Annotated in this window: 63 protein-coding genes and 1 pseudogene (2 of these 64 only partly in view); 31 read left to right on the top strand and 33 right to left on the bottom strand. The window is 67.2% G+C overall.

The features are described 5' to 3' along the window. The 3 genes from ACFULV_RS21320 to ACFULV_RS21330 form a co-directional block, all read left to right on the top strand. Positions 1-832: the 3' portion of a dihydrolipoamide acetyltransferase family protein gene (locus ACFULV_RS21320; protein ID WP_378659189.1), read on the top strand. The gene continues 437 nt to the left of window position 1, outside the view; only the last 832 of its 1,269 coding nucleotides appear in the window; its start codon lies beyond the left edge, outside the window; its stop codon occupies positions 830-832. Positions 833-966: 134 nt separating this feature from the next. Next, the gene (locus ACFULV_RS21325; RefSeq protein ID WP_378659192.1) at positions 967-1,464 is read left to right on the top strand and encodes an NUDIX hydrolase; all 498 of its coding nucleotides are present in this window, start codon (positions 967-969) and stop codon (positions 1,462-1,464) included. 80 nt (positions 1,465-1,544) lie between these two features. Continuing rightward, positions 1,545-1,772 (top strand): 2-oxo acid dehydrogenase subunit E2, encoded by a 228-nt coding sequence (locus ACFULV_RS21330; RefSeq protein ID WP_378659195.1) that lies wholly within the window; start codon positions 1,545-1,547, stop codon positions 1,770-1,772. Between the two features lie 630 nt (positions 1,773-2,402). Here the strand turns inward: ACFULV_RS21330 and ACFULV_RS21335 are convergent. Further along, positions 2,403-2,618: a hypothetical protein gene (locus ACFULV_RS21335; protein ID WP_378659198.1), complete on the bottom strand. Its 216-nt coding sequence runs from the start codon at positions 2,616-2,618 to the stop codon at positions 2,403-2,405. Between the two features lie 379 nt (positions 2,619-2,997). Between ACFULV_RS21335 and ACFULV_RS21340 the strand changes: the two genes are divergently transcribed. Further along, positions 2,998-4,437, top strand: coding sequence for a helix-turn-helix domain-containing protein (locus tag ACFULV_RS21340; RefSeq protein WP_378659200.1), 1,440 nt, complete (start codon positions 2,998-3,000; stop codon positions 4,435-4,437). On the opposite strand, the gene ACFULV_RS21345 is transcribed toward ACFULV_RS21340, so the two are convergent. Further along, complete coding sequence (locus ACFULV_RS21345; RefSeq protein ID WP_378659203.1) at positions 4,420-5,256, bottom strand: alpha/beta hydrolase; 837 nt, start codon at positions 5,254-5,256, stop codon at positions 4,420-4,422. The genes ACFULV_RS21340 and ACFULV_RS21345 overlap by 18 nt on opposite strands. Before the next feature lie 160 nt (positions 5,257-5,416). On the opposite strand from ACFULV_RS21345, the gene ACFULV_RS21350 reads away from it, so the two are divergent. Beyond that, complete coding sequence (locus ACFULV_RS21350; protein WP_378659205.1) at positions 5,417-6,229, top strand: alpha/beta fold hydrolase; 813 nt, start codon at positions 5,417-5,419, stop codon at positions 6,227-6,229. Positions 6,230-6,259: 30 nt separating this feature from the next. Here ACFULV_RS21350 and ACFULV_RS21355 read toward each other — a convergent pair whose 3' ends face one another. After that, entirely contained in the window at positions 6,260-6,763 is a 504-nt protein-coding gene (locus ACFULV_RS21355; RefSeq protein ID WP_378659207.1) for an SRPBCC family protein, read from the bottom strand. 53 nt (positions 6,764-6,816) lie between these two features. Next, a complete protein-coding gene (locus ACFULV_RS21360) occupies positions 6,817-7,653 on the bottom strand; it encodes an SDR family oxidoreductase (RefSeq protein WP_378659210.1) in 837 nt (278 codons plus the stop codon). A 136-nt stretch (positions 7,654-7,789) separates the two neighbouring features. Between ACFULV_RS21360 and ACFULV_RS21365 the strand changes: the two genes are divergently transcribed. Further along, on the top strand, positions 7,790-8,263 hold the full coding sequence (locus ACFULV_RS21365; protein WP_378630766.1) for a MarR family winged helix-turn-helix transcriptional regulator: 474 nt from the start codon (positions 7,790-7,792) through the stop codon (positions 8,261-8,263). Positions 8,264-8,339: 76 nt separating this feature from the next. On the opposite strand, the pseudogene ACFULV_RS21370 reads toward ACFULV_RS21365, so the two are convergent. The 8 genes and pseudogenes from ACFULV_RS21370 to ACFULV_RS21405 form a co-directional block, all read right to left on the bottom strand. Next, positions 8,340-8,820: pseudogene (locus ACFULV_RS21370) on the bottom strand (aldehyde dehydrogenase); the annotation flags it as partial. A 168-nt stretch (positions 8,821-8,988) separates the two neighbouring features. Continuing rightward, positions 8,989-10,788: a fatty acid--CoA ligase FadD11 gene (gene fadD11, locus ACFULV_RS21375; RefSeq protein WP_378659213.1), complete on the bottom strand. Its 1,800-nt coding sequence runs from the start codon at positions 10,786-10,788 to the stop codon at positions 8,989-8,991. Further along, entirely contained in the window at positions 10,785-11,687 is a 903-nt protein-coding gene (locus ACFULV_RS21380; protein ID WP_378659215.1) for an alpha/beta hydrolase, read from the bottom strand. The genes fadD11 and ACFULV_RS21380 overlap by 4 nt, the downstream gene beginning before the upstream one ends. A 41-nt stretch (positions 11,688-11,728) precedes the next feature. Then, positions 11,729-12,601 carry a short-chain dehydrogenase/reductase gene (locus tag ACFULV_RS21385; protein ID WP_378659401.1) on the bottom strand — a complete coding sequence of 291 codons (873 nt, stop codon included), beginning with the start codon at positions 12,599-12,601 and terminating at the stop codon, positions 11,729-11,731. Next, positions 12,601-14,058, bottom strand: a complete 1,458-nt coding sequence (locus ACFULV_RS21390) for a flavin-containing monooxygenase (RefSeq protein WP_378659218.1) — start codon at positions 14,056-14,058, stop codon at positions 12,601-12,603. Before ACFULV_RS21390 ends, ACFULV_RS21385 begins: the two co-directional genes overlap by 1 nt. A 3-nt stretch (positions 14,059-14,061) precedes the next feature. Continuing rightward, on the bottom strand, positions 14,062-15,558 hold the full coding sequence (locus ACFULV_RS21395; RefSeq protein WP_378659404.1) for an aldehyde dehydrogenase family protein: 1,497 nt from the start codon (positions 15,556-15,558) through the stop codon (positions 14,062-14,064). After that, positions 15,555-16,586, bottom strand: coding sequence for a PDR/VanB family oxidoreductase (locus tag ACFULV_RS21400; RefSeq protein WP_378659221.1), 1,032 nt, complete (start codon positions 16,584-16,586; stop codon positions 15,555-15,557). Before ACFULV_RS21400 ends, ACFULV_RS21395 begins: the two co-directional genes overlap by 4 nt. Then, a complete protein-coding gene (locus ACFULV_RS21405) occupies positions 16,583-17,464 on the bottom strand; it encodes a metal-dependent hydrolase (protein ID WP_378659224.1) in 882 nt (293 codons plus the stop codon). Before ACFULV_RS21405 ends, ACFULV_RS21400 begins: the two co-directional genes overlap by 4 nt. A gap of 98 nt (positions 17,465-17,562) precedes the next feature. On the opposite strand from ACFULV_RS21405, the gene ACFULV_RS21410 reads away from it, so the two are divergent. The 7 genes from ACFULV_RS21410 to ACFULV_RS21440 all read left to right on the top strand — a co-directional run bounded on the left by ACFULV_RS21410 (position 17,563) and on the right by ACFULV_RS21440 (position 24,174). Further along, on the top strand, positions 17,563-18,180 hold the full coding sequence (locus ACFULV_RS21410) for a TetR/AcrR family transcriptional regulator (RefSeq protein WP_378659227.1): 618 nt from the start codon (positions 17,563-17,565) through the stop codon (positions 18,178-18,180). A 222-nt stretch (positions 18,181-18,402) separates the two neighbouring features. Continuing rightward, positions 18,403-19,902, top strand: a complete 1,500-nt coding sequence (locus tag ACFULV_RS21415; RefSeq protein WP_378659230.1) for a CoA-acylating methylmalonate-semialdehyde dehydrogenase — start codon at positions 18,403-18,405, stop codon at positions 19,900-19,902. Positions 19,903-19,909: 7 nt separating this feature from the next. Continuing rightward, entirely contained in the window at positions 19,910-21,049 is a 1,140-nt protein-coding gene (locus ACFULV_RS21420; protein WP_378659232.1) for an acyl-CoA dehydrogenase family protein, read from the top strand. Beyond that, on the top strand, positions 21,046-22,116 hold the full coding sequence (locus tag ACFULV_RS21425; RefSeq protein ID WP_378659234.1) for an enoyl-CoA hydratase/isomerase family protein: 1,071 nt from the start codon (positions 21,046-21,048) through the stop codon (positions 22,114-22,116). Before ACFULV_RS21420 ends, ACFULV_RS21425 begins: the two co-directional genes overlap by 4 nt. Next, positions 22,113-23,009, top strand: coding sequence for a 3-hydroxyisobutyrate dehydrogenase (gene mmsB / locus ACFULV_RS21430; RefSeq protein ID WP_378630784.1), 897 nt, complete (start codon positions 22,113-22,115; stop codon positions 23,007-23,009). Before ACFULV_RS21425 ends, mmsB begins: the two co-directional genes overlap by 4 nt. Positions 23,010-23,026: 17 nt before the next feature. Next, a complete protein-coding gene (locus ACFULV_RS21435) occupies positions 23,027-23,680 on the top strand; it encodes a TetR/AcrR family transcriptional regulator (protein WP_378659237.1) in 654 nt (217 codons plus the stop codon). Beyond that, complete coding sequence (locus tag ACFULV_RS21440) at positions 23,659-24,174, top strand: SRPBCC family protein (RefSeq protein WP_378659240.1); 516 nt, start codon at positions 23,659-23,661, stop codon at positions 24,172-24,174. Before ACFULV_RS21435 ends, ACFULV_RS21440 begins: the two co-directional genes overlap by 22 nt. A gap of 18 nt (positions 24,175-24,192) precedes the next feature. Here ACFULV_RS21440 and ACFULV_RS21445 read toward each other — a convergent pair whose 3' ends face one another. Next, a complete protein-coding gene (locus ACFULV_RS21445) occupies positions 24,193-24,834 on the bottom strand; it encodes a LuxR C-terminal-related transcriptional regulator (RefSeq protein ID WP_378631445.1) in 642 nt (213 codons plus the stop codon). A gap of 23 nt (positions 24,835-24,857) precedes the next feature. Then, positions 24,858-26,255: a sensor histidine kinase gene (locus ACFULV_RS21450; RefSeq protein ID WP_378659243.1), complete on the bottom strand. Its 1,398-nt coding sequence runs from the start codon at positions 26,253-26,255 to the stop codon at positions 24,858-24,860. Positions 26,256-26,423: 168 nt separating this feature from the next. Between ACFULV_RS21450 and ACFULV_RS21455 the strand changes: the two genes are divergently transcribed. Beyond that, positions 26,424-27,515, top strand: coding sequence for an alpha/beta fold hydrolase (locus tag ACFULV_RS21455; RefSeq protein WP_378659246.1), 1,092 nt, complete (start codon positions 26,424-26,426; stop codon positions 27,513-27,515). Here the strand turns inward: ACFULV_RS21455 and ACFULV_RS21460 are convergent. Further along, entirely contained in the window at positions 27,512-28,285 is a 774-nt protein-coding gene (locus tag ACFULV_RS21460) for a phosphotransferase family protein (protein ID WP_378659249.1), read from the bottom strand. The two genes, ACFULV_RS21455 and ACFULV_RS21460, sit on opposite strands and share 4 nt — an antisense overlap. Before the next feature lie 213 nt (positions 28,286-28,498). On the opposite strand from ACFULV_RS21460, the gene ACFULV_RS21465 reads away from it, so the two are divergent. Together ACFULV_RS21465 and ACFULV_RS21470 are read left to right on the top strand one after the other, a co-directional pair. Continuing rightward, positions 28,499-28,855 carry a hypothetical protein gene (locus tag ACFULV_RS21465; RefSeq protein WP_378659251.1) on the top strand — a complete coding sequence of 119 codons (357 nt, stop codon included), beginning with the start codon at positions 28,499-28,501 and terminating at the stop codon, positions 28,853-28,855. A 581-nt stretch (positions 28,856-29,436) separates the two neighbouring features. Continuing rightward, complete coding sequence (locus ACFULV_RS21470; protein WP_378659254.1) at positions 29,437-29,976, top strand: DUF6328 family protein; 540 nt, start codon at positions 29,437-29,439, stop codon at positions 29,974-29,976. A 208-nt stretch (positions 29,977-30,184) separates the two neighbouring features. Here ACFULV_RS21470 and ACFULV_RS21475 read toward each other — a convergent pair whose 3' ends face one another. Further along, the gene (locus tag ACFULV_RS21475; RefSeq protein ID WP_378630795.1) at positions 30,185-30,751 is read right to left on the bottom strand and encodes a hemerythrin domain-containing protein; all 567 of its coding nucleotides are present in this window, start codon (positions 30,749-30,751) and stop codon (positions 30,185-30,187) included. Between the two features lie 94 nt (positions 30,752-30,845). Beyond that, entirely contained in the window at positions 30,846-31,427 is a 582-nt protein-coding gene (locus ACFULV_RS21480) for a hypothetical protein (RefSeq protein WP_378659257.1), read from the bottom strand. 131 nt (positions 31,428-31,558) lie between these two features. On the opposite strand from ACFULV_RS21480, the gene ACFULV_RS21485 reads away from it, so the two are divergent. The 3 genes from ACFULV_RS21485 (at position 31,559) to ACFULV_RS21495 (ending at position 32,552) form a co-directional block, all read left to right on the top strand. Continuing rightward, positions 31,559-31,849 carry a hypothetical protein gene (locus tag ACFULV_RS21485; RefSeq protein WP_378659259.1) on the top strand — a complete coding sequence of 97 codons (291 nt, stop codon included), beginning with the start codon at positions 31,559-31,561 and terminating at the stop codon, positions 31,847-31,849. Then, a complete protein-coding gene (locus tag ACFULV_RS21490; protein WP_378659262.1) occupies positions 31,846-32,229 on the top strand; it encodes a DUF1304 domain-containing protein in 384 nt (127 codons plus the stop codon). The genes ACFULV_RS21485 and ACFULV_RS21490 overlap by 4 nt, the downstream gene beginning before the upstream one ends. A gap of 122 nt (positions 32,230-32,351) precedes the next feature. Next, complete coding sequence (locus ACFULV_RS21495; RefSeq protein ID WP_378630801.1) at positions 32,352-32,552, top strand: hypothetical protein; 201 nt, start codon at positions 32,352-32,354, stop codon at positions 32,550-32,552. 37 nt (positions 32,553-32,589) lie between these two features. Here the strand turns inward: ACFULV_RS21495 and ACFULV_RS21500 are convergent, their stop codons facing one another. From ACFULV_RS21500 to ACFULV_RS21530, 7 genes are all read right to left on the bottom strand, one after another. Beyond that, on the bottom strand, positions 32,590-34,068 hold the full coding sequence (locus ACFULV_RS21500; RefSeq protein WP_378659265.1) for an FAD-dependent oxidoreductase: 1,479 nt from the start codon (positions 34,066-34,068) through the stop codon (positions 32,590-32,592). 102 nt (positions 34,069-34,170) lie between these two features. Beyond that, positions 34,171-34,725: a type 1 glutamine amidotransferase domain-containing protein gene (locus ACFULV_RS21505; protein ID WP_378659268.1), complete on the bottom strand. Its 555-nt coding sequence runs from the start codon at positions 34,723-34,725 to the stop codon at positions 34,171-34,173. A 46-nt stretch (positions 34,726-34,771) separates the two neighbouring features. Next, positions 34,772-35,239 carry an SRPBCC family protein gene (locus ACFULV_RS21510; RefSeq protein ID WP_378659269.1) on the bottom strand — a complete coding sequence of 156 codons (468 nt, stop codon included), beginning with the start codon at positions 35,237-35,239 and terminating at the stop codon, positions 34,772-34,774. Between the two features lie 135 nt (positions 35,240-35,374). Beyond that, positions 35,375-35,875 carry a CinA family protein gene (locus tag ACFULV_RS21515; protein ID WP_378659271.1) on the bottom strand — a complete coding sequence of 167 codons (501 nt, stop codon included), beginning with the start codon at positions 35,873-35,875 and terminating at the stop codon, positions 35,375-35,377. Further along, complete coding sequence (locus ACFULV_RS21520; RefSeq protein WP_378659273.1) at positions 35,865-36,014, bottom strand: hypothetical protein; 150 nt, start codon at positions 36,012-36,014, stop codon at positions 35,865-35,867. Before ACFULV_RS21520 ends, ACFULV_RS21515 begins: the two co-directional genes overlap by 11 nt. Before the next feature lie 133 nt (positions 36,015-36,147). Then, positions 36,148-36,708, bottom strand: a complete 561-nt coding sequence (locus ACFULV_RS21525; protein ID WP_378659275.1) for a TetR family transcriptional regulator — start codon at positions 36,706-36,708, stop codon at positions 36,148-36,150. A gap of 4 nt (positions 36,709-36,712) precedes the next feature. Continuing rightward, a complete protein-coding gene (locus ACFULV_RS21530; RefSeq protein ID WP_378659277.1) occupies positions 36,713-37,231 on the bottom strand; it encodes a hypothetical protein in 519 nt (172 codons plus the stop codon). Between the two features lie 83 nt (positions 37,232-37,314). Here ACFULV_RS21530 and ACFULV_RS21535 point away from each other — a divergent pair, with 83 nt between their 5' ends. Next, complete coding sequence (locus ACFULV_RS21535; RefSeq protein WP_378659279.1) at positions 37,315-37,707, top strand: PPOX class F420-dependent oxidoreductase; 393 nt, start codon at positions 37,315-37,317, stop codon at positions 37,705-37,707. 28 nt (positions 37,708-37,735) lie between these two features. On the opposite strand, the gene ACFULV_RS21540 is transcribed toward ACFULV_RS21535, so the two are convergent. Next, a complete protein-coding gene (locus tag ACFULV_RS21540) occupies positions 37,736-38,095 on the bottom strand; it encodes an Rv2640c family ArsR-like transcriptional regulator (RefSeq protein WP_378630814.1) in 360 nt (119 codons plus the stop codon). Positions 38,096-38,194: 99 nt separating this feature from the next. Here ACFULV_RS21540 and ACFULV_RS21545 point away from each other — a divergent pair, with 99 nt between their 5' ends. The 5 genes from ACFULV_RS21545 (at position 38,195) to ACFULV_RS21565 (ending at position 41,357) form a co-directional block, all read left to right on the top strand. Next, positions 38,195-38,713, top strand: coding sequence for an ArsI/CadI family heavy metal resistance metalloenzyme (locus tag ACFULV_RS21545; RefSeq protein WP_378630815.1), 519 nt, complete (start codon positions 38,195-38,197; stop codon positions 38,711-38,713). 68 nt (positions 38,714-38,781) lie between these two features. Beyond that, entirely contained in the window at positions 38,782-39,153 is a 372-nt protein-coding gene (locus ACFULV_RS21550; protein ID WP_378630817.1) for an ArsR/SmtB family transcription factor, read from the top strand. Further along, a complete protein-coding gene (gene arsB / locus ACFULV_RS21555) occupies positions 39,150-40,238 on the top strand; it encodes an ACR3 family arsenite efflux transporter (RefSeq protein ID WP_378659281.1) in 1,089 nt (362 codons plus the stop codon). The genes ACFULV_RS21550 and arsB overlap by 4 nt, the downstream gene beginning before the upstream one ends. 12 nt (positions 40,239-40,250) lie before the next feature. Beyond that, positions 40,251-40,664: an arsenate reductase ArsC gene (locus ACFULV_RS21560; protein WP_378630820.1), complete on the top strand. Its 414-nt coding sequence runs from the start codon at positions 40,251-40,253 to the stop codon at positions 40,662-40,664. A gap of 75 nt (positions 40,665-40,739) precedes the next feature. Then, entirely contained in the window at positions 40,740-41,357 is a 618-nt protein-coding gene (locus tag ACFULV_RS21565) for a hypothetical protein (RefSeq protein ID WP_378659284.1), read from the top strand. A 4-nt stretch (positions 41,358-41,361) separates the two neighbouring features. Here ACFULV_RS21565 and ACFULV_RS21570 read toward each other — a convergent pair whose 3' ends face one another. After that, positions 41,362-41,622, bottom strand: coding sequence for a hypothetical protein (locus tag ACFULV_RS21570; RefSeq protein ID WP_378630823.1), 261 nt, complete (start codon positions 41,620-41,622; stop codon positions 41,362-41,364). A gap of 258 nt (positions 41,623-41,880) precedes the next feature. Here ACFULV_RS21570 and ACFULV_RS21575 point away from each other — a divergent pair, with 258 nt between their 5' ends. Next, a complete protein-coding gene (locus ACFULV_RS21575) occupies positions 41,881-42,963 on the top strand; it encodes a fatty acid desaturase family protein (protein WP_378659286.1) in 1,083 nt (360 codons plus the stop codon). A gap of 46 nt (positions 42,964-43,009) precedes the next feature. On the opposite strand, the gene ACFULV_RS21580 is transcribed toward ACFULV_RS21575, so the two are convergent. Beyond that, positions 43,010-43,471 (bottom strand): PaaI family thioesterase, encoded by a 462-nt coding sequence (locus ACFULV_RS21580; protein ID WP_378630826.1) that lies wholly within the window; start codon positions 43,469-43,471, stop codon positions 43,010-43,012. 89 nt (positions 43,472-43,560) lie between these two features. Here ACFULV_RS21580 and ACFULV_RS21585 point away from each other — a divergent pair, with 89 nt between their 5' ends. Continuing rightward, the gene (locus ACFULV_RS21585) at positions 43,561-44,127 is read left to right on the top strand and encodes a TetR/AcrR family transcriptional regulator (protein ID WP_378659289.1); all 567 of its coding nucleotides are present in this window, start codon (positions 43,561-43,563) and stop codon (positions 44,125-44,127) included. A 48-nt stretch (positions 44,128-44,175) separates the two neighbouring features. Here the strand turns inward: ACFULV_RS21585 and ACFULV_RS21590 are convergent, their stop codons facing one another. Further along, positions 44,176-45,519, bottom strand: coding sequence for a PE-PPE domain-containing protein (locus tag ACFULV_RS21590; RefSeq protein ID WP_378659292.1), 1,344 nt, complete (start codon positions 45,517-45,519; stop codon positions 44,176-44,178). 73 nt (positions 45,520-45,592) lie between these two features. Beyond that, the gene (locus ACFULV_RS21595) at positions 45,593-46,288 is read right to left on the bottom strand and encodes a DUF2993 domain-containing protein (RefSeq protein WP_378630831.1); all 696 of its coding nucleotides are present in this window, start codon (positions 46,286-46,288) and stop codon (positions 45,593-45,595) included. Positions 46,289-46,407: 119 nt separating this feature from the next. On the opposite strand from ACFULV_RS21595, the gene ACFULV_RS21600 reads away from it, so the two are divergent. Both ACFULV_RS21600 and ACFULV_RS21605 read left to right on the top strand, forming a co-directional pair. Then, a complete protein-coding gene (locus tag ACFULV_RS21600) occupies positions 46,408-47,244 on the top strand; it encodes an alpha/beta fold hydrolase (RefSeq protein ID WP_378659295.1) in 837 nt (278 codons plus the stop codon). A 99-nt stretch (positions 47,245-47,343) separates the two neighbouring features. Continuing rightward, positions 47,344-48,447, top strand: a complete 1,104-nt coding sequence (locus tag ACFULV_RS21605) for a metallophosphoesterase (RefSeq protein WP_378659298.1) — start codon at positions 47,344-47,346, stop codon at positions 48,445-48,447. 30 nt (positions 48,448-48,477) lie between these two features. Here ACFULV_RS21605 and ACFULV_RS21610 read toward each other — a convergent pair whose 3' ends face one another. After that, positions 48,478-49,542, bottom strand: a complete 1,065-nt coding sequence (locus ACFULV_RS21610; RefSeq protein WP_378659301.1) for a PQQ-dependent sugar dehydrogenase — start codon at positions 49,540-49,542, stop codon at positions 48,478-48,480. Positions 49,543-49,581: 39 nt separating this feature from the next. Further along, complete coding sequence (locus ACFULV_RS21615; protein WP_378659304.1) at positions 49,582-50,004, bottom strand: PaaI family thioesterase; 423 nt, start codon at positions 50,002-50,004, stop codon at positions 49,582-49,584. 55 nt (positions 50,005-50,059) lie between these two features. Between ACFULV_RS21615 and ACFULV_RS21620 the strand changes: the two genes are divergently transcribed. Both ACFULV_RS21620 and ACFULV_RS21625 read left to right on the top strand, forming a co-directional pair. After that, entirely contained in the window at positions 50,060-50,677 is a 618-nt protein-coding gene (locus ACFULV_RS21620; RefSeq protein WP_378659307.1) for a TetR/AcrR family transcriptional regulator, read from the top strand. Then, positions 50,667-51,383, top strand: a complete 717-nt coding sequence (locus ACFULV_RS21625) for an HD domain-containing protein (protein ID WP_378659310.1) — start codon at positions 50,667-50,669, stop codon at positions 51,381-51,383. Before ACFULV_RS21620 ends, ACFULV_RS21625 begins: the two co-directional genes overlap by 11 nt. Positions 51,384-51,422: 39 nt before the next feature. On the opposite strand, the gene ACFULV_RS21630 is transcribed toward ACFULV_RS21625, so the two are convergent. After that, on the bottom strand, positions 51,423-52,883 hold the full coding sequence (locus ACFULV_RS21630) for a phospholipase D-like domain-containing protein (RefSeq protein ID WP_378659313.1): 1,461 nt from the start codon (positions 52,881-52,883) through the stop codon (positions 51,423-51,425). A gap of 52 nt (positions 52,884-52,935) precedes the next feature. Next, positions 52,936-53,931: the 3' portion of an alanine dehydrogenase gene (gene ald / locus ACFULV_RS21635; RefSeq protein WP_378659316.1), read on the bottom strand. The gene runs 108 nt beyond the window's last position; 996 of the gene's 1,104 nt are visible here — the last part of the coding sequence; its start codon lies off the right edge, out of view; it ends in the stop codon at positions 52,936-52,938.

Raw genomic sequence — 53,931 nt, forward strand, 5'->3', positions numbered from 1 at the left:
CTCCGTCGTGGGCACCGGTCCCGGTGGGCGGGTCACGAAGCGGGACGTGGAGGCGGCCCACAGCGCTCCGGCGCCCGCTGACATCGTGACGCCCCCGCGTGACGTGAGTCCGGTTGCTGTGCAGCCTGTTCCGGAATCGGGGGAGTTCGAGGAGGTCGCGCTGACCAACATTCAGCGCGTCTCGGCAGCTCGGCTCACAGAGAGCAAGCAGCAGGCACCGCACTTCTACCTGACCAGCGCGATCGACGTGACCGAGCTGTTCGCCTTCCGATCACGAATCAACGCCACCCTGGACGCTGCGGGCGACAGCAAGGTCAGCGTGAATGACCTGCTCGTCAAAGCGGTCGCGACCGCGCTGCGCAAGGACCCCTCGGTCAATGTCAGTTTCGCGGGCGACAAGCTGTTGCGCCACAAGGGAATCCACATCGGCGTCGCGGTAGCGACCCCGGTCGGACTCCTCGTCCCGGTCATCCGTGACGCCGACCGCAAGAGTGTCTCCGAGATCGCGACCGAGAGCCGCGACAAGGCGACCCGCGCCCGCGATCGCAAGCTCCGCGCCGAGGACATGTCGGGCGGCACCTTCACCATCTCCAACCTCGGCATGTTCGGCATCGAACAATTCACCGCGGTGATCAACTCGCCCGAATCCGCGATCCTCGCCGTAGGAGCTGCCGCCGACGAACTCCGCCTCGACAACGACGAAGTTGTCGCCCGCAAGATCCTTCGCGTCACCATGTCCGCAGACCACCGTGCCATCGACGGCGCGATCGCAGCCCAATTCCTGGCAACCCTGAAGGAGCTCATCGAAAACCCGCTACGGATCGTGACGTAACGAGGGCACTCAGCCTCTGCGGGTGCAGGGCACCATCTGACGGAGCCTCCGAACTTGGCAATTCCGTTCTGCCATCGCATTCCACTAGCGTCAGCGGTATGAGCGATGCCCAGTGGACAATCCTCGGTGAGCAGGTGCTCGACGAGAACCGGCACATCCGGTTGTCAACGGCCGACATCCGTCTGCCCGATGGGGTGGAGTTCACCCAGTACGTCGCAAGGATGCCACGGTGCGCGATGACCCTGGTGCTCAATGATTCCCGCGAGGTGCTGCTGATGTACCGGCACCGGTGGATCATCGACCAGTGGGTTTGGGAGCTGCCTGGCGGGTATGTCGATCACGCCGAAGATGTGGCTTCGGCGGCGTCCCGCGAAGTCGAGGAAGAAACCGGGTGGCGTCCGCGCACCATGCAACACCTGGTGACCTACCAACCCGCGATCGGCACTCTTGACCAGCCGCAGGAGGTGTATCTTGCTCGCGGTGCCGACCTCACGGACACCCGCCCGGACATCAATGAAGCCGAGGCAATCCGGTGGGTGCCCCTTGATGAGGCTGTGCAGATGATCGACCGTGGCGAAATCATCGGAGCGGCAACTGTAGTCGGTGTGTATCGGGCGCTCACACTGCCTTAGCCGCGATTACCCGTTGACGGAAGTCCGCCACTTCTGGCATTTCGACCCGCGCCCGCGATCGCAAACTCCACGCCGAGGACATGTCGGGCGGCACCTTCACCATCTCCAACCTCGGCATGTTCGGCATCGAACAATTCACCGCGGTCATCAAACCACCCGAATCCGCGATCCTCGCCCTAGGAGCAGCGGCCGACGAACTCCGCCTCGACAACGACGAAGTGGTGACCCGCAAGATCCTTCGCGTCACCATGTCCGCAGACATCGGGCCATCGACGGCGCGGTCGCAGCCCAATTCCTGGCAACCCTGAAAGAGCTCATCGAAACCCGCTACGGATCGTGACGTAATCAGGTGCACTCGGCCTCCGCGGATGGTGCATCTGCGGAGGCTTGGTGCCGGCCTTGTGTGTACCCGTTGGCGAGCGACATGAAGGCTCTCGCGCCGGATCTTCCTCTGCCGGCCTCATCCCGACCCCCATTCCCACAGCCACACCGCCACCTGCAAATGCACACGGCAATCGTCCGGTCGGTGCTCGCTGTGAAGCGCCCGAAGCTCCAATGCGCGCGGGAAGGTCAAGCCGAGTAGCTGCACCTGACACATGTGCTCGGCCATTTTGCCTCCGGCATCCACGAACATGTTCTGTGCGTTCGGATCTGGCGTGGATATGGCGGATCGCCCCTTCGATTCGAGATAGCGGTGAGCGCAATGGGTGGGAGACCTCATTCCCAGAGCCTGGCGCACGGGAGAGGTGGTAGTTCGGGGTGAAGTTCGTCGTCGATCGTTACGACGAATTCAGGGAAGCCTCTAGCCAGTTCGTCGGCGACATTTCGAGCTTGTTCGGCGCTGGCCCGATAGTCCAACCTGAGGCCGCCGAATTCGATCCGGATGTGCCGTGTACGGCGCAGTTGTTGTGTGGATCGCCGTATCGGCATCGCCGCGATCACCGCGGGCGGTTCTCGGCTCGCACCATCCGCCCTGCACCGCCCAGAACATCGAGGGCGATGCTCTTGCGAGGGCGCTGCTTCGCTCGGCACGCCCCAAGAATCTGCATCATCTCGTATGCCTGGGCTGGCATGAACGGCAACATCGGCGCGGCGTGCGCACCGGCATCGGAGAGCGCAATCAGTGTGAAGAGGGCGAGGGACTGGCTGGGCACAGCGTCTCCGGTTCAGCGGCTTCGGTGGCGGGATTTGGATGCACCCGGCACCGGGGCTCTCGCCACCGTTCTGCCACCCACGGGCCGACCGATGCGCCGCGTGAGGGGTTCGCAGCGCCGCCCGGTGCCGGATACCTGGCTCAGCCTTATCGCCAAGGCCGGCCGGCGGTATGTCGCGACTCCGCTCCGGCGTATGCGCAGGGCGCATAGCGGGGTTCCACAGCTGCCCTCCGACTCCGCGCCGTTCGGCCCGAAAAGCCCTTTGGTGCAGGGGTTTCGAGGTATGTATGAAACGTATAGCGCCCTTGGTCAAGGGCTGGTACGTTCCACCTGACCAGGGAAAATGGCATCACCCGAGCGGATCCGGGAGCAATAAGTCATGACGCGGGCACCCAAAACGCAGCGCTACTGCGCTCGCTGCGGGAACAGGCTCAGCAGTTACAACGCCCAGAAATTCTGTCATCCTTGCGATCTCGCGTTTCGCGAACAACTGGCCCGTCCACCTCAGGTACCCGCAGAATTCTGGCAGACCGACCACATGCGAGATGCGCTGTCTACTTGGCACATCGGCCGGGTCATCTATGCCTATCGGCTGCACCCCCAACATGGTCGCGTTCTGCCACAGGAACTGATCGCCTCGTGGCTTGGCCTGACCCAGGCCCAGCTGAGCCGGATCGAGAAAGGTGCTGCGCCTGAACAGCTGTCGCGTCTGATTCAGTGGGCACAAGCGCTGCGAATTCCGGCCGAGTTGTTGTGGTTCAAGTTGCCCCCGGCAGACGAAGATAAAGCCACCGCGCCTGACCACCACGACGGCGACGCTGACGTTCGCCTCGCCCGGTGGCTCGTCGCCGGTGGCCGAGGGACACCACCAGCTTCCAGCCACAGCGTCGACCTCGAGCCGATCGCACTGGCACTAGATGATGCCTATCGCTACTTCGACGGTTCGGTGGTGGAGTTCTTCCGCGTGCAGCTCGCCCGTTGCAAGGCCGATGACGGCCAACGTGGCCCGACTGGAGCCCTGCCCCTCATGCTGGCGCTACTCGGTGCGATCACGCGGCACGGCAAGGACGTGCAGCCCGATGTTCGCCGGTCATTGCTGGCGGTTGGTGCCGATGGTGCCGAATTCGCGGGCTGGTTGTACAGGGACCTCTACGATCCGGTCACGGCTACCTTCCTGTATGACCGAGCGATGGAATGGGCTCAAGCCGCGGGCAGCCTGCCGCTGCAGGGCTACGTCCTGCTCAAGAAATCCCAGATGGCCTACGAGTCCAAGGACGCCGCAGCAGTGTTGGGCCTGGCGCAGGCTGCCAAGCAGGGGCCGTGGCAGCTACCTGCCCGTGTTCGGGCCGAGGTGATGCAGCAAGAGGCCTTGGGACTGGCCATGATCGGCGAATCGGCGATGGCGGTCGAGCAGCACCTCGGCGAAGCCTCCGATCTCTTGACCCAAGCCCATCCCGACGATGACCAACTTTTCGGCACATACTTCGACGAAGGAACCCTGCAACTGCGCTCGGCGACCTGCTTCACCGAGGCCGGTAAACCGCAGCGGGCAGTGGAGATGTTCAGCGTGGTGCTGGCAGGCAACGGGTTGTCTCGGCGCGATAGCGGCTTCTTCAGCGCCCGCCAGGCCAATGCCCTTGCCCTCAGCGGTGAGCCGGATGAAGCTGCATCCATGGCTACCAGCGCCGTAATGGTGGCCCGCGAGACACGTTCGGAGCGAACGATGAACCTGATCATCGAAGTGTCGCGGGTGCTCGAGCCGTGGCGGAACCGCGCCAGTGTTCGTGCCCTGCACGAGGTGCTAGCTCCTGCCCGATGAACCGGTGGTGAGCCACTGGGCCACGGTCTCGATGACGAATGCCTGATACTGCTGGCTTTTCGGGTTCAGGTACTGCGGATCGTCGTGGACGGCGAAGCCATGTTGCGAACCGTCGACCTCGACCAGCTCGACCGGGGCGGTGAACTGGTCGAGAGCCTGGCGGGAGCCGTCGATCGACACGAGTGTGTCGGCGTTGCCGTGGACGATCAGGGTGGGGGTTCGGACATCGCCGAGGACTTCGTTGGGCTTCAGCCAAAACACCTCGTTGAGGAGTGGGCGGCCATGTTTGAGCGACGGGGTGAACTGGATGGCACCGGCCTGGTTCAGCTCCTGGGCGGCTTCGTCGCTGATGACCTCGTTCGTCCAATGCGGACGGCTATCGATAGTGCGCTTCTTGTAGTCGACCTGAGGATTGAGCAGCACCAGCCGTGTCAGCTCGTCAGGACGCTTGGCAGCGTAATAGGCGCAGATGCCGCCGCCGAAGCTCGCTCCGAGCAGGCTCAGCGCCGCGGCACCGGTGGATACCCGTAGTGCCGCCAGCGCAACCCGGATGTCGTTGAGGATCGTCGACAGCGTCAGTTCTTCCTGTCGCCCTTCGCTCTCCCCGTGACCGCGCAGATCGAACCGCAGCGACGCAACCCCCGCCTCGGCCAACCCATCCGCCAGCCGGGTGAAGAAGCCCCCCTCTTCGCGGGTGACACCACCACCGTGCACCAGCAGCACGGCGTGAGCCGGCGGTTGGTCGGGGGTGACGATGGTGCCTGCCAGGTGCAGGCCGTCGAGGGTACGGATGCTGGTGATGGTGCTCGTGGAAACCACAGGGCCAGTCAATCAAAGAACTGACGAAGCTTCTATGCGCCGGTTGCGCTTCCTCGTATCGACAGCGGATCCGGCGTGGTTCCTTGGGGCGCTGCGTTGGAGGAATCGGACTGACTCGAACGTTGCCCACCGGCTGACCGGCGGTGAGTAGCATCTGCCCATGAGTTCCGGTAAGTCTTCGATTGTCCTGTTCCATGGCGTCACCATGTCGGCGGCGGCGTGGGAGGACGTTGTTCCGTGCTTGACCGATCATCACGACGTGATCGCTCCGACCGCGCTCGGGCATCGGGGCGGGCCGGCGGTGCGGGAGCGCCCGGTCAAGGTGCGCGACATCGTCGACGCGGCCGAGCGGATGCTGGACGAGCGGGGTATCGCGAAGGCTCATCTCGCGGGGAACTCGCTCGGCGGGTGGATGGCCATCGAGCTCGCGTTGCGTGGTCGGGCGTTGAGCGTCTGCGCGCTCTCGCCTGCGGGGTTCTGGGATGGTGGTGGTCATGGGCAGACCGACGCGGTCAGGAAGCTGCGCCGCATGGGCGCCTTGGTTCAGCTGTCGCGCCCAGTTCAACCGGTGGTCCTGCGGTCGGCGGTGGTCCGGCGGCTCGCGCTGCGCGATATCGCTTGTCGCGCTGACCGTTTGACGCCGGCGCAGGCGATGACAGCGGCCGCCGACCTCATCGGGTGCACGGTCACCGAAGACGTGCTCGACACCAGGGAGCAGATCGCGTCGGTGCCGGAGTTGCCGTGTCCGATCACCCTGGCCTGGTCGGAGAAGGATGCGATCCTGCCGCCTGCGGTCAATGGCCGCATCGCCCAGGAGCGTTTCCCGCAGGCCCGCTTCGAGATCTTGCCGGGCGTCGGACATGTGCCGATGATCGACGATCCGAAACTGGTCGCCGCGACGATCCTGGCGACGACGGGTGCCGTGCCCACCACGACGGGCGTGCCGTCGGCGAGCCCTGACGCCGACCGGTAGGAAGACGGCAGGACCCTCCGACGCCCGCGTTCAGTCGTTCGACTCCAGCTGCTGCTTGAGGTTGCGCAGCGTGCGGCGGATGTTCTTGCGCTGGAATTCCACGAAGGTGTCGCCGCCGGTGACGACCCGGTCGAAGACCTGAACCGCCGCGTTCGGCCATGACTTGCGATCGTCGTGCCAGGTCTCGGTGACCCGGGTGCCACCGTTGTCCGGTTCGAATCGGTATTCCCAGGTCGCGATGCCCGCCCGGATCCATGGCCGCCGGACGCCGATCGCCTCCACCCGGAACGCGAACCGCTTCCCCGGCTCGGCCGCGATCACCACGCAGCGGGTCACCCAGCGAGCACCGCCACGCTTGTTCAACCCTTCGAATTCCATTCCCACATAGGTGGACTCGCGCGGTTGGGCAACCTTCGCGCCACGGTTCTCCGGGCTCCACCGACCCATCAGTGTCGGATCGCTGACCTGCTGATAGATGGACACCGGATCGGCAGCGATGTCGATGCTGTCGAAGACGGTCGTGGTGCGGCTCATGGACTCGAACCTATCCGAAATGCGGTGCTGTCCTCACGTGGCGGGTCTGGGGGCTATCGACCCTGGTGCGCGGCGTCGAGAAGCGGCTGCCCGATGACGCCCATCGCCTGCGACGCGCCACCGAGGACCCACCCGCCGTCGGCCGGAAGCACAACGCCGGAGACGTAGTCGGCCAGCGGGGAAGCCAGGAATCGGCAGACGTTGGCGACATCGCGGGGGGTGCCGTAGCGGCGCAGTGGCACGCTGCCGGTGACCAGGTCCCGGTCCTGCTCGGTCGGGGCCAGCCGGGCCATGCCCTCGGTGCCATCGATCGGGCCCGGGATCACACCGTTGACGCGGATGCCGAACGGGCCCCATTCCATCGCCAGGACCTTGGTGAGCATGTCGACGCCGGCCTTGGCGGCACATACGTGCGCCTGGGTGATCGTCGGCAGCTCCGACTGCGGTGCCGAGATGTTGATGACGGAGGCGCCGGGCTTGCGCAGGAACTGGTAGCTCGCGCGCAGGACGTTGTAGGTGCCGAGGAGGTCGATGTCGACGACCGACTTGAATCCGTTGGCGGACATGCCGACGGCGGCGGCGGGGAAGTTGCCCGCGGCACCGGAGATCATCACGTCGAAGTCGCCGAACTGCTCGTGCACCGATTGCAGGACGGCCTCGGTCGCGCTGTAGTCGCGGACATCGGCGCTCCCGCCGAATGCTTCGGCCCCGAGTTCGCGCAGCTGTTCGACGGCCGCGTCGACCTTGTCCGCGGAGCGGCTCAACACCGCCACCCGAGCACCGGCCCGCGCGAAGTCCTCGGCCACACCGAGATTGATGCCGCTGGTGCCGCCCGCGACGACGACGACCTTGTCGGCAAGGTCGATCTTCTGGATGAATTCTGACGCCATGCCGGGCAGACTATCAGTAGTACGAACTATTATCTGTAGCGATTATCGGTGTGGATGGCTGCCGATGATCGACGTGGGTGCGGCGCCGACTACGATCGGCTCTGCTGTCCAGCCCAGAAATCGAGGTTTCCCACCAGTGACCGAACCGTTGATCCCGGACATGGTCGCCGACCACACCAGCTGCCTGCTGATCAAGCTCGGGCAGGTGATGTTCCGCGTGAGCGAGGATCGGCTCGCCACCCTGGGCCTGCGGACCAGACACTTCATGATCTTGAAAGTGCTGGCAGGCGACCAGGCCAGCTCTCAGCTCGAACTCGGAACCCGGCTGCGCATCGACTCGACCACCATGGTTGCCGCGATCGACCATCTGGAATCGGCGGGCCTGGCCGCCAGGATTCGCGATCACCGCGACCGTCGCCGGTTTCTCGTCGAGATCACCGAGCAGGGAATGCGTGCCGTCGAGCAGGCCGACGAGCTCGTCCGCACGCTGAACGACGACCTCTTCGACGGTCTGGATCAGGATCAGCGCGCGAACCTGCACCAAGCGTTGCTGGCGATGAATTCCGGCGAAGCGTTGCCGCGGGCCTACGACGCCGTGCGGCAACGCTGACCCCGCACGATAGCGTTCCACCGGATCTCGGTGCCGGTCGATCCGGTGGAACGGGTTTCATGGCCGTGGCGAACAGCTAGCCACGCAGGGCGGAGGCGAAGACCGCCGGTAGCTTGGACCACCCCGGCGCGGCCGAAAAATAGGCCAGCAGACGGCCGGTGGTGGCGGCGGTCTTGTTCGTCACGAACCAGGGCGGCTTGGGCGCCAACGTGAATTCACCGCGCGTGATCGACCTCGGCGCGGGTCGGAACGGCCCACGGACGACAGTGCGCTCGGGGGTCTTCGATCAGCAGCGCGTTGTGCACCACGCCGATACCGCTCTGCCCATCGTCGAGGGTGTGGCCGGGGAACGCACCCCAGCTCGCGCGGGCGGTCAGGTAGCCGACTCCGGTCCAGGCGTTGATCGCGACGGTGCCGTAGCGAAGGTCGGCGATCGCCTCATCGAGCGTGGCGCCGAGCTGACGCAACGTCTTCGGGTGGGCGATGATGTTCACGCCCAGAGTGCCGATGAACTGCTCGTTCGAGACCTCGACCGCGACGCGCAGGAACTCCGACCCGGTGCAAGGGCCTGCCGAAAAATTCACCTCTGGTCGGCGAGGAATGGGTCAGCGGCCCGTATCCGGTGATCCACGAAGACTCCGGCAATGCCGCCGAGTTCTACTTCGCCTTGCAGACAACCCGACTCGTCCGACCGCGCCAGGCGGGGTCGGACAAGTCGGGTACCGCTATCCGGCGTTGATGACCTCGGCGGGCGGGTTCTCGGCGTAGAGCTCGTCGATCTGCGCGGTGTACTTCTCGGCGATGACCTTGCGCTTGAGCTTCAAGGTGAGCGTCACCTCGTCACCGCCCGCCTCCCAGAACGTGGGCAGGATGCGGAAACGCTTGATCTGCTCCACCCGCGAGAGCTTGCTGTTGCCCTGCGCCACACCGGCTTCGATCGCGGCCCGCACCGTGGGTTCGACCGCCAGCGCGGCGGCGGAGGCGTCGGGCAGCGCGTGCTCGCGCGCGTAGGGCTCGACGGATTCGGCGTCGAGCACGATCAGCGCGGTGTTGTAGGACCGGCCGTCGCCGAGCACGGCCATCGCGCCGATGAGTGGCGTGGCCGCCTTGATCGCGTTCTCGATGTTGGTGGGGGACATGTTCTTGCCCGCCGCGTTGATGATCATCTCCTTCTTGCGGTCGACGACGCGAAGATAGCCCTGGTCGTCGATGCTGACGATGTCACCGGTGCGCAGCCAGCCGTCGGCATCGATCGCCTCGGCGGTCTGTTCGGGCAGCCCCCGGTAGCCCTTCATCACCAGCGGTCCGCGCACGTGCAGCTCACCGTCGTCGGAGAGCCGTGATTCCATGCCGGGCAACAGCTTTCCGACCGCCCCGAGCTTGGCGTCGCGGGGATGGCTGACACTACAGATGCACGACAGTTCCGACATGCCCCAGATCTCGGCGATCGGGATGCCGAGACCGGCGAAGAAGGCCAGCGTCTGCGGCGGGATCGGGGCGGCGCCGGACATGGCCCACCGCACCCGGTCCAGACCGAGGGCCGCGCGCAGCTTGCTCAGCACCAGTTCGTCGGCCCGCGCCCATTCGGCAGCGAGCTCGGCGGGTACCGGTTCGTCGGCGAGCTGATGAGCGGCGCGGGCCGCGGCGACCGACATCGCCCACGCCATGCCCTGGCGGCGGGTCTCGTCGGGTTCGGCCGCGACCTTGAATTCGATGGCGGCTTTGAGCTTTTCCCACACCCGAGGCACCGCGCCCCAGATCGTCGGATGCAGGTCGGCGAGGGCGGCGGCGATCAGCTTGGGATCGCCGACACTGGTCACCTGGGTGCCGAGCACCTCTTGGACATAGAGCGCGGTCAGCCGGTCGGCGATGTGCGCGGTCGGCATGAACGAGGTGATGGTATCGCCGAATTCGATGCCGAGGATGTCGGCGATGCCGTACACCTGGAACAGCAGGGCGGCATGGGTGGTCTCGACACCCTTGGGCGCGCCGGTGGTGCCCGAGGTGTAGATGAGCGTCGCGACGTCCTCGCCACGGACGGCGCGCCAGGCGGCGTCGAAGTCGAAATCGTCACGGCCCGCCGCGAGCAGATCCTTCACCGACAGGGTTCCCTCGGGCGCCTCGTCGACGCACACGATGTGGTCGACGTCGACCCCGCAGGAGGCGATCAGCTTGGCGTATCGCGGCTCGCAGATCACCACGCGCGCTTCCGCGTTGCCGAGTACGTAGGCGAGCTGTTCGGGAGAGAGAGTGTTGTACACCGAGAACGAGGTGGCGCCCAGATGCTGCGCACCGACTTCCAGGGGATAGAACTCCACCCGGTTGCTCATCATCAGTGCGACGGTGTCGCCGCGACGCACACCGAGACCGGCCAGTCCGGCGGCGACGGCGCGGACCTGGGTCGCGTACTCGGCCCAGGTGAGGGTCTTGGTGTCGCCGGGGGTACGCAAGGCGATCGCGGTGGGGGCGATCGAGGCGGTGTGCTGGAACGCTGCGGGCAGGGTGTCGAAACGGGAAATGCTCACGAGGCAGGCACTTTCTGGGTCATGGCCGCAGGGGCGGTGTCGAGATGGGCGGCGACGAAGCGAGCCGCCGCACGATAGGCGGTTCTGGACTCGGGGACGACGACGGGGAGTGTCTGGAAGGCATGCATCTGATCCGGCCACACCTGGAGCTCGCAGTGCGCCCCGGTGGACTGCCAGCGCTGCTCGAGTTCGGTCGCGTCGGCGCCGAAGTACTCGGTGTCGCTGGTGTGGATCAAGGTGGGCGGCAACCGCATTCCGTGGATGGGTCTCAGGTCGAACGGCTCGGCGGTGAAGGCGGCGATCGCCTGTCTGGCGATCTGGGTGGACAGCAGACCGTCGCGGTGTTCGTTCTCGTGGCCGATGGCGGTGACCAGACTCAGGTCGGCCATCGGGGAGAACAGCACCAGCGCACCCGGTTCGGGTTGCCCGACGCGGGCATTCTCGATGGCCAGGTGAGCCGCCAGGAAGCCGCCGGCCGAATCACCGGCGACGACGATCCGGTCGGCCGGATAACGCTGCGACAGCCACCCGAAAGCGGCGGCTACATCGGCGGGTGCGGCCGGGAACGGGTGCTCGGGGGCGAGGCGGTAGTCAAGGGTGAACACCGCGAGCTTGGTGGCGGTGGACAACCGGGAGGCGACGCCGCGGTACCCGAGGACCGAACCGGCGACGAACCCGCCGCCGTGGATGTAGAGCACGACCGCGTCGGTACGGTCGGCGCGCGGCCCACGCACCCACTCACCGCGGATCCCGTCCTCGTCCACGGGCTCGGTGATCGTGGCGCGCAACGGCGGCGCCCCCGCCCGCATGGCCTGCTCGATGAGCAGTCGCGCCGGCGGCAGCGTGTAGGCGTTCACCGGCGTGAGCGCGGCCAACTGTCCCACGGTGAACGCCGACATCTGCCGAAGCGTGCGAGCCCGCAGCGACCCGCGTTCGGCACTCACCGGCGTTGCTCGATCGCCCGGATCAGCGCGTGCACCGTGGAGTCGGCGGCGAGCCGGTGATCGAGCACGACGTTGATCGCTCCGCGCAGCAACGCGTAGGGCTCCCACCCGCTCGGCGCGATGGTGCGCGGAGCGCGGCGGGCGATGCCGTCGGCGATCGTGCGGGCCGCATGCTGTGCGGTGATCCGCACATTGAGCGGCCACGGCAGCATCCCGTCGAGCTCTTTGCCCAGGTCGTCGGTGTCGAGCATGTCGTGGGTCATCGCGGTGTCGACGATGCCGAAGTACGCGACGCCGGCGCTGGCCCCGCTCGCGGCCAGTTCCACGCGCAGCGCCCGCCCCAGCTGCTCGACCGCGGCCTTGCTCACCATGTACGGCGAGCCACCCATCCCCGGTGCGAACGCCGCGCACGACGACACCACCACGACGTGCCCGCGCGCGGACACGATGTGGTCCAGGGCCGGGTGCACGGTGTTGAACACGCCGGTGAGGTTGATCCCGATCACGCGGTCGAAGTCCGCCGGGTCCATCGTGCGCACGGTGGCGGGCACGGGCGTCACGCCCGCGTTGGCGACCACCACGTCGAGGGTGCCGAATCGGCGCACCACCTCGTCGACCGCCGCTGTCATCTGCGCCCGGTCGGCGACATCGGCGCCGATGCCGTGGGCGTCCAACCCCAACTCGTCGGCGGCCCGGCGGGCCGCGTCCGCGTCGATATCGACCACCACGACTCGCGCGCCACGGTGGGACAGGATCGCCGCCAGCTCACGGCCGATGCCCTGGGCCGCCCCGGTGATCAGGACGACCTTGCCCGCGATGTCGTAGGAGCGTGTAAACCAGGAGGCCGGCGCGAGATCGGGCAGGCTCATCATGCCGACACCTCATAGGACTCGATGTCGAATCGTCGGGTGCGGCGGCGGTATTCGAAGCTCCAGTTCGGGTACAGCCCGGCGTTGCCGCCCTCGGCGGTGGTGTAGTAACTCTCGCAGCCGCCGGTGAGCCACACGGTCTCGGCGCTGCGCCTGCCCATCTCCTCGACGAAGTCGCGCTGGACCTGTGGCCGCACCTCGATGCGGGTTTCGCCGCGGGCGCGCAGCGTGCTCAGCGCGTCGACGATGTAGGCGATCTGCGACTCGATCATGAACACCGCCGACTGGTTGCCCGCCGCACCGAACGGGCCGAGGGTGCAGAAGAAGTTCGGGAACCCGGCCACCGCGGCACCGAGATAGGTCTGGGGCCGCTGCCGGAAGAGCTCGGCGATCGAGCGGCCGTCGTGGCCGACGATGCGATCGAACACGCTCGGCGTCGAGGTGAATCCGGTGCCGTAGATGATGGTGTCCACGGGGATCTCGACCCCGGCGCGGGTCACGATGGAGCGTGCGCGCACCTCGGCGATGCCGTCGGTGACGACGTCGACGTTGTCCTTGTCGAGGGCGGGGAGATAGGCGTCGGAGAAGATGGCTCGCTTGCAGCCGATCATGTAGTCCGGCGTCACCTTCGCACGCAGCTTCGGGTCGCGGATCTGGCGGCGCAGCTGGATCCGGCCCAGCAGTTCGAAGGGATGACGGAAACGGTTGTCGACGAAGCCGACCAGCCCGAAACCCTCGATCAGTGAATACCAGGTGCCACGAACAGCCTTCTGCGCCAGTGGGATCTGGCGTAGCAACCGACGCTCGAGTCCGATCGTCGGGCGGTCCATCCGTGGCACGATCCACGGCGCCGACCGCTGGAACACCGTCAGCGCGGCGACCTTCGGCTGGATCTCCGGTACGAACTGGACCGCGGAGGCGCCGGTGCCGATCACCGCGACGCGCTTGCCGGTCAGATCGTGGTCGTGGTCCCAGTGCAGGGAATGGAAGGCCGTGCCTTCGAAGGTCTCGAGACCGGGCAGCGACGGGTACTTCGCCTCGGCGAAAATGCCTGCGGCGGAAAGAAAATAGTCCGCGGTGAGCTCGCCGCGCGAGGTCTCGATGCGCCACAGCGACTGCGCGTCGTCCCAGCGCGCGTCCAGGAGTTCGGTGCCGAGCCGCACGTGCCGGATCACGTCGTTGGACTCGGCGACAGTGCGCAGGTAGTCGAGGATCTCGGGCTGCTTGCCGTAGGTGCGCGACCATTCCGGGTTGGGCGCGAAGGAGTAGCTGTAGAGCTGGGAGGGGACGTCGCAGGCGCAGCCGGGGTAGGTGTTGGCCTGCCAGGTGCCGCCGAGGTCGTCGGCGCGTTCGAGCACGACGATGTCGTCGAAGCCGGCTTCGCGGAGTTTGATCGTCAGCCCGATCCCGCCGAATCCGGCGCCGAGCACGACGATGTGCGTGTGTTCTGCGGGCATGGGTCAGCCGATCCTTCCGTGCAGCACCGACACCAGGCGATCGACGACGGTGTCGATCCGGGCGCTGCGGGTGAATGTCGTGAGCGCCAGCGGCGAGGGGAATCGTTGCCGCGTAGTCGCTTTGGCGTAGGTGAACTCGCGCAGACCGTCGGGTCCGTGCACCCGGCCGAAGCCGGAGGCGCCGACCCCGCCCAGCGGGAGCGCCGGGATGGTGGCGTGCGCGACGAACGCGTTGATCGAGGTGGCGCCCGCGTCGATCCGGTCGGCGATGGCGTCGCCGTCGCGGCGGGCGAAGACGGTGGCGCCGAGGCCGTACTCCGAGTCGTTGACCCGCTCGATCGCCTCGTCCATGGACGCGACCCGGGTGACGACCAGCGTCGGGCCGAAGGTCTCCTCGGTGACCGCCGCGGCGTCGTGCGGCACATCGACCAGGATGGTCGGCTGCACGAACTGGCCCTCGATGGCGTCGAGCCCGCCCAGCAGCGCCCGCCCGCCGCGCGCGAGGGCGTCCTCGATGTGCCGGTGGATCACGGCCAGCTGCTTGGGCATGGTGATCGGACCGATCTTCGCCGTGGCCGGCCCGGCCCGTAGGCCGCGGGCCCGATCGAGCAGTTCGGTGAGGAACGTGTCGTAGACGTCGGTGTGGACGTACACCCGCTCCACTCCGAGACAGGTCTGCCCGGCATTGGCCATGCCACCCCACAGCGCGGCGTCGGCGGCGGCTTCGAGGTCGGCGTCGGCGTCGACGACGAGTGCGTCCTTGCCGCCGCATTCCATGAGCACCGGCGTGAGCCGCTGCGCGCAGGCGGCCATCACGCGCTTGCCCGTCTCGGTGGAACCGGTGAACCCGATCTTGCCGACCCGGCTGCGGCACAGCGCCGCCCCGGTCTCGCCGCCGCCAGTGATCACTTGCAGCACCGGCTGTTCGGGGACGACGCGGGCGAACGCCTCGGCGAGCCAGACGCCGACTCCCGGGGTGTACTCGCTGGGTTTGAACACCACCGCATTGCCCGCGGCCAGGGCGAACGAGATCGAGCCGAGCGGGGTGAACACCGGGTAGTTCCACGGGCCGATCACCCCGACCACACCGAAGGGGCGGTACTCGACCCGGCAGGCCTGGTTGACGGTCAACAGGCTGGGCGCGACCGATCGCGGGCCGAGCACGTCTTTCGCGTTGTGCGCGGCCCATTTCAGGTGTTCGAGCGCCATCACGATCTCGAGCGCGGCGTCGGAGTGGGGTTTGCCCATCTCCTGGCTCATGACGCGAGCGAGTTCGTCACGGCCGCGGGTGATCTCGGCGCGCCAGCGATCGAGGCGACGCGCGCGTTCGTCGAAACCCGCGGTGCGCCACCAGGTCGCGGCACCGTGGGCCCGTTCGACGGCGGCCTCGACGGCGCTCTCGTCGTGGCTGGGATAGGAACCGACCAGGGCGCCGGTCGCGGGGCTGTGGACGTCGAAGCTGAGTGAGGTGGTCACGGGAGGCGTGCCTTTCGCGGTCAGAGGTCCAGCGTGAGTGCGCCACCGGCGGAACGGGACACGCAGGTGAGGAGGTGGTCGGCGCGCTCGCCCGGGGGGAGCAGTCGGTCGCGATGATCGATCGAGCCCGCGAGGACCTTGGTCTTGCAGCTGCCGCAGAACCCCTGTCGGCAGGAGTAGACGACGTCGGGGCGCACCCGGCGGATCGCGTCGAGCGCGGTTTCGGTGCTCTCGACGCGCACGGTCCGCCCGCTGCGCGCGAGGGTGATGTCGAATTCTTTGCCGTCGGTCACCGGCCGCGCCGAGAACAGTTCGGTGTGGAGCGAGGCGGTGGGATTCAGCGCGAACAGGCTGCGCTGGGCGGCGTCGAGCACCGGGGGAGGACCGCACACGTAGACCGCCGCGCCGGGGGCGGCGGTGGCCAGCAGCGCCGGCAGATCGGGTGTGCCGAACTCGTCGTCGGGGCGCACCTGGGCGCCTGCCGGGAGCTCGGCCAGGAACGGCATGGTCTCGCGCGAACGGCCCAGATAGACCAGTCGCCCTCGGGAACCGGCCGCCCGAGCCATGGGCAGGATCGGGGTGATCCCGATGCCCGCGGCGACGAACAGATACGACGGCGCGGTCTCGACGAAGGTGAAGGCGTTGCGCGGACCGCGGATGCGCAACATGTCACCGGCGCGCAGGGTGTGCATCTCCTGAGATCCGCCGCCGCCGTTGTCTATGCGGCGCACCGCGATCCGGTAGCGATGCCGGTCGCGCGGATCACCGCACAGGGAATACTGGCGCTGGCGACCCGAGGCGAGGAAGACATCGATGTGGCACCCCGGCCGCCACGACGGCAGGTACCCGCCTTCGGCGCCCGCCAGGGTCAGACTCACCACGTCGGCGGCCTCGGCGTGCACCGCTTCCACCCGGACGTCGAGATCGAAGCCGTTGTGCCGCACCGGATGCGGTGGCGACAGCGCGGGCTGGGTGAAAACCTTCTTGTAGATGTCGACGGCGGCACCGATGGCCCGCAGACTCGGCGTCGCGACACCCGAGGGAGGGTTCACGCGCGAGCCGCCGGCGAATGCGCCAGATACCGCAGGGCGTTGTCCATCGAACCCAGCTGGGAGGGATGGAAACTCGGCCGCAGGTAGCGCGGCATCTCGGTGACGAAGGTCGTGAAACTCGGAATCACCCCGCGCACGGTGGCGCTGACGAACTGCCTGGCCCACGAGCGGCCCTTGTCCTCGCTCGGATCGTGGCGATACAGGTACGCGGTCGAGATGACGAACAGCGGCAGCAGGGTGCCGCTGGCGAGCAACCCGGTGCGCAGCCGCCGGGCGTAGCCGCCGTCGACGTGCATGTAGGCGTCGAACACCACGCTGCGGTGCTCGACCTCCTCGGCGCCGTGCCAGCGCACCAGGTCGAGCATGGTCGGGTCCATCCCGAGCTCGGCCAGCACGTCCGATTCCAGCAGCCATTCACCGATGACGGCGGTGAAATGTTCCATCCCGGCGAACAGGCCGAGGCGTTCTTTGAGCCATTCCTCCTTGGCGCGCCCGGTGAGCCCCTGATCGCCCAGGACCCGGTCGACCAGCCAGGCGATCTTGGTGACATAGGACTCGACATCGAGGCCGATCGACTGCAGATGCCGTCGTGCGCCTTCATGGCTGCTGGCGTGCATCGATTCCTGGCCGATGAACCCGGTGACCTCCTCCCGCAGCCGCTCGTCCTGGATATAGGGCAGGGCTTCGGCCAGGCAGGTGGCCATCGCCCGTTCGCCCTCGGGGAGTACGAGATGCATCACGTTGGTGACATGTGTCGCGAGTACTTCGCCCGGGATGTAGTGCAGGGGCACCGACGAGAAGTCGAAGTGCACATCCCGCGCGTGAATTGCGTGCGCTTGTTCCTGATAGGAGCGCGCCGTTGCACCGTTATCAGCCATAACGGAACCGTACAGTGCAACAAATAGTATCGCAATGTTGCAGAAGGATTTGATCTGCGGTTGTGATCGGGACCCGCCGCGCCTGATACCGTCGAAGCGTGCTCTCCACCGCCGCGACCTCGGGAAATTCGCCCACCGCCGACTCTGTTGAAGAACGAATTCTCGATGCCGCCCTCGTGCAGTTCGAGCGGGTGGGCGTGCGCAAGACGACGATCGAGGACATCGCCAAAGCCGCCGACGTCGACCGCGCCACCGTCTACCGGCGGATCGGTTCGCGCGACGACGTGGTGCGCGCGGCCTTCGAACGGGAGGTGCGCCGGCTGCTCGTAGACCTGGGTGAGATCCCGGCGCGCCACGACACCTTCGACGACATCGTCGTCGACGTGTTCACCACCGTGATCACGCGTTGGCGAGCGCACCCGCTGGTCGAGCGGCTTCTTACGCTGGAGGCCGACCGCCTGCTGCCCCAGCTCACGGTCGACGGGGCGTCGTTCTTCCTGCTCTCGGTCGCGGCGTCCACCGAGATCCTCCGAAAGGTGCTCGAGGACAGCCGATTCCCCGGCATTCCGGATCTGAGTGCTCGGGTCGAAGTGGTCTGCCGGGTGGTGCACTCGCTGATCCTGCAGCCGGTGGGCACCATCGACACCGGCTCGGAGCAGGCATTGGCGGCATTCGCCCGCACGTACGTGGTCCCGATTCTGGTGGCCGGGTCCTAGGCGCGGGGAAGCGTGCGATCGGGTTCTCGTTGACCCGGTAGGCGTCCATGTAGCTGGGTTCCTAGTCTGCGCTAGTTTGTTGACAGTCTGTCAATAGTGGTCGGTCCGGCATTGACAAACACCGGGCCGGACTGCGAAGGTACCAATTACTTGGACATCCAACTATTGGAAACCCTCCAACTGCGCACACCGCGCGACCGACATCAACGGAGTAGGACTGGCATGGTTCGCGAACTCACGCACTTCATCGGCGGCAAGCACGTCACCGGCACTTCCGGCGCCTTCGGCGACGTCTTCGATCCGAACCTCGGGCAGGTACAGGCCAGGGTTCCGCTGGCGAATGCGGCCGAGGTGAGCGCGGTGATCGACAACGCGGCCGCGGCTCAGCCGGTGTGGGCGGCGTTCAACCCGCAGAAGCGGGCCAGGGTGCTGATGAAGTTCGTGAACCTGGTCAACGACGAGATGGACAGCCTGGCCGCGCTGCTGTCCTCCGAGCACGGCAAGACCATCGCCGATGCCAAGGGCGACATCCAGCGCGGCCTCGAGGTCATCGAGTTCGCCATCGGCATTCCGCATCTGCTCAAGGGTGAGTACAGCGACAGCGCGGGCACCGGTATCGACGTGTACTCGATGCGTCAGCCGCTGGGTGTGGTCGCCGGTATCACGCCGTTCAACTTCCCGGCGATGATCCCGCTGTGGAAGGCTGGTCCGGCGCTGGCCTGCGGTAACGCCTTCGTGCTCAAGCCGTCGGAGCGTGATCCGTCGGTGCCGCTGCGACTGGCCGAGCTGTTCCTCGAGGCCGGTCTGCCGCCGGGTGTGTTCAACGTGGTCAACGGTGGCAAGGAAGCCGTCGACACGATCTTGGGCGACAAGCGGATCAAGGCGGTCGGTTTCGTCGGATCGACCCCGATCGCCCAGTACATCTACGAGACCGCGACCGCCAACGGCAAGCGGGCGCAGTGTTTCGGTGGGGCCAAGAACCACGCTGTCGTGATGCCCGATGCCGACCTCGACGATGTCGCCGATCAGCTGATCGGTGCGGCGTACGGGTCCGCGGGTGAGCGTTGTATGGCGCTGTCGGTGGCGGTGCCGGTGGGGCAGGAGACCGCTGACCGGCTGGTCGCCAAGCTGACCGAGCGGGTGCACAAGCTCAATGTCGGCCGCTCCGACGACGCGGGCGCGGACTTCGGGCCGCTGGTCGGGCTCGACGGGGTGAACCGGGTCAACGACTACGTCCAGATCGGTGTCGACGAGGGTGCCGACCTGGTGGTCGACGGCCGCGGCCTGAGCGTCGAGGGTGCCGAGAACGGCTTCTTCGTCGGCGCGAGCCTGTTCGACAACGTCACTGCCGACATGCGGATCTACAAAGAAGAGATCTTCGGACCGGTGCTCACCGTGGTGCGCGCGGGCGACTACGAAGAAGCGCTGAAGCTGGTCGACGAGCACGAATACGGCAACGGTGTCGCGATCTTCACCCGCGACGGTGACACAGCTCGGGATTTCTCGTCTCGGGTGCAGGTCGGCATGGTCGGTGTGAATGTGCCGATTCCGGTGCCGATCGCCTACTTCACCTTCGGTGGCTGGAAGGGCTCGGGCTTCGGCGATCTCAACCAGCATGGCCCGGATTCGATCCGGTTCTACACCAAGACCAAGACGGTGACCCAGCGTTGGCCTGCCGGGCTCAAGGAGTCCAACGCGTTCGTCATCCCGACGATGGACTGAGGCGGCGATGTTCACCCTCGATGAGGACGAGCGCGCGATCGGCGAGACCGCGCGCCAGTTCGCCGACGAGTTCCTGGCGCCCGACGCGCTGGATTGGGATGAGCGCAAACACTTCCCGGTCGACGTGCTGCACAAGGCGGGCCCGCTCGGGCTCGGCGGCATCTCGGTGCGCGCCGATGTCGGCGGCTCCGAACTGCGCAGGCTCGACGCGGTGCGGATCTTCGAACAGCTCTCGACCGGGTGCCCCTCGGTCGCGGCGTACATCTCGATCCACAACATGGCGACCTGGATGATCGACGCCTACGGCACCGAGCAGCAGCGCCACCGGTGGGTGCCGGGAATGGCCGCGCTGGAGCTGCTCGGCAGTTACGCGCTCACCGAACCGGGCGTCGGATCCGACGCGGCGGCCTTGAGCACCAAGGCCGTTCGCGACGGCGAGGACTACATCCTGTCCGGCGCCAAGCAATTCATCTCCGGCGCCGGCGCCAACGACGTGTACGTGATGATGGTGCGAACCGGCGGCGACGGCCCGCGCGGCATTTCGGCGCTGATCGTCCCGGCCGACACACCGGGTCTGACGGTGGGACCGAACGAACGGAAGATGGGCTGGAACGCGCAGCCGACCCGGCAGGTGATCCTCGACGGTGCCAGGGTGCCGGTCGCCAACCGCCTCGGCGAGGAGGGCGAGGGCTTCTCGATCGCGATGAACGGCCTCAACGGCGGCCGGCTCAATATCGCCGCCTGCTCGATCGGCGGCGCGCAGGCCGCGCTCGACAAGACGGTCCGCTACCTCACCGAACGTCACGCCTTCGGAAAACCCTTGGTGCGCAACGAGGCATTACAGTTCGAGCTGGCCGATATGGCCACCGAACTGGAGGCGGCGCGGACCCTGCTGTGGCGAGCCGCCGCCGCGCTCGACGCGGACGCGCCGGACAAGGTGTCGCTGTGCGCGATGGCGAAGCGATTCGCCACCGACACCGGTTTCGACGTGGCCAACAAGGCGCTGCAATTGCACGGTGGTTACGGCTACCTGCACGAATACGGCCTGGAGAAGATCGTGCGTGACCTGCGGGTGCACCAGATCCTCGAGGGCACCAACGAAATCATGCGGGTGGTTGTCGCCCGCTCGCTGATCGGAGCAGCATGACCGACGAACCCGAGGTGCTGATCGCCGTCCGTGACGGTCTCGGCGTGATCACCCTGAACCGGCCCAAGGCCATCAACGCGCTCAATCACGCGATGACACTGGCCATCACCGACGCGCTGCGCTCCTGGGCCGGCGACGACGCGGTGCGCGCCGTCGTGGTCACCGGCGCGGGGGAGCGTGGGCTGTGCGCGGGCGGTGACATCGTCGCCATCCATGCCGACGCGAAAGGCGGGACGGCGGGCGCCGATTCGCCCACCGGGCGGTTCTGGCGCGACGAGTACCACCTCAACGCGCTGATCGGCAGCTATCCCAAGCCGTATGTGGTGATCATGGACGGCATCGTGATGGGCGGTGGAGTCGGCCTGGCCGGGCACGGCAGCCACCGCATCGTCACCGAACGGTCCAAGATCGGGATGCCCGAGGTCGGCATCGGTTTCGTCCCCGATGTCGGCGGCACCTACCTGCTCTCGCGGGCGCCCGGCGAGCTCGGCACCCACGTGGCGCTGACCACCGCGCGGATGACCGCGGGCGACGCGATCGCGGCCGGATTCGCCGACTACTACGTGCCCTCCGACGCGCTACCCGAGCTGCTCGACGCGCTGGGCACCGTGGGCGTCGACGCGGCGATCGCGAAGTTCGCCGAGTCCGCACCGGCCTCGGACCTGCTCGCACAGCAGCGCTGGATCGACGCTTGCTACAGCGCGGACACCGTCGAGGAGATCGCGGCGCGGCTACAGGCCGACGAAGCGCCCGAAGCCGCCGAGGCCGCCGCTGCTCTGCTCGCGAAATCCCCTGTCGCACTGAAGGTCACGCTGCGGGCCTTGCGTGCCGCGCAGGACCTGCCGAGCCTCGAGGCGGTGCTGGACCAGGAATACCGGGTCTCGGTCGCCTCACTCGGCTCCCACGATCTGGTCGAGGGCATCCGCGCCCAGGTGATCGACAAGGACCGCAATCCCCAGTGGCGGCCCGCGACCCTCGCCGAGGTGACCGACGAGCAGGTGGCGGCGTACTTCGCCGGTCTGGGTGCGGCGGAACTGGGTTCGACGACAGCGGAGGCACAGCGATGACGAAGACGATCGGTTTCCTCGGGCTCGGCCACATGGGCGGCCCGATGGCGGCGAATCTGGTGCGGGCAGGCTACGACGTGCTCGCCTACGACCCGGTCCCCGCCGCGCAGGACCAAGCGCGTGCCGACGGCGCTACGGTGGTGGCCACCGCCGCCGAGGCCGCCGCCGACCGTGACGTGGTGATCACCATGCTGCCCAACGGCAAACTCGTCCTCGACGTGTACGCCGAGCTGCTGCCCGCCGCCGCGCCGGGAACCCTGTTCCTGGACTGTTCCACCATCGATGTCGCCGATGCGAAAGCCGCTGCGGCGCAAGCTGTGACGGCCGGTCATCGACCGCTGGACGCGCCGGTCTCCGGTGGGGTGGCCGGGGCCACCGCGGGCACCCTCACCTTCATGGTCGGCGGCGCGGCCGCCGACTTCGCCGACGCGAGCGATGTGCTCGCGGTGATGGGCGGCAAGGTGGTGCACTGCGGTGACTCCGGCGTCGGTCAGGCCGCCAAGATCTGCAACAACATGCTGCTCGGGATCTCCATGATCGGCCTGTCGGAAGCGCTGGTGCTCGGTGAGCGGCTCGGCCTGAGCCACCAGTCGTTCTTCGACGTGGTCTCCACCGCATCCGGTCAGAGCTGGGCGCTGACCAGCTACTGCCCGGTGCCCGGCCCGGTCCCCACCAGTCCGGCCAACAACGACTACCAGCCCGGCTTCGCCACCGCGCTGATGTCGAAGGACCTCACCCTGGCCGCGAACGCGTTGCAGGCCAACGGGATCGACGGCCAGCTCGGCGAACTCGCGGCCGCGATCTACGCGCGGTTCAACCAGACCGACGCCGGGCGCGACTTCTCCGCCATCGTCACCGACATCCGGGACCGTTCCGCGGAGGCCGACCGATGACCGACGCAGACAGCTAGGTGCGAACCGACACTGCGACGCTCGGTCTGCGGGGGCCCGCCGCGCGGGCCCGCCGCAGACAGGCGGTGTTGGCCGCCGCGCAAGACGTGTTCGTCGCGCACGGCTATCACGGCGCCCGGATGGACGAGATCAGCGCGCGGTCCGGGATCAGCAAACCGGTGCTCTACGACCACTTCGCGGGCAAACTCGACCTGTATCTCGCTGTGCTGCAGCACAATCTGGACCGGATGGTCGACGGCGTCCGGGCCGCGGTCGCCCGCGACACCGACCCGCGGCGGCGGGTGCGCCGGGCGGTGATGTCCTACTTCGACTTCGTCGAACACGACGTCGGCGGGTATGTGCTGGTGTTCGAATCGCCGGTGCCCAGCGAACCGTCCGTTGAATGGCGGGTACGCACCGCGATGCGCGACTGCGCCGCCCTGGTGAGCGTCGAACTGCGCGCGGGCGGGCTGGACGAGGCCAGGGCCGAGATCCACGCCTGGGCGCTGGTGGGAATCAGCCGGCTCACGGCCGGCCACTGGCTGGAGGCCGGGCGGCCGATCTCGAAAAGTGACGCGGTCGACACCGCGGCCGCCCTGTGCTGGAACGGATTATCGACAGTCGATCGACAACAGGAAGAACAAGGACAGTCATGGCTCAGGCTTTCGCATTGACCGAATCCGACGACACGTTCCTCGCGAGCGCGGCGAACCGCTACGTCCACATCATCGACATTCCCGCGCCGCCGTCGGCGGTGTGGGCGGCCCTGACCGCCGACGACGCCCTGGTGTCGTGGTCCGGGCTGGTCACCGGCATGCGGTGGACCACACCGCGCCCGTTCGGCGTCGGCACCTGCCGTGTCGTCACCCTCGGGCGCATCGCCGCGCTGACCGAACGCTTCTACCGCTGGGACGACCAGCGGCGCATGACCTTTACCGTCGACTTCGCCTCGATCCCCGGCCTGCGCCGCTTCGCCGAGGACATCGAGCTGACGCCGACCGCCACGGGAACCCGGCTGACGTGGACCTTCGCCGTGGAGGGCAAGCCCGCGCTGCAACTGCTGCTGCGCTCGACGAGCGCGGTGACCGAGCGGATCACCGGCTCCATCGCCAAGGGCATCGTGGGCAGTGTCGCCGCGACAGCACCGAACAGCGGCCCTGCGGTCTGACGGTAGGTCGTCTGCGGCTCATCCCTTGAGCCGCAGCACCGCCAGCACCCTGCGATGGCGGGTATCCGACGGTGGCAGATCGAGTTTGGTGAAGATATTGCCGATGTGTTTCTCGACGGCCCGCTCGGTGACGGTGAGCGAGGTGGCGATGGCGTTGTTGGTGAGGCCCTGCGCCATCAGTTCGAGCACCTCCCGCTCGCGCGGGGTGAGCCGGGCGAGCGAATCCTGTTGCCGGGACGCACCCATCAGCTGACTCACCACCTCGGGATCGAGTGCGGTGCCGCCGGTGGCGACCCGGTGCAGCGCGTCGACGAAGTCACCGACGTCGGCGACGCGATCCTTGAGCAGGTAGCCGACGCCGCTGGCGCCGGCGGCGAGAAGCTCTGTGGCGTATCGGGTTTCGATCCACTGCGAGAACACGAGCACGCCGGTATCCGGATACTTCCTGCGCAGCTCGATGGCGGCCAGCAGACCCTCGTCGGTGAAGCTGGGCGGCATCCGCACATCCACCACCGCGACATCGGGCCGGTGGGCGTCGACGACCTCGCTCAGCGACGTCGCGTCGCCGACCATCGCCACGACCTCGTGTCCGCGTTCGGTGAGCAGCCCGGCCAGCCCGTCGCGCAGGATCGCGCTGTCCTCGGCGATCACCACCCGCAACGGTCCGTGCGCACCGCCCGCGGTCACTGCGGGCCCTCGTTCGGCAGGATCATGGTCACCACGGTAGGCCCACCGGCGGGACTGTCGACGGTGAGTGTGCCGTCGACAGCGAGAGCACGGGCGGCGAGCCCGGCCAGCCCGCTGCCGGTGACGGTCTGCGTGCCGGGGCGGGGCGCACCACCGATTCCGTTGTCCCGCACGGTGACCGCGATGGATCGCAGACTGTCGGGCAGCACCGACACCGCCACCCGGTTCGCGTGCGCGTGTTTGACCACATTGGTCAGTAGTTCGGCGACGGAGAAGTAGGCGATCGCCTCGATGGCCGGGCTCGGTCGCCGCAGGATCTGCACACGCAGGTCGACCGGCACCGCGCAGCGGGCGGTGAGCGTCTCCAGGGCCGGGCCGAGGCCGAGTTCGAGCGCGGGTGGATGGATGCCGCGCACCAGTTCGCGCAGTTCGGTGAGCGCCTCCTTGGAGTTGGCGCGCGCCTCGGCGATGAGGTCGCGGGCGTCGCCGCCCGCGGCCAGGCGTTCTTCGGCCCTGCCCAACGCCATGGCGATGGTGACCAGCCGCGCCTGCGTGCCGTCGTGCAGGTCGCGCTCGACCCGGCTCAAGGTGGCGGTCGCGTCGTCCACCGCGGCGCGTCTGCTGGCCCGCAATTGCGCCAGTTGCCGGTCGCGCGGTGTCGCCGCCAACAGGTGCACGATCAGCATCCGATGCACCCAGCAGAGTGCCCGGATCAGCCACGGCAGCGCGAAGCACAGCAGGATGCCGATCCCGGACAGCGCGAGCGCCCGCGGCCAGGTATCGATGTAGAACGTTCCGAACTGCGCGAGACTGTGGTGTTCCACGCCGTTGTCGTCTACCTGCACCGGATCGAGCAGCGCCCATGGAATGGGCGAGAGGGCCGTGAACCCGACCATCGCGATCATCACGAGGACGACCCAGCCCACCGCGACACCGAGCACCGACTGCGCGAGCAGGAACAACACCGCCCGCCAGCTCGGCCGATCGGTGAACGCACTCTTCAGGAAGCCGAAAAAGCCGCTCGACCTGGTGAAATCCGGTGGTGATTCGACGTGGGCGCCGAGCAGCCCGCGCCCGAGGAACCGGTAGATCCGGCCCCAGACCCGCCCGCCGAGCAGCACCCCCGCCAGCACCGGAATACCGATCAGCACGATCGACGCGTACAGCCCGCCGCCGAACCCGAAGAACAGGTAGCACACGGCCGCACAGCCCAGAACGAACGACAGGACCAGATAAGTGAGCTCCTTCCACGTCCTGGCTTCGAACGGTGCGCGCAGGATCGCACCCAGCGGGCCCCTCCGGCGCTGCGGTGTCTCCTGCGTGGCATCGAGCGCCACGGTGGGTTCGCCGGCGATGTCGACCACGAGTGTCTGCTCGGCTGGTGTCTCGGTCATGACTCCATGGTTGTCGTCGCGGGCCGGAAATACGATCGAGCTGTCCACCGAGTCGATGGTGTAGCGAGCTACACCATCGCGCGTTCGAGGGTGAACGACCGCTGGCCGGATTGTCCGCGTCCGTGTTTGAATGCGGCGCAACCACATTCGCAGCCGGAGGAGGGCGTTATGGGCCAGGATGTCGACTTTCCGGGGCTGGCGGATGGGGTGAGGTCTCGTTTCGTCGACGACGTCAACGGGTTGCGCGTGCACCTTCTCGAAGCCGGCCACAGCCGTTCCGGTCGTCCGCTGGTGGTGCTGCTGCACGGTTTCCCCGAACTGGCGTACTCGTGGCGCAAGGTCTTGGCGCCGCTGGCCGACGCCGGATTTCACGTGGTCGCCCCTGATCAACGCGGCTACGGCCGAACTACGGGCAGCGATGTCGCCGACCTGGCGTCCTTCCGAACCGGCAACCTGGCCCGCGACGCGCTGAGTCTCGTCGGCGCGCTCGGCTATGAACGGGCGCATCTGGTCGGGCACGACTTCGGCTCTGTTGTCGCCGGATGGGCCACGCTCGGCGGCGAACAAGTCATCAGCTCGTTGACGATGATGAGCGCGCCGTTCGCCGGTGCGGGAATACCCAAGTCCTCGACCGAACTCGACGACGCCCTGCGCGCGCTGTCGCCACCGCGCAGGCACTATCAGCACTATTTCGCGGGAACCTCGAGCGCCGCAGACATCTTGCATGCCCCGCAAGGGATCGCCGACTTCCTGCGCGCGTATTTCCACATGAAGAGCGCCGACTGGCCGGGCAACGCGGACGCCGGAGAACTCCCGGGACCGACTGCGGCCGATTTGGCACTCCTGCCGCGGTACTACGTCATGGACGCGGGCGTCGGCATGCCGGAAACAGTAGCGCCGTACTTACCTTCACCACAGGAGCGGGCCGACTGTGCCTGGCTCACCGACGAAGAACTGAATTTCTACGCTCGCGAATTCGGTCGCACAGAATTCCAGGGCCCACTCAACTGGTACAGAGCTCTCACCCTGCCGATCACAGAAACCCCAACCGTCCCGCGAATCGAAGTGCCCACTCAATTCATTGCCGGCCGATGCGATTGGGGTATCTGGCAATCGCCCGGCGCATTACGCACCATGGCGGAAGACGTCTGCGCGCAGTTCACCGGTACGTATTTGGTACCCGACGCCGGGCACTGGGTCCAGCAGGAGCAACCGATCGCCGTCATCGACCAGATCTCGAGATTCCTCGACGAAAACTAAGCCGGACGACGCTGACTCCCTCGTCGGTCTCGCATCGCCTGGGATTTCAGCACATCGACCTCGCAGCCGGGCGAGTTCGGGTCGAAGCCGTGCTCGACCAGCCAGCGGACTCCGAGCAGGCTGCGCAACGACCACCACGCCCGGATCACCTCGAGGTCGACGTCGGTGCCGTACCCGGCGATCACGTCGCCGAGGTGTTCCTCGTGTCCGAGAGTCAGGGTGGCGAGGTCGTACACGGCGTCGCCGCGGGCGGCCTCGGACCAATCGATCACCCCGGTGACCTCGTCACCGTCGACGAACACGTGGGCGATCTGAAGATCGCCGTGGATGAACACCGGCGTCCACGGCCGCAGCGCGGACTCGGCGATCCGGCGGTTACGGACGACCAGGTCGGCGGGAAGCACGCCCTTGGTGACGAGCCACTCGCATTCACCATCGAGTTCGGAGGTGAGTTCGTCGAGGCGGCGACCCGGCCAGGGTGGCAGCGGCGCGTCGTGCAGCATTCGGACAGTGGCGCCCGCCGCTGACCACGCCGCCGCGGACGCGGTCGACGGTTCACCGAGGCGGCCGAGTGCGCGACCCGCGAGCGCGGCGAGCGCCAGGACGGGCGGTTCCCGCCACAGGATCTCCGGAGTCGGGATCGGTGCGGCGGCCATTGCGGCGACCTCGACGTCGGTGCGTACCTGGTCGGTGTCGACCTTCAGGAACACTTCGCCCACACGCACCGTTGCGCGCTCATGGTGGGCGACAACGACTTCGAGTGCTTCCACGTCGGCCAGTATGGCCGGGATTTCGACGAACGTCGCGGGGTTTTCGCGTGCCGGGGTTCGCCGGATCCCGACCGAATCCATCACTGTTTCGGATGTTTCTGCGCGGGTAGCGCGAAGGGAGACCACGATCAGAAAGGCTGTTGTGATGCCGAAGATCGCTGAATCCGGGTGGGCTAGGAGCTCGGAGTTGTCGACTGTCTCGCGGCGTTACTGATGGCCGATGACGTCGAAAGGCGGGGGTCCGACGACGGGGAATACCGGCGGGCCGCGCTCTACGTCGTCTGTGTGGTGGGTGTCGCGGCTCTTGTCTTCGCCGCCGTGAACGTGTGGGCGGCCAACCGGGGTGCGTGCGCGGACGCGCAGACCCACCTGTGTGACACCCCGTCCGAATCGGCCATCGTGATCGGCCCCTCGGTAGTTGTGCTGCTCGGTGGTATCGGCGCGTTCATCCGGACCTACCAGCGGTGGCGCGCGGGCAACTCGTGGCGGACATGGCAGGGCGCGGGCTGGTTTCTGTTCATTCTGATGACGGCCTACCTGGCTATCGGGGCCGGCACGATCGCGGGGTAGCTCTGCTGGTGCATTCAAGACTGCGGCAGTCGCGACGATGGTCGGCCGCCGATCCGGCTTCTTGCCGTCGGAGACTGACGAGGTCGTGGTATTCCGCCCATGATTTCGGTCCACCATGACTGCAACGGACTGGGTTCGGGCCAGAGGACGCATGGTGCTTCAGGTTCCGATTCGGGCAGGGGATCAACGAAGTCGAGTGCGAGATGGTCGGAATAGCGCATGACAACTTCCTCGGTCTTTCTGGAACTGTGCTTTCGCCGACGCTGCGGGATTGTGGCCGGTGATCCGGTTGGACTACTACACCCGAGCGGGATTCCCTCGGCACCGGCAGGATTCACGGTGTCCCGGCTGTTCCTGCGTTATCAAGAGCGGCTGGTAATACCCATTTGAGCACGCGAGTAGTCGGCTGTCAGGCGTTGTGACCGTCCTGTTGTAAATGCCCATGGAACTCAGAACTGGGTGAATACTGGGGTGACCACTTCGGTGGAGAACGGCGGCGCGTTCTCGAGTCACCACCGCAAGCTGCGTTCTCGGCTCGGCGATGGACCGCACTCGGAGCGCTGAGACAGGAGGGTCTGGTGATGGACGACTCTTCCTGGAATCAGCGCGTTCGTGGCGAGACCGAGATCCAGCGGCTCGACCGCAACTGGGCATCACTGCTGCAGGAATTGCGCGTGGTGCAGACCGGCGTTCAGCTGCTCACCGGGTTTCTGATGGTGCTGCCGTTCCAGCCTCGATTCGAATCGTTGAGCACGTCGATGCGGGTGCTGTACCTGGTCGTTCTCACCGCCTCGATCTGCGCGACCGCGCTGCTGGTGGCGCCCGTGGCCGCGCATCGGCTGCTGTTTCGCCGGCATCAGCTCGCGTGGCTGGTCTCGGCGTCGAATCAACTCGCGCTCACCGGGGTGATACTGCTCGGCGTTGCACTCGTCGGAGTGGCGGTGCTGCTCTTCGATGTCGTGGCGGGCCCTGTCGCGGCGGCGGTAGCGGGGGTGGTGTTCGGTGCGCTGTTCATCGGGACCTGGCTGGTTCGACCCTGGTTCGCACGTCGCCGACCAGCCCAGGACGCCTTCGACGACCAGCAGCCCGGTGCCGAACGGGCCGACCCGCCCGAACGCTGACTTCTCGGCCGACGCAGTGGTTGGCGGTTGCCGGGGCCGTCGTGTGGGACAGCGCCCGAACGGGACGCGCTGGCCCCGGCAACCGCCCGCCCGCCGGTCAGGAGGTCGGCCATCCTGTTCCCGGCGGCGGTCTGTGGTTCGATCTACAACCGCGCGATACCCGGGCGAATCAGGTCGAAACAGGACCGCTGATTCTCGACGTCTCGATTCAGTTCTGCTTCAGACTGCCCACGGCGAGCGATCCGTTCGCCAAGGGCTCCCGCTTCTCCACGGCGCGGACATAACTGTCGGGGTCCTTGTCGACCGGGCGGACACCGGCGTAGTGGCGCGCCTCGTAGGCGGCGAAAGTGACAGCCAGCCGGTGGCGTTGCGATACCGGGGCCAACCGGCGGAATTCGGTGAGGCCTTCGCGTTCTTCCTCTGCCATGTGGTCGCTGTTGGCGAGGTTGGCCGCCGCGACGGCGGCATACCAGTCATCGGTGCCCACGGGATGATGCGCGACGTCGGCCACCGCGTCTCTGATCTCGTTGTGATCGTGGATGGCATCGAGCGTCTCGTCCTCCACCGCGCTCGTGCGTCTGGCCGCGATACCCGTCTCGAGCAACGCGGGGTAGAAGATCTCCTCTTCGGCCTGCGCGTGTAGCTCGAGGAAGGCCGCGAGTCTGTCCCAGATCGAAGACAGCGCACCGGTGTCGGTGCGATCGATCTGTTCCAAGATCGCGAACAGCCGCCGCTGCTCGTGGTGGTCATCAAGGATCAGCTGGGTAATGTCCACGATTCCTCCCTGATCGTCAGGTCAGCATGGATGGTCCGGGCAGCCGGCTACGTCGTCGGTAGCCGACGATAACGCACTGCCGCTGCCTTCCTGGTCAGCGCCGTTGTTGTCCTCGCGCGGTAGTGCGCGGCGCGGGCCAGTCCAGCGCGATACCCAGGATGGAGCCCACACCGCGAACCGCCGAGATCACCGCGCGCACCTCATCGATCCCCTGTCCGAAGGCTTCGGTGCGATCGTCGATCCGGAAGGGGCACAGAAACGTGTGCGGTCGATCGGGGTCTTGGCGGGGTCGTCCGAGCGTGATCACCACGGGACCCCCGGTGGTGTGCACGGCCTTGGCCGCCAGCGGAGGACCGAACTCGCGGGCCTTCGCGGCGGATAGGCCGCCTACCGGCAGGGGAGGGTCCACGGGTTCTCGCGAGCGGTCCGAGTCGTCGGGGCGGCCCGACGAGCCGACGAGCGTCGCGGCGTGCGAAATGTCGATCAACGCGGCATAGATGGCGGCCAGCCTATCCGGTCCGCGCGCTTCGCGAACAGGGCTGCCGACAACGCGGTATGTGCACCGCCACCCCTGTGTCGCGAGGTCTTGGCGAGGATCGGCGACCTGGACACGCAGTGCACGGTGTCCGGCCTTCACGGTGCTCACGATGGCTATCTCGTCGAGTTCGGTGTTCACAGATCCTCCAAAGGTTGTGCGCAATCGCGACGGACTTCGCTGCGCGCGGACCCGCGGATGGGTGTTGCCGCGTATAGGCTGGATCGGTTCATCTCCGACGTACCACTTCCACGATGAGAAGGGGATACACGTTGTCGACTCACAGAATCGCGTCCGCCGTGGCGATCGGCGTCACCATCGCTTTCCTGGCGGCCGGAACAGCGGCCGCTGCGCCCCGATCACTTGCCCTGACACAGCTGCAACTCGGTGAAGGCGCCGCGATCACCCAGATGGGCCATCGCGCAGCCGAAGCCATCGGTGACAGCGACGAAGGCGGTAAGCCGGAGGGCGACGCCGACGGTAAGGGGAAGGGCAAAGGGAAAGGCAAGGGCCAGGGCAAAGGCAAAGGCAAAGCCGGAAGCCCGGGCGAGGCGGATCGATGACCGCGATCGGGTTGATCTTCACCGGAGTCGCTGTGCTGCTGCACGGCTATATCTTCGTGATGGAGTCGCTGCAGTGGACGTCGGCGCGGACGCGAGCGACCTTCGGGATATCCGCCGCGGAGGCCGAGGCCACCAAGGAAATGGCCTTCAACCAGGGGTTCTACAACCTCTTCCTGGCCGTCGTGGCGGCAGTCGGCATGGGGTTCACCGCCTTCGGCGACAAGGGAATCGGGCTCGCGCTCGTGCTGGCCGGGGCCGGTTCGATGGTGGCTGCCGGCGTGGTACTGCTCGCATCCTCACCGGACAAGGCGCGTCCGGCGCTGATCCAGCTGGTACCACCACTGATCGGTTGCGCCGCCTTGGTGATCGCCCGGCTCTGAGCGCGTCATCCACGACCCGATCTCGGCGCGCGGCTGTTTGGGACGCGGATTTCGAGGTAACACGACGATGCGGCCGTCGGCCGCGCGTGCGGGTCATCACATCGTCGGAGGAGGAGAAGTTCATGGATCCCCTGGACATCATCGCTCAGTGGCGTCGCGACATCGAGCTCGCCGATAGTGGCGGCGAGGAGGCCGCGATCCAGCGGTTGCGAGGCGAGTGGTCCGCGTCGGCAGGCCTCGACCCGCAGGACGCGCTGACCCTGACTCCCGAGAGCGACGAGTCCAGTCGGCGTACCAAAATTACCGACGACGATCGGACCTGATCGGCCCGGCGCAGCAGTTCGGCAACGCGCTGGACGATCAGTGCGGGAGCGGTGCGGTCGCTGGGCCCTCCAGCACCGCGCCGTCCGGTGCGAAGCGCGACCCGTGCAGCGGACAGTCCCAGGTCTTCTCGGCGTCGTTCCAGTTGAGGATTCCTCGCAGGTGTGTGCAGACCGCCGACACGGTGTGGGTCTCACCAGCGACGGTGCACAGCGCGGTCGGGTGCAGGCCGCGGCGTTCCACCCTGCCCTCTCCCTCGGGCGGCGTAGTTCCCGCGTCGGTGCCGAGCAGGTGCAGCCATCCGGTCGACATGTGCCGTGCCACTGCGGTGTTGGCCTGTACGCCCGCGACCAGTGACTTCACCGCACCGGAACGCCAGCCGTCGTAGGCTCGCGACCACGTGGGCTGCCGCTCGGTCAGCCGGCCGGCCAACAGCAGGGCGGCGGCGACGCCGTTGGTCATGCCCCACTTGGCGAAACCGGTCGCGCACTGCACCTCGTCGGCACCGAGCTGTACCGCGCCGACATAGGGCAGTTCGGAGATCGGGTGGTAGTCCTGCGCGGACCAACGATCGAGGAGTTGCGCGCCGGGGAACCAGCGATTCGTCCAGTCCAGCAATTCCCGGGCGTGATCGGCCTCGGAATCGACGCGGCCGACGTCGTGGCCGCTACCACCGACCAGCAGGACATCGTCGGCCTCGGTGGGGCACCAGCGCAGCGAACGGATCGGCCGACCGGCGCTGATGAACATCTCTTGCGGAATCGGACCCGGAACCTGGAACGCGGCCAGGTAGGACCGCTGGGCCGTGAGTTGTGCCGCGAGGCCGAGACGGTCGAACACCGGTGATCCGGTCGCCACGATCGCGTTCGCCGCCGAGACCTCGCCCTGGTCGGTGCCGATCACCACGTGACCTTCGCGTCGGCGAAGTCGCCGTGCGCGCGTCGATTCGAAGATCCGGCCGCCGCTCGCCTCGATGTCGGCCGCGAGCGCGGTGAGAACCGCGACCGGATCGACCTGCGCTTGCTCCCTGAGCCGGACACCGCCGCGCGTGGGGAAAGGGACGTCGAACTCGTCGATCAGCTCGGTGGGCAGTCCTACCGCGCGGGTGGCCTCGTACTCGGCGCGGACCGCCGCGAACTCGCCGGCATTCTGTGCGTAGGTGGCCGCGGGAACGCGCTGAGTCGCGATCTCGTGGTCGATACAGAAGTCGAGCAGCCAGTCGAAGCCTGCCTGATTCGCGGCCAGATACGTCGACAGAACGGCGATGCCGTGCCGGCGGGCGATCGCCTGCGCGCGGGTTCCCTGCAGCAGTGAGATCTTCGCGGTGGACGCGCCGGTTGTCACGGCGCCGATCTGGCGTGCCTCGAGGACGACGACCTCGCGGCCCTGCTCGGCCAAGCGCAAGGCGGTGGTCAGTCCGACGATCCCGGCACCGATCACCACGGTGTCGACCTCGATGTCACCGGCGAGCGGAAGCCGGGTCGGCCTCGGCGTACCTGCTAACCAAAACGATGTCATGCGGGCCGCATACCCCGATACGCCGAACGAAACGATGCAATTCGACAGCGATCGCGATCCCCGGCGCCAGGCGGACTGCCGCGAAGCCGCGGTGCGCCCAGTTCAGTGTCTGCCCTCGGCGAACTCCTCGACGATCTTGGCGCAGAAGGCGGGCAGGTCGGCGGGATTTCGGCTCGACACCAGACCGTTGTCGACGACGACTTCCTGGTCGACCACGGTGCCACCCGCGTTGCGGATGTCGGTGCGCACGCTGGGGTAGGAGGTGAGGGTACGGCCGCGGACGGCGTCGGCTTCGACGAGAATCCACGGACCGTGGCAGATGACGCCGATCGGTTTGCCGGTGGCGGCGAACTCCTTGACGAAGGCGACCGCCGCGGGATCCTGGCGGAGCTTGTCGGGGTTGGTGGTGCCGCCGGGGAGCAGGAGCGCGTCGAAGTCGTCGACGGCGGCTTCGGCGACGCGCCGGTCCACCGGGAAGGTGTCGCCTTTCTCGACGTCGTGGTTCATGGCCTGGATGGCGCCGTTCGCCAAGGAGAGCAATGTGGTCGTGGCGCCGGCGTCCTCGACGGCGGCGCGTGGCTGGACGAGTTCGACCTGTTCGACTCCGTCGGTGGCCAGGATGGCGACGCGCTTTCCGGTCAGTGGCTGCTGAGGCACCGTGCACTCCTTCGGATGAATGGGGTTGCGTTCGTGGGTATTGCCGTCACCCGTCCCGGCCCTCGGCTCGCGCATCCCGGTAGCCGCCCTCGGCGAGGTCGGCGAGCCGCGACAACGATTCGCGATTACGTGGCACGAGCGGCAGCGCCTGGACCGCGTGCGGCACCAACCGACTCGGTCCGCGAACGGCGCGTTCGGTCATCACGGCCTCACACGATGTGGGGTCGATAGCGCGTAGCTCCACCCGGACTACCGCGGCGCCGATCGGCCAGAGCCGGGCGTCGAGTTCGATGCTGTGTGGCGGATCGATGGCGCGGATCGCCGTCGTGTCCTGGATGGTGCACGGCCACGGTCCGACACTGTGATGAATGCGAGCTCCCACCTCCGGCCATGTGTCGTCCACGCCGCGGATGTGGGAGGCGCCGACGACCCAACTCGCATAGGACCATCCATCGGCGAGCACCGCGAACACCTCTTCCACCGGGGCATGGATCGTGCGCGTTACCTGGACCATGTCGTGGATCGCCTCCTCGGCCGCGTTGTCCTCACTCGGTCACATCGGCGCGAACCCGCTCCTGCCGGAACGCTCGAAGAGAAGCATCAGCCGGTGGACAGCAGCTCCCCAGCAGCGAAGGTGCGCGATACCGGGCTATACCCGGTTATCGGCCGCCGACACAGGAGCTGATCGCGTGAGCGTTGTCGCCGTCGACAGCAGCAGCTCGAGTGCGTACTGCACCGACCGGTCGACAACCTCGGCGGGATCTCCGTCGTACTGGCGGTGACCGGCCTGTGCGTCGCCGCGCGTAGCCACGCAGAACCACACGGAACCGGCGTCCTCCCCGTCTTGTGGTTCGGGTCCGCCGACTCCGGTGGTGGCGACGGCGATGTCGGCGTCCATCAGCGAACGCACGCCCTCTGCCATCGCCTTCGCCGCGGTCTCGGATACGACCGGCACATCGGGAACCCCGAGCACGTGCCGTTTGACGTCGGTGGCGTAGGCGACGACCGCACCTCGAAACCACACCGCCGAATCCGGTGCGGCGCCGAGGGCAGCGGCCACCTGGCCCGCTGTCAACGATTCGGCGACGGCTACCGTCAACCCATGCTGTTCGGCGAGAGCGGCGAGCTGGTTCGCCGTGTCACTCGGCATTGCTGTCGGATCGATCGCCGGACTCTTCCAGGGCCTTCGACAATTCGTTGCGAAGCCGTTGGGCGGTGCGTTCGTCCCCAGCGTCGCTGGCGGTGGTGATGTCCTGTCGTAGTTGCGCGATGATGTCGCGAGTACCCATGGGTCCTCCTTCGGCGCCGGGATAGTCGATGCGGTGGCCGTCGTCCAGACCGCCCAAGGTGGTCGTACCGCGGAATTCAGTTCCTAAACAGCGCGGCCGTACCACGCGGGTGGCCGATCACCGTCGGCGCTGTTCACAGGAGGCGGCGCACGGCCTCGACGAGCGCGCTGCGGCGGTCGTCGGTGCTCTCGGCGCCGGACGAGCAGGCGGGCAGGCTGGTGATGTTGCTCGGGTTCCACGCGAGAGCCATGCTCAGCACCAGCGTCAGCAGTGTCGGGGGTGAGAATTCGGCGCCGATGCCATCCTTGTCCTGCGCCGTGGCAAGCGCGTCCAGTTTGGCGTCGCGCGCGGGCGCTGCGACGGCCGGGTCATCCCGGTCGCCACGCTCCAGGCGGTGCCAGGTGGCCAGCCGGATGACTTCGGGGTGCCGCAGGCAATAGTCGAAGACCCGTCCCGCGTACTCGGGCAGGTCGCAGGCGGTGAAGGGGACCGAATTCAGGCCGTGGGTGACGTGGGCGTCGAAGACCGCGTCGAAGAGTTGGTCCTTGTTGCCGAAATAGACGTAGATGAGGTTCTTGTTGGCTTCCGCGGTCTTGGCGATCCGGTCCACCCTGGCTCCGGCGATGCCGTACGTGGCGAACTCGTCGGTGGCGGCCTGAAGAATGCGGGCCTTGGTCGCGTCGGCTCGAGACATGGGGTCATCGTAAGACGGCGAAGGCCGCGTCCGATGCGACGAGCAGCACCGTGCACCACAGGGTGATCCCGGTCATCAGCCAGCCGATCAGCGGCCAGCGGGGGATACCCAGCGCCGTACCGAGCAGGGCCGAGCCCCACGTGCCGAACAGGGCAGGCCCGACGATGCCGAATCCTGCCACGCCGTATCGGTCGAGGACTCGCCTGGCCCGGCGACCGGCGGCGCCGGAGAGCCGGGTGCTCTGTGCGGGCGTCGTCGGGGCGGTCGCGTCGACAGGGGAAGTGCCGTCGGTCGGAGCCGCCGAATCCACCTGTGCGGCCACCGAGTTCCGACGGACCCGCCAGGACCGCCACAGCAGCCGGGCGCGTTCCATGGCGAAGACCGCGAAGGTCACACAGCACGCCGCACCGAGTAACACCGCCAACAGCGCGACCGGGCCGGGAAGGGAAAGCGAGAGGCCGACAGGGATCGCGGGGGTGCCCACCGCGAAGCCCGCGAGCAGCGTCCCGACGAATCGCCCCATGCGGATTCCTTTCACCGGCGACATGCGCGCGTGGTTGGGCGGTTCCGGCGACCACCAATTAACTAACTAGTTAGTATAGTGCCATGGAATCCACCGATGCGGTGCTCGGCGAGCTGGCGGCCGGCAAATATCTGCTTCTCACCACGTTTCGCCGAGACGGCACGGCGGTGCCCACGCCGGTCTGGGTGATGCGCGACGGCCGAGCGCTGGCGGTGTGGAGCGTGGCGAACGCCGGAAAGGTGAAGCGGATCCGCAACGGCGGTCGAGTGAGCGTCGCTCCCTGTGACTGGCGCGGTAAGCCTCACGGCTCCTCGGTTCCCGGCTGTGCCGAGGTGCTGGCGCCGGAAGCGAGTGCGCACTTCACCACGTTGATGAAACGCAAGTACGGGCTGGTCGCCCGGATCGGGCTGTGGGGCAGCGGGCTGCGCGGAGGCGCCGAAAGGATGGTGGGAGTTCGGATCCGGCTGGACGGTTGACGGTGGCGGACGTGCGCTGCGCGACGAGCTAGGTGCAGCAGTTCGGATCCAGGACCGTGCACAGCGCGGACAGTGCGTCGCGGCGGGCGCGGTGAATCGTGTTCATCCCGCGCCGCTCGGACTCCACCAGGCCCGCTTTGCGTAACTGGCCGAGATGATGCGAGACCGTGGACTCGCTCAGGCCGACCGCGGCGGCGAGGTCGCCGCCGTTCTCCTCGCCGAGTGGGCTGGTCAGCAGTAGCGACAGCAATTTGACCCTGGCCGGGTCGGCGATCGCCTTGAGCCGCAACGCCACCTCCAGGGCGGCGGCGTCATCGACGGGCCCCGCCGCGACGGGGGCGCAGCAGACGGGGGTGGACATGTCGATCATGGGGAGCGCCTTGGGCATGAAATCGACCCTACCCGCGGTATTGACATATGTCGAAAAGGTGAGCAGACTCGGCATCACAAGTTCTTCGATATATGTCACACAAGTGGAGGTTCGATCATGTCTCGTATCCAGCTGGCCCTCAACGTCGACGACCTCGACACCGCCGTGCGGTTCTATTCGACCCTGTTCGACACCGAACCCGCCAAGCGCAAGCCCGGCTACGCCAACTTCGCGATCGCCGAGCCCCCGCTCAAGCTCGTACTGATCGAGAACGCGGGTCAGGGCGGGTCCATCAACCACCTCGGTGTCGAGGTCGACACCTCCGAGCAGGTGCACGGCGAGATCGCCCGACTCTCCGACGCCGGCCTGTTCACCGAGGAGCAGATCGCGACCACATGTTGCTTCGCCACCCAGGACAAGGTGTGGGTGACCGGGCCGGGTGCTGAGCGGTGGGAGGTCTACACGGTGCTGGCCGACAGTGAAACCTTCGGCACCGCGCCCGAACTCGGCCTCACCGACGCCGAAGCGGCCGACGTCTGCTGCGGAACCGCCGCCGAAGCTGACGCCGAGGGTGCCTGCTGCGGTTCCGACGCCAAGACGAAGGCCCTCGCCTCCGGCGCGAGCTGCTGCGGCTGAGTAGAGAGCGAGCGAGTTCACTCGATGTTCGCTTGCTTTCCTGATTCGATATCGATCAATATCGACATATGTCGAATCAAGACCTGCCGCTGAGTGTGGCCTCACCCTCGTGTGAGGCCACACCCCGCACCCGCCCACCGATGAGCGGCGAGACCGCCGTCGAGCTGGCCGTGCTGTTCAAGGCCCTCGCCGACCCGGTGCGGCTGCGGCTGCTCTCGGCGATCGCGTCCCGAGCAGGCGGTGAGGCCTGTGTGTGCGACCTGTCGACCGGTATCGACGTCACCCAGCCGACCATCTCCCACCACCTGAAGGTGCTGCGCGAGGCCGGATTGCTCACCAGCGAACGCCGCGCGTCCTGGGTGTACTACCGGGTCGTCCCGCACGCGCTGGCGCGGCTGTCGGACGTGCTCGCGACCGAGGCCGGAGCGGTGACCGCGTGAGCACCACCACCGACCACCCGGCCGTCGTGGGAAAACTCTCGACGCTGGACCGGTTCCTGCCGGTCTGGATCGGCGTCGCGATGGCTGCCGGACTGCTACTCGGACACATGATTCCCGGTCTGGGCGACACGCTGAGCGCCGTGGAGATCGACGGCATCTCGTTGCCGATCGCGATCGGGCTGTTGATCATGATGTATCCGGTGCTGGCGAAGGTTCGCTACGACTGCCTCGACTCCGTCACCGGCGACCGTAAACTCCTGCTCAGCTCGCTGGTGCTGAACTGGATCCTGGGCCCAGCGCTGATGTTCGCCCTGGCCTGGCTGTTCCTGCCCGACCTGCCCGAATACCGCACCGGCTTGATCATCGTCGGCCTGGCCCGCTGCATCGCCATGGTCGTGATCTGGAACGACCTCGCCTGCGGTGATCGCGAAGCCGCCGCCGTCCTCGTCGCGCTGAACTCGGTCTTCCAGGTCTTCATGTTCGCCGTGCTCGGCTGGTTCTATCTCGCGGTCCTGCCCGGCTGGCTGGGCCTGGAACAAACCACCATCGACGTCTCCCCGTGGCAGATCGCGAAATCGGTGCTGATCTTCCTGGGAATCCCGCTACTGGCCGGGTTCCTGACCCGCCGCCTCGGTGAACGCGCCAAGGGTCGCGACTGGTACGAGTCGACATTCCTGCCCAGGATCGGGCCCTGGGCGCTCTACGGGCTGCTGTTCACCATCGTGATCCTGTTCGCTCTGCAGGGCGACCAGATCACCTCCCATCCACTCGACGTCGTCCGCATCGCGATCCCCCTGCTGGCCTACTTCGCGATCATGTGGGGCGGCGGCTATGCCATGGGCGCGGCCCTCGGCCTCGGCTATGAACGCACCACCACGCTGGCGTTCACCGCCGCGGGCAACAACTTCGAACTGGCCATCGCCGTAGCGATCGCCACCTACGGCGTCACCTCCGGCCAGGCGCTGGCCGGGGTCGTCGGTCCGCTGATCGAGGTCCCTGTCCTGGTCGGCTTGGTCTATGTCTCCCTGGCCTTGCGCAAACGATTCGAGCCCACCATCCACACTTCGCCGGCCTCGGCCGGCTGAAAGGCACCACCCATGACTACCAAGCCCAGCGTGTTGTTCGTCTGCGTGCACAACGCGGGTCGCTCCCAGATGGCCGCCGGATTCCTGGCCCACCTCGCCGGTGACGCGATCGAGGTCCGGTCCGCGGGTAGCGCGCCCGCCGAAACGATCAATCCGTCCGCGGTCGCCGCCATGGCCGAACTCGGCATCGATATCGCCGACCAGACCCCGAAGATCCTGACCGCCGACGCGGTGGAAACCTCCGACGTCGTGATCACCATGGGCTGCGGCGACGCCTGCCCGTGGTACCCCGGCGTGAGCTACCGCGATTGGGTCCTGGACGACCCCGCGGGCAAGGGCGTCGATTCGGTCCGCCCGATTCGCGACGAGATCAAGTCCCGCGTGCAAGCCCTGATCGGGGAGTTGTTGCCACAGACCATGCGGTGATTTCGGCACCGGTGCGTATTCGGTCCCGGTCGGGGTAAGCGCTTCCTACTTCTGTTCTCGATGATCGGAGGCGTCATGGTGGATCACGACGAGAAAGTGTCGACCGGGACCGGCGGGCGATTGCGTATTCCGCGTAGCCGGGGCGCGCTGGGCGGGCTGGCGGTGCTGCTCCTCGGCATCTGGGGCGCACTCATACCGTTCGTCGGGCCGTACTTCGATTTCGCGTACACCCCCGACGAGCCGTGGGTCTGGACCTCGGCACGCGGCTGGCTACAGGTTCTGCCGGGCGTTGTCGCGATCGTCGGTGGACTGCTCATGCTGATGAGCAGAAACCGGGTGGTCGCGAGTTTCGGTGGCTGGTTGTCGGTCGCGGCAGGTGCGTGGTTCGTGATCGGGCCGTTCCTGGCCGATCTGCTGCGCCTCGGAGACATCGGCGAGCCGGTCGCCACCTCGGATCTGAAGCGCGCGCTGCTGCAGCTGACGTTCTTCTACGGACTCGGCGCGCTGATCCTGTTCTTCGCCGCGAGCTCGCTGGGCCGCCTGTCGGTGCTCAGCACCAGAGACATCGCGTTCGCTGAACGCGCGCGTGGTGTCGAGCAGCGTCGTGTGATCGAGGAAAAGGGACCCGCCACTGGCGGTTACTCCGCTCCTCGACAGCCGTATCCCACCGATGTGCGGCATCGGCCGGTCTGACGGGCTAGGCCGTTTCGACGGTGACCATCGTGTCGGCGCTCGGGAAGTCGAGCACGCGCAGCCGTCCGGTGACCAGGTCGACGGTGTCGGCAACCACTCGGCCCGCGCGGCGCGCGTCGTCGGCGAAGCTCGTGCTGACCACCCGGTAGCTGCGCTTGGCGGTGAGCACGATGTCGCCCGCCCGTAGCGACCCGGCCGCGGTCGGGGGCGCGGTCGGGACTGTCGCCTGTGCCGGTCTCCGTATGAGCTCGATCAATTTCAGCAAGCTGTTCTCCACCCTGTGAACGTCCGCCAGGACGCCCCGTTCGCCGGTTTCGCGAACGGTGTCGAGCTTTCTTTACCCGCGAGCGTCACGGTTGAACCCTCGAATCCGCGCCGTCCGGTTCGGCGGCGCGGATGTGTCCGTGGGTCACCGTTCGGTCGCCTCGGCCCGCGGGCGCGTTCGGAATATCACCCCGCAGTCCGATTCGATGTCATACCAAGGGATTACGGCCGACGAGAATTCGGTCGATAGCTTCGGGAGATGACGACACCTGCTCTGGTTCCCGAGTCACCTCCACGGTCGCCGCGGCGCGGCGCCGACGGCGATTACGCCCGCCTGTTGCGCAGAATCTCCGACGCGGGGCTGATGCGCCGCCGGCCCGTCTACTACGCGATGCGGCTGAGCCTCGTCGGGACGGCGTTCGTGGGCGGGTGGGCGGCGTTCGTCCTGGTCGGGGACTCGTGGTGGACCCTGCTGGTCGCGGCGTTCATGGCCGTGACGTTCGCGCAGGTCGCGCTGGTGATGCACGATGTCGCCCACCGTCAAGTCTTCCGGCTGCGTCAGCCCACGGAGCTCGTGGGAAGAATCGCGGGCAACGCCGGCATCGGCCTCGGCTACGGCTGGTGGCAGGACAAGCACACCCGTCATCACGCCAACCCGAACCACGAGGAACTCGACCCCGATGTCGCACCCGACATCCTGGTCTGGTCACAACAGCAGGCACGCTCCAGCCGCGGTCTGCCGCGTCTGATCGGACGGGCGCAGGCGTTCCTGTTCTTCCCCCTGCTGTTGCTGGAGGGCCTCAACCTGCACCTGGCCGGTGTGCGTGCGCTGAAGAATCGTTCGGTCAAACACCGCGGATGGGAGGGCGCGCTGCTGTTCGGTCACTTCGCCCTCTACCTGACCGCACTGTTCGTGGTCCTGCCCGCCGACAAAGCTCTCGTGTTCCTCGCCGTCCACCAGGGCCTGTTCGGCCTGTACATGGGCTGCATCTTCGCGCCCAACCACAAGGGCATGCCGACTTTGACCGGTGACGACCGTCCCGACTATCTCCGTCGCCAGGTGCTGACCTCCCGCAATGTGCGCGGCGGGGTGGTGACCGACCTCGCCCTCGGCGGGCTCAACTATCAGATCGAACATCATCTGTTCCCGAGCATGCCGACGCCGAACCTGCGTCATGCCCAGGTGATCGTCCGCGACTACTGCGCCGAAATCGGCGTGCCGTACCACGAGACCGGCCTGATCGCCTCGTATCGCGAGGCGCTGACCCACCTGCACCACGTCGGCGCGCCCCTTCGAGCCGGTGAGCCCTCGGATGCCGACGTGCTCCGACGCGATCGCTGAACCCGGCCCCGGTCACGCTTGTGATCGGGGCTCGCCCCGGCTGACGTCAGCGATGAATGATGCAGGTGGTGGTGGCGTGGGCGACGAGTTTGCCCGCCTCGTCGAACACCTTGCCTTCGGCCGTGGCCGTGGTGCGGCCGACGTGCAGCGTCGTGCCGGTGCCGATGAGGCGGCGCCCGTCGGTCGGGACCGACCGGATGTAGTTGACCTTCAGCTCCAACGTGCCGTATCCGACCCCCGCGTCCAGCGCGGAATGAACCGCGCAACCCATCACCGAGTCCAGCAACGTCGCGCAGATGCCGCCGTGGGTGGTGCCGAGTGGGTTTGCGAAATCGGGACGCGTGACGAGGCTGAACGACACCCGCCCGAACTCGAGTTCCTCGACCGTCATGCCGAGGAGCGTGCCGATTCCGGCTCGATCGGGCATCGCGGTCGCCGCGCGCAGCAGTTCTAGCCCGCTCATGGTGGCGAAATCCGGCGTTTCGGGGTTGTGCGTTGCGGTAGTCATCGTGCCCTCTCTGTTGATAGACCGATCGTTCTATCGTCGATGACGATACCGTAGGATGAACTGATCGGTCGATTGCGGAAGGGTTGCCGATGAACACAGTGGCGGGGCCGCGAGAACGCCTCATCCGCAGCGCGATACTCATGATGCGGGAACACGGAGTCGCCGCGACCGGGCTGACCGAGCTCCTCGCCCACAGCAAGACCGCCCGAGGCTCGATCTATTTGCACTTCCCCGGCGGCAAGAACGAACTCATGGAGCAGGCGACCCTGCAGGCCGGGGAACAGATCAGTGCGACGATCGACGCGCTGGTCGCCGAATCGTCGTCACCGGCGGAGGTCGTGCTCGGACTGGTGGAAATCTGGAAGCGGATACTCGGCACGTCGTCGTTCACCGCGGGCTGCCCGATCGTGGCTGCCGCGCAGAGCGGCGCCGACTCGCCGGCCGTGCAAGCGGCGTCGGCCACTGTTTTCGCCGACTGGACCCGCCGACTGGCCGATTTCCTGATCTCGACGGGCATGGACTCCGCCGCGGCGGCGTCGGTCGGTAGCGTCGTCATCAGCACGATCGAAGGCGCGATCATTCGATGTCGCAGCGAGAAATCTCTTCAACCGCTCGACGACGCGGGTATCAACCTCGTCAGACTTCTCGAACTCTGAAAAGTTCTCCGCACGCACCCGATCGGCGTCGACCTGAGACCGGTGGCGCTAGCGCGCCGGTGTGAGGAGCGCGCGGACGAGAGGCGTCGCTGGGTTCGGAGGTAGCAGATCCTCGGCGTTGGCCAGTACCGATTCCAGCGGCAGCGTTCGATCCGCGTGGTGTGCCGGATTCTCCATCACCGCGGCGGCGTCGGCGATGCCCTGCTCGAGGGCGAGGGGAAGATCGGCCGGCAGCTGAGCGGCCTTCTCCGGATTCGATGGCTGGTCGAACCGCAGCGGCGTAGGCGCCGAGTAGTCCGCGCGGTCGTATCCCGTTTCGATCAGTACCCGCAGTGCCGGCTCCATCAGGGCGGCCGCGGGTTCTGTCACCGCCGTGTGGCCGGTGTGTTTCCCGAGCGCACGCAGCGGATACAGCAGCGGCAGCGTTCCCTCCGGGTTGGGCAGCGAAATGTAGGTCGTATCGCCGTGGTTCTGGCAGTTTCCGGGATGCACGGCGCAGTTCTGTTGCGCGATGTAGTCGGAGCGATCCGGATATCCGTAGATCGCCGCGCCCGCCTTGGGTTGGCTGCCCGCGCCGTTGCCCTTGGGTTGCAGATACGACGGATGGATCAGGAGCGTGCCCAGCACGGCATTCGCGTCGGCGAGCACATTGAGTGGATACGCCGGAAAGTCCGAGATGCCGTCGTACTGCATCGCGATATCCGTTGTCCGGATGCCGGTATCGGTGGGGGTGGGCGGGCCGAAGCTGATGTCGGCGATCGGGAGACGACCGAAACGCACCGGCCGTTCGATGATCCCCCCGTTGGGCCGGTTCGGATTCGCGATGAGTACGAACGACAGGCGGTCCTTGTCCGACTGCGCGAGATCGGCCGAGGCGGCCTTCTCCGCACCGGCCACTGTCGCGCCCTGCGAGTATCCGAAGACGACGATGGCGCCGGTCGGATTCGAATCCATGACTCGCGTCGCGATCGCGTCGAGGTTCGTCACACCGTCGGCCACCGAGGCGTCCCACTTCGCGGACGACGCGTCCGGGCCTTTCGACGAGATGACCGGCCACAGCGCCGCGTCATACCGGACGGGAACGAAGGCGACACCGGGACAGTCGTTGTCGGCGCAGCCACGCGCGCCGGGATCGATGAAGTTCTGATACGCGTTGCTTTCGAAGTTGTGCGCCACCGCGGGGTCGCTGGTACCGGTGCCCGGAACGATCAGCGCCGTGGTCGCCAAGGCCACCGTGCCGAAAGCCTGTGCCTTGATCCAACTCACGCCCAGCGCCGTCAGTACTGCTACGGACGCGCCGTCACCGATCATCGAACGCCGCCGACGGTGTCCATCGAATCCGGTCGCGACGGGCGGTGTTTCGGCAACTCGCTTGTTCGACGCCTGCATCATTGACTACCCCTTCGATGGGAGGAAGTGCGAGGTCGAGGCAATTCTGGCGGACCGTGCTACAGGACAAAGAGTGTTACGGAAGATCGTCGAAACGCACGTCGTGGGCTACGGCGGTCGCGTGTAGGCCATCGGCGCCCGGTTGGATGGCGGTCAGACGCGCACCGAGCGGCAGCGCTTGCAGCGGAACGACGAAGGTCAGCGATTGGCGCACCAATGCCAGGGAGATCGTCGGTCCGCCTGCCGCCGCCTGGACCGAGACCGGGGTGACCTCGATGCCCGCCTCGGTCGGTGCGACGGTGACGAAAACCGTCGCGGGCACCGAGATCCCCGCCACCGAGAACGAGCCGGTGGCGCGCAGCCCTTGGGGGCTGTCGGAGATCGACTCCACGCCCTCCGGCGCGAAACCCAGCACGACGTCGTAGGGGACCACCGCGGTCGCGGTCGCCGTAGCCGCGACCAGATTGGACGTGCGGTTGTCGATCAGGTCGCCCAGCGGTGCGGAGACATCGGTCAGCGCGACGTCGAGATCGTGGACGGAAATGTTCTGCCCACTCCAGTCGCCGATCCGGATGTCGATGTCGGAATAGGTACCGGCGACGGCCTGGGTCAGGAACGGAAACCCGGCGATCTCGACACCCGGTCGCTCCGGAAGGTTGTACTCGGCGGCAACCTGGCGTCCGATCTCGTTCTGCGCCACCACAACTGCGACCCGATCGCCCACAACCAGCCCGATCGCCAGCACAACGATCAGAATCAGCAGGGCACGCATACATTCACCATCTCGGCCATCCCCCCATCATGCTGTGGATCGCGGCCGAATGCTGCCCTCGACCCGCCAGACATTCCTCTACCGTGGGTGGTTGCCGCGTTCACCGAAGGAGAGCCGAGTTGCCGAGCCCGTGGGATGGTCGACCGACATTCGTGTTCGTGCACGGCGCGCACGGCAACGCTGGATACTGGACACCTCTCCTGCGTGAACTCGGACTGCGTGGACACAGAGCGATCGCCGTCGACCTACCGGGCCACGGCCCAGACGCCTACTTCCCGATGTCCTACCAGGCCCCGCAGGACCTCGCCGCATTCACGGAACTGCCGGCGCCAACGGCCGCGGTGACACTGCAGGACAACGTTTCTCACGTCGAAGCCATGGTTCGCAGAGTCGCGGTGTTCGGGCCGGTCGTGCTCGTGGGGACCAGCGGTGGAGGCGCCACGATCAGCGCGGTCGGCAACGCGATTCCCGACGCGCTCGCCCGCGTCGTCTATATCTCCGCCTGGTGCTGCGTCGAACTCCCCAGCGTGGCCGCCTATCTGGCAACCCTCGGCCACCACGACGTTGCCACCGTCCCGGTCAACTGGCGTACGGCTGACCAAGACACACTGATGGCGCTCAAAGACGGTCTGATGGCCGACGCCACCGACGAGCAATTCCGCGCCTGCCTGAACCTGCTCGAACCGGCAGATTCCCCCTCTGTGCTGACCGCCGATTCGCGCGTGCACGCCACCACCTGGGGAAAGATCCCCCGCACCTATATCCGGCTGTCCCGAGACCAGGCGATCCCACCCGAAATGCAGGACAAGATGATCGCCGAAGCCGACGCCCTCACACCCGGCAATCCTTTCGACGTCCACACGGTCGACACCAGCCACATGGGGATTCGCCTGCGCCCCACCGAGATAGCGGAAATCCTCGACCGCCTCACGAGTTCGGATGACCGTGCCGGCTGATGCGACGACCTGAACTGAAATGATCTGGGGTGGCGTGCTGCCCGGACGGGGTGGCCTTGGGTGGAACGGGACCTCGTGAGCTCCGCTGTAGTTCTGATTGTGATCGTGTTGGTTGCGGCGGTGATGTTCGCGGTGCCGTGGTGGGTGCTGGTTGCCGCGCCGACCGGGCGCAGTGGGTTGGGGTATCGGGTCGGGACCGGGCTCTGCGTTGCCGGCTTCGTCGGTCTGCCGGTCGCCATGTTCTTCGGGCACGGGCCGCCGCAGGTCGACCCGGCGGCGATTGCCGGTGACGTGCTGCTCGGGGTGTTGTGGGTGGTGTTCGTCTGGTCGGTGATCGGGGCGGTTGTCCGGGGTGCGCTGCGCGTTGCCGGGGTCACCGGGATGCGCGTGACCCAAGGGGTGGCTCTGGGTGTGGTGGTGGTGTCGGCGGTGCTCACGGGGTACGGGGTGTACGAGGCGCGGCGGGTGCCGCAGGTCCGGACCGTCGACGTCGCGATCCCGGGCTTGGCCGAGGGGCTCGACGGGCTGCGGGTCGTGGTGCTCACCGATACTCACTTCGCCGCGATCGACCGGGAGGGATGGTCGCGAGAAGTCGTCGACCTGGTGAATGCGCAGCGGCCCGACATCGTGGGTCTGGCCGGGGATCTCGTCGACGGTTCGGTGGAGCAGCGCCGCGATCAGGTCGCCCCGCTCGCCGACGTCGAAGCGCCGCTCGGCCGGTTCTACATCACCGGCAATCACGAGTACCTCGACGACGCCCAGAGCTGGATCGACTACATGGCCGGCATCGGCTGGCAGCCGCTGCACAACGCGCACCGGACCATCGACCGCGACGGTGACCGGTTGGTTGTCGCCGGTATCGACGACCCCACCGCTGATGTGCCCGGTCACGGTCCCGACCTTCCCGCCGCGCTCGCGGGCACCGACCCCGCTCTGCCGGTCGTCCTGCTGGCCCACCAGCCCAAACAGGTCACCGGCAGTGCCGCGGCCGGGGTGGAACTGCAGATCTCCGGGCACACCCACGGCGGTCAGATCTGGCCGTTCCACTATCTGGTCCGGCTGGATCAGCCGGCCGTCTCAGGACTGAGCAGACACGCGAACACCCAGCTCTACACCAGCCGCGGCACCGGCTACTGGGGTCCGCCGATGCGGGTGTTCGCACCGAGTGAGATCACCGTGCTGGTGCTACATCCCCAGCGGTGATTACCTGCGGCACAAGGTGTTTCGCCGCGTTCAGTTGTCGAGTCCGAGCCGGACGATGCGGTCGTCCCCGGTGGCAGGATCGCCGCGGCCGTCGGTGTTGTTCGTCAGCAGCCACAGTGACCCGTCCGGCGCCACAGCGACATCGCGAAGACGTCCGTACTCGCCGACGAGGAGCTCGGTCGAGTGGGCGAGGCCGTCGAGCGGGATGCGGCGCAGTCGCTCACCGCGCAGATTCGCGAGGTAGACGAACCCGTCGACAGTCGTCATCCCGCTCGGGCTGGCCTCGGACGGTTTCCACTGCTGAACAGGGTCGAGGAAACCCGCCCGCCCGGCGATGCCTTCGACCTCGGGCCACCCGTAATTTCCGCCGGGCTCGATGACATTGAGTTCGTCCCAGGTGTTCTGGCCGAATTCGCTGGCGAGCATCCGCCCGTCCGGCGCCCAGGTGATGCCCTGCGGGTTTCGGTGGCCGTAGCTGTAGACGAGTGATCCCGGGAGGGGATTGTCGGCCGGTGCCCGCCCGTCCGGTGTCATGCGCAGGATCTTTCCGCCGAGGGACGCGCGATCCTGGGCTGTTCGGCGATCACCCGCGTCGCCGACGGTGGCGTACAGCATTCCGTCGGGTCCGAAGGCGATCCGGCCGCCGTTGTGGTTGGCGGCTGCGGGCAGGCCGGTGAGAATCGTTGTGCCGCTGCCCAATGCAAGGCTGCCGGGCTGTCCGGTGAGGTCGAATCGTTCGATGCGATTGTCGTCGGCGGTGGTGTAGTAGGCGAACAGGTGTCCCTCGCGCACCGCGATGCCGAGCAGGCCGCCCTCGCCGGACGGCTCGACACCGTCGACGAGCCCCACCTCGTATTGTGCTCCGTCGGAACCGATTTCGAGGATGCGGGCGCTGTCACGTTCGCTCACCAGTGCTGTGGAGCCGTGGAAGGCGATCGACCACGGGGCGTCGAGCTCCTCGGTGACGGCGGCGTTGATGCCGGGCACGCCGGTCCGGGTGCTTGCCTGCTCGGCCCGCTCGTTGGGGGCGCAGCCGCACAGCAGCGCGATGGCCAAGCCGGACGCCACGAGACACGCCCTGGTGCGGAACTTCATGTCTTCGAGACTAATCCCGCTCCGCGACTGGACAGCGATTCAGCCCACTTTGTAAGTACCGCCGCCTGCCGCGATCAGCCGCCTGTCGTCGGTGGCGACGATGTCGACCCGGCAGGTGCTGAGCTGGCGGCCTGCGCGCAGGCGGGTGCCGATGATGTCGATGCTTTCGGCGCGGGCGGGCTGGATGAAGTCGATCGACATCGAGACGGTGACCCCGCGCAACTGCTCGGGGAGGCGGGCGCCTGCCCAGGACGCGGCCATGATGCCGATGTCGATGCAGCTCGCGAGGGCGCCGCCGTGGACCATGTCGCCGACTGTGACGAGTTCTTCCCGGAACGGCATGCGCAGGCGGGCCCGGCCTTCGTCGATGTCGACGAGCTCGATGCCCATGTGCTGGACGAAAGGGGATTGGGGCAGGAACAGCGACATTGCTTCACTGCCGGTACGGGGGGAGGTGATCATCGAGACTCCTATCGGAAGTTGACTACGATATCGGAACGAGACTACGATATTTTCTATGACGTTGGAACCCCCGGCCGACCGACGAAAACGTCGGACACACACCGCCGTTCTCGATGCCGCGCAGATCCTGTTCCAGCGAGAGGGCTACCGCGGCACCACCATCGACATGCTCGCCGGTGAGGCGGACGTCGCGGTCAGTTCGATCTACGCCAACTTCCGCGAGGGCAAGGCCGATGTGTACGCCGCGCTGGCGTGGCGCATCGCGACCCGCCATGCGGAGGCGATGTCCGCGCCGACCGGCGACGAGTCGATCCCACGCGACGAAGTGGCCGCCGTCTTCGACCGCTACGTCGCGTTCCATCGGGAGAACCCGCTCGCGCTGCGCATTCTGGCGCTGACCGACGTCGAGGTCAGCGAATCCGAACTGGCGGCGAAAGCCAAGACGCAGATCGATGGTGTGCTGGGCGGGTTGGTCGAATCCTTCGCCGCCGCAGTGCGGCGCGGCGGATGTGATGTCGAAGCCCGTGCACTGGTGATGGTTTCGTGGGCTGCGGTGAACGGCGCCTACTCGTTGTTCCAGCGACGGATGGTCGACCGACCGACCCTGGATGCCATGCTCGGCATCGCCCGAGCCGATCTTCTTTCCCATGTAGGTGGCCCCCATGAAGCGTGACGGCGAGCTCAGCCGACTGCGGCAGATCCATACTGTGAGTGCGGCATTGGGCGCGCAAACCATGGCCCTGCCCCATCTCGTTCGCGGGCTGCGGCGCGGCGGCGACGTTTCGGGGTGGCCTGCCCCGGTACCACCGGATTCGCGGCTGTGTCGCTCCGCGCTCGAAGAGGCCACGGACGTGCTCACTCCGGCGCTGCTCGCGCACAGTCTGCGATGCTGGGAATTCGGGACGGCCTTGGCACAAGTGGACGATCTCGCGCCCGATCCTGAGGCGCTCTACCTCGCGTGCGTCCTGCACGACGTCGGAGTGGGTGCGCCCGACGATGCGACGACGGGGTGTTTCGCCCTGCTCGGTGCCAACCGGGCCCGCACGTTCATCACCGACAGAGGCGCTGCCGCCGAGCTGGGGGAGTGCGTCCATACCGCCATCGCCCGGCACCTGGATCCGCGCACTCCGCGCGAAGACGGCGCCGAAGCGAGGTTGCTGCACGACGCCGCCCACCTGGACGTCGTCGGGCTGCGCGCCCACCAACTCGATCCCGGTCAGATCGCCGAAATCCATGCCCGCCACGGCCGCGACGGATTCAGTAGCGAGTTCGCCGCCGCGATGCGCAACGAAGCGCGCATTCGCCCCCGCTCGACAGCGGCGACACTGTGGTGGTCGGGAATGCCGATCGCGATCGCGCTGAATCCCCTCGATCGCTGACGGGGCGGTCGAGGGGGCAGGCGGTGGTCAGAGACCGGATCAGTTGGTGCGGACACCCCGGCCCGGAAACAGGCTGTCCCACAGTCGCGTCGGGGTTCGCTCGGGATCCATCAAGTCGTTCTCGGCCAGGGGACTGTCCTCGTTCTCGACGGTCGCGGGCTCGAATCGTTGCAGGGTCCGGCCGTCGCCGCGCAGTGCCTCGACGGTGCGCACCAGCGAGGATGTTTCGGCGAGCGTGGCGTCGAACTTCGCGGGTTCGGTGTCGAGATGTTCGCAGAGCAGCTTGCGCCGGATGCCGAGGATGGTCTCGCGCAGTTGCTCACCGTCCGCGGTGGCAGGGGTGACCTCGACGGCCAGATCGCATTCGGTGTCGAATCCCATCGAACGGTTGTTGAGATTCGACGATCCCACCCGCAGCAGGCGGTCGTCCATCACCAACACCTTGGCATGGACATAGATGGGCGCACCGGCAGCGGTGACGGGGTAGTACACACCGAACCGATTCTCGGTGTCGGCCTTCCACAGCAGGTGCAGCAGGCGGCGGCGAGCGCCGTCCATGGCCTGTTGCTCGAGCCAGCCGTCGGCGTTGCGGGGCAGCACCAGCACGATCTCCGGGCCGTTCGGCTCGCGCAGGCGGGCCGCGATCGCCTCCGCGAGAGTGCGCGAGGCGAGGTACTGGCTTTCGATGTAGAGCGACCTGGTGGCGCCCGCGATCGCCGCCAGATACAGCGCCTCGATCTCGCGAACTTCGGCGCGGTCGGCGAGCTCGGGCAGGGTCCGCGCGATACCGACATCGACGGACCGCATCGTCGGCTCCAGGCCCTCCGGCCACGGAGTGTCCCCCGCGATCTCGCCGAGCGGGTCCAGCTCCCGGCCGGTGGCCGCCTTCCATCTGGCACGAGCCAGCTCGCCGATGGCTTTCGCCGCGTCACCGTCGACGGCGGTGGTCGCGTCGTGCCAGGGACCGTAGCTGTTGCCGTTCGGCTCGGTCCGGAAACCGTTGTCGTCGCGGTGGTCGCTGGTGTCCCAGCGATCGACCGTCATGTCGATGCCGCCGCAGAACGCGAGCCGGTCATCGATCACCACGATCTTTTGATGATGTGCCGACCCGATCGGGTGCGCGGCGTCCATTTCGAAGTGCAGCCGACGGTCGGTCAGCCAGTTGACGACGAAGATCGGTGTCATCCCCCGGCTCATCGCCGTGAACGCGCCGATGTTCCACTTCAGCAGATAGATCTCGAGGTCCGGTCGATGCCGTGGCAGCCACGACAGGAATTTGCCCAGCCGGTCGGGCCCTTCGAGGGTTTTACCGTGTGGTTCGAATTTGATCCGGGTGTCGAAGTCCCAGCCGATCAGCACGATGCGCCGGCGGGCTTGCAACATCGCCGACTTGGCATGGCGGAAGTAGTCCGCCGCGTCGACGATGCATGCCAGCCGGTCCGCCTCGGCGATCTGCCAGCAGGTTTCGCCGGGAGAAAGGATCGGTTGCTCGTCGCGCATGGGTGGTCAGTTCTTTCGTCCGTCCGGCCACCCGTCCCCGCAGGTGAACGATTCACACTACTGCGTGGGCCGCCCAGTCGTGAGCCGCGGCGACCGCGGCGTTGGTGACGTTGCCCGCATGGGCGTTCAGGCCCAGCGCGAGACCGGGATCTTCGGCGCAGGCACGTTCCCAACCCTTGTCGGCCAAGGCCACCACGTAGGGCAGGGTGGCGTTGGTGAGTGCGTAGGTCGAGGTGTGCGGCACGGAACCCGGCATGTTCGCCACGCAATAGAACGTCGTTTCGTGGACCGGATAGGTCGGCTCCGCGTGGGTGGTGGGGTGGGTGTCTTCGAAGCAGCCGCCCTGGTCGACCGCGATATCGACCAGCACCGAACCCGGTTTCATCTGCGCGACGAGGTCGTTGCTCACCAGTTTCGGGGCGGCGGCGCCGGGGATCAGCACAGCGCCGATCACCATGTCCGCCGCACGGACCTGCTCGGCGATCGCCAGCTTCGACGACGCGAGGCCGCGCACACGGTTGTTGTAGCGCCAGAACGACATCCGCAACTTGTCGAGATCGGTGTCGAGCAGGGTCACGTCCGCGCCCATACCCAAGGCGATGTTGGCCGCGTTCTGGCCCGCGACGCCCGCCCCGATGATCACCACCTTGGCCTGGTCGACGCCGCCGACGCCGCCGAGCAGCACCCCGCGACCACCGTAGGGCTTCATCAACGCGTGCGCGCCGACCTGCGGCGCCAGACAGCCCGCGACCTCCGACATCGGATACAGCAACGGCAGCGCCCCGGACGGCAATTGCACGGTCTCGTAGGCGATGGCCGTAACCCGGTGCGCCAGTAGCTGTTCGGTCAACGGCCGATCCGCGGCCAGATGCAGATAGGTGAAGAGGGCGAGTCCTTCGCGCAGGCGGTGGTACTCCTGGGCGACCGGCTCTTTGACCTTCAGCACCAGTTCCGCCCCGGCCCAGACGTCGTCGGCGGCGGCGAGGATCTGTGCTCCGGCCGCGAGGTATTCGGAGTCGGGAATCGACGATCCCACCCCGGCCCCGGC

The sequence above is a fragment of the Nocardia sp. NPDC057272 genome (genome assembly GCF_042668615.1).
Lineage (GTDB): Bacteria > Actinomycetota > Actinomycetes > Mycobacteriales > Mycobacteriaceae > Nocardia.

Excerpts from the sequence above, each read along its gene's own strand:
- ACFULV_RS21560 (WP_378630820.1), top strand. The coding sequence starts at position 40,251 with ATGACTACCAAGCCCAGCGTGTTGTTCGTCTGCGTGCACAACGCGGGT.
- ACFULV_RS21525 (WP_378659275.1), bottom strand. The coding sequence starts at position 36,708 with ATGTCTCGAGCCGACGCGACCAAGGCCCGCATTCTTCAGGCCGCCACC.
- ACFULV_RS21340 (WP_378659200.1), top strand. The coding sequence starts at position 2,998 with ATGACGCGGGCACCCAAAACGCAGCGCTACTGCGCTCGCTGCGGGAAC.
- ACFULV_RS21360 (WP_378659210.1), bottom strand. The coding sequence starts at position 7,653 with ATGGCGTCAGAATTCATCCAGAAGATCGACCTTGCCGACAAGGTCGTC.
- ACFULV_RS21405 (WP_378659224.1), bottom strand. The coding sequence starts at position 17,464 with ATGGCTGATAACGGTGCAACGGCGCGCTCCTATCAGGAACAAGCGCAC.
- ACFULV_RS21550 (WP_378630817.1), top strand. The coding sequence starts at position 38,782 with ATGTCGAATCAAGACCTGCCGCTGAGTGTGGCCTCACCCTCGTGTGAG.
- ACFULV_RS21385 (WP_378659401.1), bottom strand. The coding sequence starts at position 12,601 with ATGAGCCTGCCCGATCTCGCGCCGGCCTCCTGGTTTACACGCTCCTAC.
- ACFULV_RS21620 (WP_378659307.1), top strand. The coding sequence starts at position 50,060 with ATGACGTTGGAACCCCCGGCCGACCGACGAAAACGTCGGACACACACC.
- ACFULV_RS21455 (WP_378659246.1), top strand. The coding sequence starts at position 26,424 with ATGGGCCAGGATGTCGACTTTCCGGGGCTGGCGGATGGGGTGAGGTCT.
- ACFULV_RS21515 (WP_378659271.1), bottom strand. The coding sequence starts at position 35,875 with ATGCCGAGTGACACGGCGAACCAGCTCGCCGCTCTCGCCGAACAGCAT.
- ACFULV_RS21500 (WP_378659265.1), bottom strand. The coding sequence starts at position 34,068 with ATGACATCGTTTTGGTTAGCAGGTACGCCGAGGCCGACCCGGCTTCCG.
- ACFULV_RS21575 (WP_378659286.1), top strand. The coding sequence starts at position 41,881 with ATGACGACACCTGCTCTGGTTCCCGAGTCACCTCCACGGTCGCCGCGG.
- mmsB (WP_378630784.1), top strand. The coding sequence starts at position 22,113 with ATGACGAAGACGATCGGTTTCCTCGGGCTCGGCCACATGGGCGGCCCG.
- ACFULV_RS21615 (WP_378659304.1), bottom strand. The coding sequence starts at position 50,004 with ATGATCACCTCCCCCCGTACCGGCAGTGAAGCAATGTCGCTGTTCCTG.
- ACFULV_RS21490 (WP_378659262.1), top strand. The coding sequence starts at position 31,846 with ATGACCGCGATCGGGTTGATCTTCACCGGAGTCGCTGTGCTGCTGCAC.
- ACFULV_RS21355 (WP_378659207.1), bottom strand. The coding sequence starts at position 6,763 with ATGAGCCGCACCACGACCGTCTTCGACAGCATCGACATCGCTGCCGAT.
- ACFULV_RS21425 (WP_378659234.1), top strand. The coding sequence starts at position 21,046 with ATGACCGACGAACCCGAGGTGCTGATCGCCGTCCGTGACGGTCTCGGC.
- ACFULV_RS21510 (WP_378659269.1), bottom strand. The coding sequence starts at position 35,239 with ATGGTCCAGGTAACGCGCACGATCCATGCCCCGGTGGAAGAGGTGTTC.
- ACFULV_RS21540 (WP_378630814.1), bottom strand. The coding sequence starts at position 38,095 with ATGCCCAAGGCGCTCCCCATGATCGACATGTCCACCCCCGTCTGCTGC.
- ACFULV_RS21565 (WP_378659284.1), top strand. The coding sequence starts at position 40,740 with ATGGTGGATCACGACGAGAAAGTGTCGACCGGGACCGGCGGGCGATTG.
- ACFULV_RS21465 (WP_378659251.1), top strand. The coding sequence starts at position 28,499 with ATGGCCGATGACGTCGAAAGGCGGGGGTCCGACGACGGGGAATACCGG.
- ACFULV_RS21520 (WP_378659273.1), bottom strand. The coding sequence starts at position 36,014 with ATGGGTACTCGCGACATCATCGCGCAACTACGACAGGACATCACCACC.
- ACFULV_RS21450 (WP_378659243.1), bottom strand. The coding sequence starts at position 26,255 with ATGACCGAGACACCAGCCGAGCAGACACTCGTGGTCGACATCGCCGGC.
- ACFULV_RS21440 (WP_378659240.1), top strand. The coding sequence starts at position 23,659 with ATGGCTCAGGCTTTCGCATTGACCGAATCCGACGACACGTTCCTCGCG.
- ACFULV_RS21470 (WP_378659254.1), top strand. The coding sequence starts at position 29,437 with ATGGACGACTCTTCCTGGAATCAGCGCGTTCGTGGCGAGACCGAGATC.
- ACFULV_RS21580 (WP_378630826.1), bottom strand. The coding sequence starts at position 43,471 with ATGACTACCGCAACGCACAACCCCGAAACGCCGGATTTCGCCACCATG.
- ACFULV_RS21625 (WP_378659310.1), top strand. The coding sequence starts at position 50,667 with ATGAAGCGTGACGGCGAGCTCAGCCGACTGCGGCAGATCCATACTGTG.
- ACFULV_RS21495 (WP_378630801.1), top strand. The coding sequence starts at position 32,352 with ATGGATCCCCTGGACATCATCGCTCAGTGGCGTCGCGACATCGAGCTC.
- ACFULV_RS21350 (WP_378659205.1), top strand. The coding sequence starts at position 5,417 with ATGAGTTCCGGTAAGTCTTCGATTGTCCTGTTCCATGGCGTCACCATG.
- ACFULV_RS21380 (WP_378659215.1), bottom strand. The coding sequence starts at position 11,687 with ATGTCGGCGTTCACCGTGGGACAGTTGGCCGCGCTCACGCCGGTGAAC.
- ACFULV_RS21415 (WP_378659230.1), top strand. The coding sequence starts at position 18,403 with ATGGTTCGCGAACTCACGCACTTCATCGGCGGCAAGCACGTCACCGGC.
- ACFULV_RS21390 (WP_378659218.1), bottom strand. The coding sequence starts at position 14,058 with ATGCCCGCAGAACACACGCACATCGTCGTGCTCGGCGCCGGATTCGGC.
- ACFULV_RS21610 (WP_378659301.1), bottom strand. The coding sequence starts at position 49,542 with ATGAAGTTCCGCACCAGGGCGTGTCTCGTGGCGTCCGGCTTGGCCATC.
- ACFULV_RS21535 (WP_378659279.1), top strand. The coding sequence starts at position 37,315 with ATGGAATCCACCGATGCGGTGCTCGGCGAGCTGGCGGCCGGCAAATAT.
- ACFULV_RS21585 (WP_378659289.1), top strand. The coding sequence starts at position 43,561 with ATGAACACAGTGGCGGGGCCGCGAGAACGCCTCATCCGCAGCGCGATA.
- ACFULV_RS21595 (WP_378630831.1), bottom strand. The coding sequence starts at position 46,288 with ATGCGTGCCCTGCTGATTCTGATCGTTGTGCTGGCGATCGGGCTGGTT.
- ACFULV_RS21545 (WP_378630815.1), top strand. The coding sequence starts at position 38,195 with ATGTCTCGTATCCAGCTGGCCCTCAACGTCGACGACCTCGACACCGCC.
- ACFULV_RS21330 (WP_378659195.1), top strand. The coding sequence starts at position 1,545 with ATGTCGGGCGGCACCTTCACCATCTCCAACCTCGGCATGTTCGGCATC.
- ACFULV_RS21530 (WP_378659277.1), bottom strand. The coding sequence starts at position 37,231 with ATGGGGCGATTCGTCGGGACGCTGCTCGCGGGCTTCGCGGTGGGCACC.
- ACFULV_RS21590 (WP_378659292.1), bottom strand. The coding sequence starts at position 45,519 with ATGATGCAGGCGTCGAACAAGCGAGTTGCCGAAACACCGCCCGTCGCG.
- ACFULV_RS21630 (WP_378659313.1), bottom strand. The coding sequence starts at position 52,883 with ATGCGCGACGAGCAACCGATCCTTTCTCCCGGCGAAACCTGCTGGCAG.
- ACFULV_RS21420 (WP_378659232.1), top strand. The coding sequence starts at position 19,910 with ATGTTCACCCTCGATGAGGACGAGCGCGCGATCGGCGAGACCGCGCGC.